We start from the raw sequence: 57,671 nt of genomic DNA on the forward strand, positions 1-57,671 counted from the left end.
GCCATGAACATTTCACCTTCGGGCGTCAGGGTGGCTCTGGACCTGACAAGGGTCCATTCGATCGACGACGTGGCACGGCGCATGCTGCTGGAGGTCGCGCGCCGACTGACGCTGGACGGTCACGAGGTCCACCTCGTCGACCCGGAATCGATCATGCCCGACCCCGACCCCGGCGATGGTGGCCGGGTCACAGTCGTAGACAACGTGGATCAAGCTGTGATTCCGCCGCGGGGCGGCTCAGCACAGGAGCCAACCGGAGGCGGAACGGCGAATCCCCTGACCCGCCTCCGATAACGCAAAGTTCTCACACACAGATATGGGCCGACGTTCGTTTCGTCGGCCAGAAGGGAAAGAAATCATGGGTTACATCACCGTCGGCACGGAGAACAGTACGCCGGTCGAGCTCTACTACGAGGATCAGGGTTCCGGGCAGCCGGTCGTCCTGATCCACGGCTACCCGCTCAACGGACACAGCTGGGAACGTCAGACGCGCGAGTTGTTGGCCCAGGGCTACCGGGTCATCACCTATGACCGTCGTGGCTTCGGCCAGTCGTCGAAGGTGAACTCCGGTTACGACTACGACACCTTCGCCGCTGACCTGAACACGGTCCTTGAGACCCTCGACCTTCAGGATGTCGTCCTTGTCGGCTTCTCGATGGGCACCGGGGAACTCGCCCGCTACGTGAGCCGCTACGGTCATGAGCGTGTCGCGAAGCTCGCCTTCCTCGCCTCGCTCGAGCCGTTTCTCGTCGCCCGCGACGACAACCCCGACGGGGTGCCGCAGGAGGTCTTCGACGGCATCGCCGCGACCGCAAAGGCGGATCGGTACGCCTGGTACAGGCAGTTCTACGCGGACTTCTACAACCTCGACGAGAACCTTGGCACCCGTATCAGCGAGGAGGTCGTGACCGGTAGCTGGAACGTCGCGATCCGCAGCGCTCCAGTGGCTGCGTACGCTGTGGTACCGGCATGGATCGAGGACTTCCGCGCCGACGTCGAGGCGGTCCGCGCGAGCGGCAAGCCCGCACTGATCCTGCACGGAACAAAGGACAACATCCTCCCGATCGACGCCACCGGGCGCCGATTCCACAAGGCGCTCCCCGAGGCCGACTATGTCGAGGTCGAGGGAGCGCCGCACGGTCTGCTCTGGACCCACGCCGACGAGGTCAACACCGCGTTGCGCGATTTCCTCTCGAAGTGACGGTGGATGACCGGCTGTTCCCCTGACGGCTTCCCATGACGCGGAACCGCGTCATCGCCGCCGAGGGGCGTATGTGGCGCCGAACTGATGTCGAGGCGCCACATACGCCCCTCGAACGCGGGAGGGATACGACATGCCGTGGAGCACTCGTCGGCTCGCCGGGCCGACGGACTTCCCTGCCGGATTCGTGTCCGTGGCAGCTCGGCTGTCCGAGGCCGACAGCTCGACTCGATGACGCAGTCCGAGCAGGGCTGGGCGGTCGGCACGGGGCTGCCGAACGCGAGCTTGACCGCGGTCGGCAACGAGAGCGTTCACGGAGCGTTTTCGGCGAGGCGTGCCGCCTTGCCGGCATCCACGGCCCGCTCGTCCTGCCAGGTGCTGATGAAGGTCCTGTTGATCGGTTTCTGCTCCGGGAACACATCCTGCAGCCCTTGGAGAAGAAGGCCGCCGCGCTCCTCCAGGACGGTTGTCATCGGGGCACGCCAGGCAACCCGGCGCAATAAACCCGCTACGCGATCGACCCGACACCTTGCGCCACTGTGCGGACGCCAAGGGGATTCGCCCCGGGCCGACCACGGGCCGAACGGCGAATCCCCTTCGGCGGGCGCCGGGTTCGCCACGGCGGGCATGCCGATCGCGAGGGTCGCCGCCGTGGGGGCGGCGACCCGGGACCACCGGCGATGTCTTCGTGGAGGGGCGGGGAAGCCGCACCTCAGGTCTTCATCGATTCACCCTTTCGTTCGTGGCAGGTTCTGTCAGGTGCGGGTCCAGCGTTGGTTGTTGCCGTTCGAGCAGGAGTAGAGCTGGATCAGGGTGCCGTTGGCGGTGCCGCTCCCGGCGGCGTCGAGGCAGAGGCCGGACTGGACGCCGACGATGGATCCGTCGGAGTTGAGGCGCCACTTCTGGTTGTCGCCGCCCCAGCAGCTGTAGATCTGGACCTTGGCGCCGTTGCCGGTGCCGGCGGCGTCCAGGCACTTGTCGCCGTAGACCCTGAGCTCACCGGCGTCGGTGTACGTCCACTGCTGGTTGGTGTTGCTGTGGCAGTCCCAGAGCTGGAGCTGGGTGCCGTCGGTGGTGCCGGCGTTGGGCACGTCCAGGCAGCGGCCCGAGCCGACGCCCTTGATCTGTCCGCCGGTCGGAGGGGGCGTGGTGGTGCCGCCGTTGAGCGCGTTGAGGACGGCGGTGTAAGCGGACTTCTTGCTGCCGTCGTTGTTGAACAGCAGCGGAGTGTCCCCCGCTCGCCAGGAGTCGCTGTCGCGCACGCCCCAGACGGTGATGCCGAGGCAGCGCGGGACGGCCAGGCAGTCGTTGACCACGTTGGCGTAGGTCGTGGGCGAGGCGCCCTGGATGTCGAGTTCGGTGACGGCCACGTCGACGCCGAGGGCGGCGAAGTTCTGCAGGGTGGTGCGGAAGTTGCTGTTGTAGGGGCTGCCGCTGTTGAAGTGCGCCTGGAAGCCGACGCAGTCGATCGGCACGCCGCGCTGCTTGAAGTCCCGCACCATGTTGTACATGGCCTGGGTCTTGGCCCAGGTCCAGTTCTCGACGTTGTAGTCGTTGTAGCAGAGCTTGGCGGACGGGTCGGCGGCGCGCGCGGCGCGGAAGGCGACCTCGATCCAGTCGTTGCCGGTGCGCTGCAGGTTGGAGTCGCGCCGGGCTCCCGAACTTCCGTCGGCGAACGCCTCGTTCACGACGTCCCACTGCGCGATCTTGCCCTTGTAGTGGTTCATCACGCCGTTGATGTGGTCGATCATCGCCTGGCGCAGCGCGCTGCCGCTGAGGTTCTGCATCCAGCCGGGCTGCTGGGAGTGCCAGGCCAGGGTGTGGCCGCGCACCTGCTTGCCGTTCTGCACCGCCCAGTTGTAGACGCGGTCGGCGGCGGTGAAGTTGAACTGGCCCCGCTGCGGTTCGGTGGCGTCGATCTTCATCTCGTTCTCGGCCGTCACCGAGTTGAACTCACGGTTCGCGATCGTCGTGTACGTCGAGTCGCCCAGTTTGCCCGAGGCGATGGCGGTCCCGAAGTAGCGGCCGCTCTGCGCCGCCGCGGCGCCGAGCGTGCTCTCGGCGGCGTGTGCGGTCGGCGGCGCGACCAGTGCGGTGACCGTACCGAGGACGCCGGCGACCAGTGCCAACAGCAGGCCGCGGATCTTCCGGCGGACAACGGGTCTGGGAAGGGCGTACGAGCCCATGACTGTGCCTCCAAGGTGGACATCACGAAAGGACTGAAGCGCGGGGGAACGCGTCGTCCGCTCCCGCTCGGCAGACGGACGGGGCGGGCCGGAACCCGGGCAGCACGGAATCACCGGACACCGCGGTCATGGGTCCGGGACGATCTCAGCCGGCACGGACGGCACCCGGTCGGCCGTCGGGTGACGTACGGCGGGCAGCGGGCGGTGCTTCGACACGGACATGGGGGTACTCCATCGCGGCTCAGCCGGGGGACCGCCACGCGGCATCACGCACCTCTCCAACCGCGTGAAGAGCCAGGATGCGCTGGTGCGAACCTCACCGGAACGAAACGGGGTGGCGCAGGTGCTTCGGTGCGGATCCGTTGTGCGGCCGTGCGCGGATCCGCCATGCGGCACAGATTGCTCAAGGCTGCCGCGGTTCGGCATTTCGAACCGTGGCCGGTTTCCCAGACAGAGATGATTGAGGTATTGACGGGGGATCGTCAATACTCCTCACAGAAGAAGTTTCGATTACCTGCTCGAAACTTTCCGGAATCCCGGTGAGCCGGCCGGTACCCCGGCACCACTGTCGGCGGATGCCGTAGAGCCGGGGCCGGGACGAGTGCACGGAAGCCGCTTGCTCGACTTCGCCCCTCCGCGCAGACATCTTGAACTGGCGAGCGGTATCGCGACTCCGGGCTTCTCCGGCCGGCGCGACAGCTCGCCAAGTCCGAAGGGGAGGCGCCGTTTGTGGACAGATCGGCGACAGGCCTTGACCGGAGGGCCCCACATTCCTAGCTTGTGGCGTCAAGGCATCCGGGAATTCTTCGAAACTTTCGAGGTCGTCTCCGCCCCCGCGGCACGTCCGCTCCGCGGCTCATCGGGGTCACCTCACCCCTCCCCCACCCCTCAAAGGAGGCCCTCTGATGTGGTTTCGCCACCTGCCCCCGGTCCGTCCAAGACGCTTACTCGCCGTCCTTGCGCCCTTGCTGCTCGTGGCCGCCTTCCTCGGCGCCCAGCCCGCCGCTGCGGCGACCGTAGACCCCAACGCCTCGTATGTGCTGGTCAACCGCAACAGCGGCAAGGCCCTGGACGTCTACAACATGGCGACCGACGACGGCGCCCGCATCACCCAGTGGGCCAGGAACGATCAGAACCAGCAGCAGTGGCAGTTCGTCGATTCCGGAGACGGCTACTACCGCATCAAGTCCCGTCACTCGGGCAAGGTGCTGGACGTCCACAACTGGTCCACCGCGAACGGCGGCTCGATCGTCCAGTGGGCCGACCTGAACGGCACCAACCAGCAGTGGCGGCTGGCCGACAGCTCGGACGGCTACGTGCGGCTCGTCTCGCGCCACAGCAACAAGGCCCTCGAAGTACAGGGCGGCTCCACCGCCGACAACGCGAACATCGTGCAGTACGACGACTGGGGCGGCACCAACCAGCAGTGGCAGCTCGTCAAGGTCGGCGCCGACACCCCCGGCTCGTGCGATCTCCCGTCGGCCTACCGCTGGACGTCGACGGGCGCGCTGGCGCAGCCCAAGCAGGGGTGGGTCTCGCTCAAGGACTTCACCGTCGCCCCCTACAACGGCAGACAACTCGTCTACGCCACCACGCACGACACGGGGACGAGGTGGGGTTCGATGAACTTCGGCCTGTTCACCAACTGGTCGGAGATGGCCTCGGCCGGCCAGAACACGATGTCCAACTCGACCGTCGCACCCACGCTCTTCTACTTCGCGCCGAAGAACATCTGGGTGCTCGCCTACCAGTGGGGCGGGACCGCCTTCTCCTACCGGACGTCGAGCGACCCCACCAACCCGAATGGCTGGTCATCCGAGCAGGTGCTCTTCTCCGGAAGCATCTCCGGCTCCGGAACGGGGCCCATCGACCAGACCCTCATCGGGGACGGCACGAACATGTACCTGTTCTTCGCCGGTGACAACGGCAAGATCTACCGGGCCTCCATGCCGATCGGGAACTTCCCGGGCAGCTTCGGCTCGACCTCGACAGTGATCATGAGCGATACGACGAACAACCTGTTCGAAGCCCCGCAGGTCTACAAGCTGCAGGGCCAGAACCGCTACCTCATGATCGTCGAGGCGATCGGCGCGCAGGGCCGTTACTTCCGCTCGTTCACGGCCACCAGTCTGAACGGCTCCTGGACACCCCAGGCCGCGACCGAAAGCAACCCCTTCGCCGGCAAGGCCAACAGTGGCGCCACCTGGACCAACGACATCAGCCACGGCGAACTGATCCGCACCAGCCCCGATCAGACCATGACCGTCGATCCCTGCCATCTGCAGTTGCTCTACCAGGGACGCAGCCCCAACTCCGGCGGTGACTACGGCCTCCTGCCCTACCGTCCGGGTCTGCTGACCCTGCAGCGCTGACGGCGTGTTCGCCGCCGAGGGAATGAACCCCGGCCTTCATCCGCAACTGTGGCACCAGGTACGAGAAAGGATCGACCGGCGCATGCGCCGATGAGGAAACCCTGGGCGCCAAAGGAAGGACCACCGGGCGTTCGCGGCCGCCGAACGCCGTCGCCCGGTGCCCCGGGGCGGATGCGCTGAGCCGACGAGGCCACCTGCCCGGACACTTCCCCGGCCAGGCAGGTGGCAGCTGCTCGAAAGGGCTCCGTACGCCCTGCGCGACCACGGATGCCGCGCAGGGGGGGGAGGGTCAGGAAGCCGAGCGGTGAGGACCGGTTTCCGGAGCGCCATTGCCGTGCGGCGTGACCGTCTCGCCCTCCGCGGCGAGCCTCATCCTGATGGTCATCCGAGCCGGCTCGGCTTCGGCCGTCTTGTCGTGGGCCGTTCGCACCGCCGCCGTGCTCTGTTCCTGGCCCCCGTCGCTCCTGCTCGCGTTCGACGACGCGCCGTCCTTCGCACCCGACGGCTCGCTGTCGTCCCCACGCCTCGTCAGAGCACCCCCGTGACCGCGGCGACCGTGATCGCGGCGGCCTTCGTCCCCCTGCGACGCATGTGAGTTCCCGTCTCCTCGACGACTGCCGCCCGCCCATCGAGCGACGGCGAACCGGCGGCCCCTGTGCCCCTCGGAGAAGTGTGAGAACGCCCTTTTCCAGCGGATGTTGGGGATGCTGGGCTCAATTCGAACGAGTCGCGCCGACGGCATGAAGCGGCGCTGTACCACCAACGGGACATCAACATGAGCTCCCTCATGCCGACTGCGCACGGGTTAGTTAGGAAAGCCGATCCGGGGACACACGTACGACGAACCGACAGCAAGGAGGGTCTGTAATGGGCATCATCGCGTGGATAGTCATCGGCCTGCTCGCCGGAGCCATTGCCAAGGCGCTCATGCCGGGCAAGGACCCGGGCGGAATCATCATCACCATGCTCATCGGTATCGCCGGAGGGCTCCTCGGAGGGTTCCTCGGCAAGGTGGTCTTCGGGGTCGACTCGATCGACGGCTTCTTCGAGCTGTCCACCTGGATCGCGGCCATCGCCGGATCCGTCATTCTGCTGGCGCTGTACCGGCTGTTCACCGGCCGCGGACACGGGCGCGGCCATCGTCGTGGACACGCCCACGCATAACAGCCCGGCGGTCGAAGCGACCTGACGCAGGAGAAACCGACATGTCTGTGTGGGTGCCCCCGCTTGAAGGCGGGGGCACCCACACAGACATGTCAGGATCCGGCGGAAGTAAGACGCCGACGGCGGCGGAAACCTACTGGGGCGGGGCCACGTCGGTGTGCAGCATGTGGTGGTCCGAGTACGGGGTGGGTTCCACGCGGTGTTCGAGCGGGGTGAGGCCTCGCAGGAAGACGTAGTCGAACTTGCTGTGCCAGTCGGTGGTCGGTTCGCAGGTGCCGACGGGCGAGGGACGGCACTGGGGGGCCGTGTCCTCGGCCAGTGCCCAGATCCGGGTCAGTTCGGGAGCGTCCGGCACGGCGTTGAAGTCTCCGAGAACGATTGCGCGGTCGTGCCGGGCGATGACCGCGGCGAGTACGCCGGCCTGGTCCGCCCTTACCGCTTCCTGACGTCGTTGGGCGAGGTGCGTGTTGAAGACCCGTACGGACCGGCCGCCCACCAGGGTGGTGACTGCCATGTACCCGCGGTCCTCGGATCCTCCGTCGGGGTACTCCACGTTGACGCGGTCCGTCATCGGTGCCGCCGAGAGGATCGCCTGGCCGTAGGCTCCCGGACTCCACGGCACTCCCCCGCAACGGCCCCAGTTCCGTAGAACCGTCCCGTACTCGACGTGGTAGACCAGTCCGTAGAGACGCCGCAGATAGTCCCGGATCCTCTCGACGTCCCGCACGCACGCTTCCTGCAGACCGATGACCTGGGGCGCGTACGTGGCGATCTCCGCCGCCCGGTCGACGTTGCTCGTCTCGCAGGGGTTGCAGATGTTCCACGTCATGACCCGGTTCGGCACGACGTCCTCGGCGGCGTCGACGGGCAGCGGCCTGGCGAAGGGGGCTCCCCCCGGTGCACTGGAACCGAGGAGCACCATGCAGGCCACGATCACGGCACCCGTGAGCAACCGTGCGCTCCTTCCGAGCACTGTCGCCTCCTCCATGTACGTCGTACACCTGACATCCGACGCTTCCACGCACGAGCTTATGGGACGGCGTTGTCAGCAACACGTGCTCGGCCGGCCGGACCGTCCACCCGGTCCCCGAGCGCAGGAACGACGCGACCCGGCAGGTGGTCGACAACGACGTCGTGGACGTCATCGAGCTGCTCGAATCGGCTTCGCTCCTGGTCCCGGAGGAGGTCGCCGCGGGAAACGGCATCACGGTGGGGGACGTCCGGGACTGCCTCGCCCACGACGAGAGGAACCCGGGGACGGACATCCGCCATGCCGGACATGGCATCCACCGCCACCGCCGGCAGGCAACCGATCACTCGTGGGCCGCGCCTCCCCCGCCACGCGTCGGTCTGCTCCGTCGCACGGGCTCTGCGCGAGCGGCCGTCCCCGTCTCCCCACGTCCGGGAATAGCCGCGGGCTCACATCGTGTTGCCGCGGGCATGACGACGAATGCGCAGCGGCCCGAGGTCCTGCGATACACCGCCTTCTCCAGCAGTCCCGACGGCGGAAACCCCGCCGGTGTCGTTCTGGACGCCACCGCTCTGGACGACGAGGACATGCTGGCCCTCGCCGCCGAACTGGGCTACTCGGAGTCCGCGTTCCTGACCGCGCCCCCGGAAGGGCTCGGCGGCCAGGAGGGGCGGGCGTACCGCATCCGGTACTTCAGCCCCAAGGCCGAGGTGCCGTTCTGCGGGCACGCCACCGTCGCGACCGCCGTCGCGCTCGCGGAGCGCGTCGGCCCCGGGGAACTGGTGTTCGCGACGCGCGCCGGCACCGTACCGGTGGAGGTGACCGAGGAGGACGGGACGGTCAGGGCCACGCTCACCAGCGTCGAACCGCACGTCGAGGGGATCGCCGACGCCGACCTCACGGAGGCGCTCGCCGCGCTCGACTGGCCGGCCGCCGACCTGGATCCGGCGTTCCCGCCCCGGATCGCGTTCGCCGGCGCCCGCCACCTCGTCCTCGCCGCGTCGACGCGCGCTCGCCTCGCGGATCTCGCGTACGACTTCGCGCGCCTCGAAGCCCTGATGCACCGACTGGATCTGACCACGGTCCAGCTGGTGTGGCGGGAGTCGGCCACCGTCTTCCACGTCCGTGACCCGTTCCCCGTCGGCGGCGTCGTCGAGGACCCGGCGACCGGCGCCGCGGCCGCCGCGTTCGGCGCGTACGCCCGTGAGCTCGGCCTGGTCCCCGAGGACGCCGTTCTCACCCTGTACCAGGGCGAGGACCTGGGCCGCCCCGGGGAGCTCACGGTGACGCTGCGCGCGGGCGACCCGCGCGTCCGGGTCGGCGGCGCGGGAGCTCGCATCGGCTGAGAGGCCCTTCTCTCGCGGCGGTGTCGCGTGCGATGGTGCGTCAGCCGTCAGAAGCGGGGGAGACACCCGCGGTCGCCTGTCCTGGGCGCGAGGTGGGTCCGCGCGAGCGCCGACTACCGGCTGCGGGCCCCGTACACCGATTCGCTCGAGGACGCGAAACAGACGATCGCCCGGCTGCGCGACCACGCGACGGGCTCGGCGCCGGTCCGTCGCGTCCGGCCGTGGCCGGAGGGTCGGCCGGCGCCCACCTGGCCGCGGTCATCGCGCCGACCGACGACTCGGTCTCGGGCGCGATCGGGCTGTACGGCTCCTACGGACCGACCGACGGAGGCGCGCCGGGCATCCCGGCGCCCGCACGCCCGTTCCTCCTGACCACGTGGACGACCGGGCAGCACTCCCCGGAGGCCACGTCCCTGGCCCGCGCAAGGACTCACGACAGCGAGGGCCCGGGTGGACGGCCGTCCAGCGCCGGGCGAACGCGTTCCCGCACGGTCAGCAGCCGACGGGAGAGGGTGAGCCGGGGGTGTCGTACCGGTCGTGCCCCTTCTGCCGGTACGACCGGCCGCGGATCCCCGGGGCCCTGGTGAAGCGGTGGTCCGACTGCCGTCGGACCCACTGTCCGGGAAGCAGCCGGACTGCCGGTGGCCTGCGCGGCCGGTCTGCCTCCGACGCGCTGTCACGCCTGCCGAAGTCATCGTCCGGTTCGCCGGCCACCCGTCGGTGGTGCTGTCCCGCCGACTCGCGGCCCGCCCGGAAGCCCCGATGGCTGCCGGACGCTCATGGCACTCGGACGTACCGGTGACCCGGAGCCCAGGCCGTTTCTCTCCCCGTCCCACGGCCCGCGCCGGACCTGCCGTTGCTCGTCAGGACTGCTCGAGCTGCGCGTTCGCCGTGCCTCCCGTCCGGTCCGGCGAACGGCGCATCCCGGCTTCCCAGAGGCACCAGGTCGACCACAGCAGCAGGACGAGGAAGGCGGCGAGCAGGCCCAGCAACACCACGATCTGCCGTGCCGACCCGTTCTCCTGGACCAGGGTCAGCAACAGGCAGAGCGTCCAGGCGCCCACGCCGCCCGCATACACGGCTCTGAGCTGTCGCAACTGACTCATCGATTCCACCATCGCCCTCCTGAGCCGTACCGTCACGCGTTACCCAGCCGGTACCCCCGTCGCGCGGCTTCACCGCACGCGATCGTGATCGGTCCCGCAGTCGGCTGTCGCTCCGACTCGTCTGCCGTGGACGGTGGTTCACGGCAGAGGTGCGATCGCCCGCGCCTCCCGCACGACGACCGTGCCGTCCATGACGAGCGAACGTTCCCATTATTCGGTCGCACAAGGCCGGTACGCCGGTGGACAGTCGCCGTCTCGTTCCGCAGTTCTTTCGGTTCGGCCCGGTGAAGGACCACTTCCTCGGACGGTCCGCCGTCGCACCGGGGCCGAAGACGCCACTGCCCGGATGCGAGTGCGGCGAGCGGGGGTGCCGGCACCCCGTGACAGCCGGCCCCGTGGTCCGGCACTCCTTCGAGCAACCCCACCGCCCGACCCGCGGCTGCGCGGCGTTCGGTCCGTTCCGCTTCGGTCGCCGTCCGTACGATGACGCCCTGCGGGTGCTGATCACGGCAGGGCAGGATGTGGTCGTCCGGTCGGCACCGGCGATACCGGGCCGTTCCGGTTCTGGCCGCGCGGGTGTACGGCTTCCCGGCCCGGCGGCGGAAGTTCACCCACGTCCGGGGTGTGAGCGGGCGACAGCCACGACCGAGGGGCCGGCGCCCACCTGGCGAGGGGCGCCGGCCGTGCGCGGTCAGTGGTCGGCGGTCAGTTCGCCGCTGAGCTTGCCGTGGAGCCGGGCGCTCGGGCCGTTGAGACCGGTGATCTCGACGGCCTTGCCGCGCTGGGCGTACTTGGTCTCGATGGCGTCCAGGGCCGCGACGGAGGAGGCGTCCCAGATGTGCGCCGAGCTCAGGTCGATGACGACCTCCGCCGGGTCGCCCGCGTAGTCGAACCGGCCGACGAGGTCGTTGGACGAGGCGAAGAACAGCTCGCCGGTGACCCGGTAGACCACGGTGGTGCCGTCGGGGTCGGTGACGGCGGTGACCTCGGCGAGGTGGGCGACGCGCTTGGCGAAGACGACCATGGCGGTGATCGTGCCGGCGACGACACCGACGGCGAGGTTGTGGGTGGCCACGACGCAGGCCACGGTGACCACCATGACGGTGATCTCCCCCGCGGGCATCCGCCGGAGTGTCTTCGGGGCGATGGAGTGCCAGTCGAACGTCGCGAACGACACCATGATCATGACGGCGACCAGGGCGGCCATGGGAATGTCGGAGACGACGGGGCCGAAGACGATGCACAGCACCATCAGGAAGGCGCCGGCGAGGAAGGTCGACAGGCGGGTGCGGGCTCCGGAGACCTTCACGTTGATCATGGTCTGGCCGATCATGGCGCAGCCGCCCATGCCGCCGAAGAAGCCGGTGACGATGTTCGCGATGCCCTGGCCGATCGACTCGCGGGTCTTGGAGGAGTGGGTGTCGGTGATGTCGTCGACCAGCTTGGCCGTCATCAGCGACTCCATCAGGCCGACCAGCGCCATCGCCAGCGCGTAGGGGGCGATGGTGGTCAGGGTGTCCATCGTGAACGGCACGTCGGGCAGGCCCGGGACGGGCAGGGAGGACGGCAGGGCGCCTTTGTCGCCCACGGTGGGCACCGCGATGCCGGCGGCGACCGTGATGACGGTCAGGATGACGATGGAGACCAGCGGCGCCGGGATCACCCTGGTGACCTTCGGGAAGAACACCATCAGGGCCAGGCCGCCGGTGATCAGGGGATAGACCGCCCAGGGCACATCCCGCATTTCCGGCACCTGGGCCATGAAGATCAGGACGGCGAGCGCGTTGACGAAGCCGACCATGACCGAGCGCGGCACGAACCGCATCAGCTTGGCCACCCCCAGCGCGCCGAGGACGATCTGGAAGACGCCGGCGAGGACGACCGCGGCGATCAGGTAACCGAGGCCGTGTTCGCGATTGAGCGGAGCGATGACGAGGGCGACGGCGCCGGTGGCCGCGGAGATCATCGCCCGCCGGCCGCCGACGACGGAGATGACGACGGCCATCGTGAAGGAGGCGAACAGGCCGATGGTCGGGTCGACACCGGCGATGATCGAGAACGAGATCGCCTCGGGAATCAACGCGAGCGCGACCACCAGGCCGGCCAGCACCTCGGTGCGCCAGACCTTCGGATCGCGCAGCCAGTCGGGCTTCAGGCCACGCAGACGCGCGGCCTGGGACAGGACGGAAACAGAAGAGGACAACGAAACAGGTACCTGTCGTGCTCGGGCACACCCTTCTCGGCGGGCGTGCGGGAGGAACACGGTGGTGCCGGCCGGCACCCCGCAGGCGGCCCGTGGGAGACGGAGCCGAAGTCGAAGGGGGATCCGGCGAGGGCCTGCCAGAACGCGGCCGGGGTCAGATCCGGGGGTGAGGCATCACGGCGGGCAGGCGGCAGCGCTGGGCATCATGGGCTCGCGCACACTTGTCTCCTGCCAGACATCACGTTCTCGCCGGAGGCGCCATCGGCCCCGACACGGCAACGGCAGGACAGCGACGAGGCCGCCCTCACCATCCGCAACTCTACCCTAACGTTAGAGTAGGGGTCGGCGAGGCGTGCGAAGGCGGCTCACCGCGGCACAGAAAGGACCGGAATGACGGGCGCGGACGGCAAGCACATGCAGATCGGCGAGGTCGCCGCACGTACGGAGCTGTCCCTGCGCACGATCCGGCACTACGAGGAGGCCGGGCTGGTCACCCCCTCCGCCCGCTCCCAGGGCGGCTTCCGCCTCTACACCGACAACGACGTGCAACGGCTCATGGTGATCCGCCGCATGAAGCCACTCGGCTTCTCCCTCGAGCAGATGCGTGACCTGCTGGACGCCACCGACCGCCTCGACGCCGGTACGGAACTCGGCGTCGAGGAGCGGGAGGCGCTGCTGGAGCGCATCCGCGGTTACGAGCGGGCCGCCGGCGAACAGGTCGCCGAACTCCGCGTCCGGCTCGCCCGCGCCGAGGACTTCACCACCACACTGCGGACCCGCCTGGAGCAGGACTCTCCCGCGGCCCGCCCCTGAGCCGAGCGGCCCGTGCCAGGGGCTTCAGTGACCGTTCGGCCCGGGGCCGGGCGCACTGCCTCGACCAGCAGATCGAGGAGCGGGCCGGTCCTCTTTTGGTGAGTCGATCGCCGTGGTCGAGAGGAAGACGCCGAGCAGCATCATCGTGACGTCGTCAGGATCGACGTCCGAGCGCAGCGAACCGGCCTCCGCGCCCCTGCGCAGCGTCTCCCCCGACGTCCTGCTGATCCCCGGCACGGCCCACCCCGGACACCTGGAGGAGAACGTGGCGGCGGGAGCGGTCACGCTCGACGGGGCTCTCCGCCCTGGACGCCGTGCCTTCCCGCTCAGGAGACATCGCCCTCGACTGAGAACTCCTGGCACTCGCCCTGCCGGACAGCCTCGACTCCGGCGGGACTGAACAGCCAGAAGACAGTCCAGCAGGAGGTCAGTCAGTGGCAGAGCCATGACCACCGGAACCTGAGTATCAGGATCAATGTCAGTGGCGGGTGACAGCATCGGAGCATGACGGAGAAATCACCCTTCGATTGGCGGTCCTTCCTGCTCAAGTGGAGCGGGGAGTGGGCGGATTCCCTGCCGGACGGCGAGGCGCGGGGCGAAGAGGACGAAGCCTCCCGGCAGGCGCGGTGGCTGGGGTTCCCGCCCGCGTCCGAGGAGCGGATCGCGGCCATGGAGGAGCGTCTCGGCCGGCGGATGCCGCCCTCGTACCGGAAGTTCCTCGAGGTCAGCGACGGCTGGCGGCACGCGGGCGGGTTCGTGTCGCTGCTGGCGGGGACCGCGGACGCGCACTGGCACAACGACGAGTCGGGACTCGCGGTCGTGTTCGAGGAGTACCTGGACGAGGACGCCGGGCCCGAGGAGCGGCGGGAGGCGGACATCTGGCGGCGCGGGCTGCAGCTCGACGTCGAGTCCGATGCCACCTACGTCCTGATGGACCCCGAGGAGGTGGACGAGGACGGCGAGTGGGCCGTGTACACGTGGGCGAGCTGGCGGGCCGATTCGCCCGGACGGCACGCGAGCTTCCGCTCGTTCATGCGGGACATGTTCCGGGAGTTCCACAGCCTGCGGGCCCGGCCGAACGACGGGGAACCGGAGTTCGTCAACGACACGACGCGGAAGCTGGACGCCCTGGTGGAGGAGGCCCGGCTGGAGGCGCTGCGCGGCGGCTGGGAGCGGGCCGGGAAGGCGCTGGACGAGGCCAAGGAGTACAGCAGGCCGCGGGCCGCCGGGCTGGGCGACCAGATACGCCGACTGCTCGGGCAGACCTACATGGTGTACTTCGACGGCCTGGTGACGGACCCACGGTACGCGCCCGAGCTGCTGCCACCCCTGGTCGCCGAGCACGCGGCACACTCGTACCGGGACGACTCCACGCTGAGGTTCCACCTGCGGGGCGCCGATGAGGACCTGGTGTCACTGGCGTACGCGACGCTGGAGCAGGTGCGCGGCGGCACGTACCGGTACACGGCGTCCGGGCCGTTCGGGGAGGCGGTGGAGCGGGCTCGGGAGTTGGCGCGGTGGGGGGACACCGACAGGGCATGGCGGACCCTGGTGGACGCCCTGCCCCTGTGGGAGCCGCTGGGACCGGACCTCCTGGCGCCGCTGGGGTGGGTGGCCGACCCCATGCTCGGGCCGCTGCTGACCCCGGAGCGGGGCCGCGAACTGCTGTCCGCTCCGAGGGGCGGGCAGGCGGGCGAGGCACCGGTGCCGACGGCCGGGCTCGACCCGGGCGGCCTGGCGTGGCTCGCGGAGCCCGACCCCGGCAACAACCGTACGTCCTACCGGTTCGTCCTGGTGGAAGGGGCGGAGCCGGAGGAGTTGCCCGCTCGTCTGGCGGACGGGGACGGCGCGGTGCTGAACGAACCCATGACCCTCTGGGACGCGCGCCGCGGACTGCTGCACAACCGGAGGGAGTTCTCGTCCTACGACGACAGGGCTCTTATGGCGGTCGGCCGGGCCGGCACCGGCTGGAGCTTCGCCTTCGACGGCAACCCTGCCTCGTTCGACCGGCAGCGGTTCGTCTCCCCCGCCCCGGCCGCCGGCGCGGGCACCCGCGCGGTGGTGGTGTGGAGCGGCCTCAGAGCACGGCACGGGGAGCAGTTCTTCCACCTTTCGGTGGCGCGCGACGGCGCCGAGCAGTACGCGTTCGCCTACGCGGACGGAGAGGTCCGGCGCAGCGGGGACATACCGCGGGCGCTGGACCCGAGCCGGTTCTTCGGTGCCCCAAAGGACGCCGCCGAGGTGGAACGTCCGCTGCTGGAGGCGGTGGCCGGGGAGTTCGGTGCGCATCTGCCGCGCCACGCGATCGTCAACGGGCGGCTGCACACGTTCACCACCCGCTCCTGGACACGGCCGCCGAGGGACGGCGAGACGTACACGGTGATCCGCATGAGCTGAGGAGCCGTGCCCCCTGGCGGACAGCGAGCGGACGGACGACGGTCCGGAAAGCGGGTGGCCGGCCGGGCCGGCATCCGCTCCCACCGTCCGTCAGGGACCACGACGACCGGACAGGCGGCGCGCTGCCCGGCGAACACCTGAGCGAGGCCGGGGCCGTGCCTGTCCGGATCGCCTTCGGCGTAGACCCGGTGGTGGTGAACACGGCCCTCGCCCGCGCCCGGCCCGCGCGCTGTCGCCCCCGTCGTCTCCAGGAACGCGTCGTGTACTGGCGGCCAACGGAGCGGCGCCGGCTCACTTCCCGTGCGGGTCGCCGCCGTTGAGTGTCTCGACGACCTGGTCGTAGTCGCCGCGGGCCTCGCCGTAGCGCAGGAACTTCACGCGCTCGACCTGGATCTCCTTCGCATCGGGCCGAGCTTCGAGCAGACCGACCACCTCTGTGACGAACTCATCGAGCGGCATGGCGTGTTCGTTGTCCTCGTGCCCGGGCAGCAGTGCGGTGCGCACGGACGGCGGCTCGAGTTCCACGACCTTCACCGAGGTGTCGGCGAGCTGCAGCCGGATGGACTCGCTGAGCATGTGGATCGCCGCCTTCGACGCGTTGTAGCTCGGCGTGACCTTGAGCGGCGCGAAGGCCAGACCCGAGGAGACGGTCATGATCGTGGCGTCCGGCTGCGCCTGCAGATGCTCGACGAACGCGGCGATCAGGCGGATCGGACCGAGCACGTTCGTCGTCACCGTGGACTCCGCGGAGGCGAGGAACGACGCGGGGTCGCGCCAGTCCTCGACGCGCATCACGCCGGCCATGGTGACGAGGACGTTGAGGTCCGGGTGACGGTCCAGCACCTGTTTCGCGGCGGAGGCGATGCTCACGGTGTCCGTGGTGTCGATCTGCACGGTGTCGATGCCGGGGTGCCCGGCCGCGATCCGTTCCAGCAGCTCGGTGCGTCGGCCGCCGACGATGACGGTGTTCCCCCTGGCCTTCAGCTCGAGGGCGAGGGCGAGACCGATACCGCTGGTGGAGCCGGGGATGAAGACGGTGTTTCCGGAGATGTTCATGCCCCGATCGTCGACGGTCCGCCGCCGCGGGGGCAGAGACCGGTTGTCGGGGGATCGGCGATCCCTGGCTCGCCCACCGGTGCCGGACGATAATCGACCCCATGGACCGTGCAGCTCTGGCCGACTTCCTGCGCCGCCGCCGCGAGGCACTGCGGCCGGAGGACCTCGGTCTTCCCACAGGCGCACGCCGACGGACCCGGGGTCTGCGGCGTGAGGAGGTCGCGTCCCTGGCCGTGATGTCGACCGACTACTACACACGGCTGGAGCAGCAGCGCGGGCCGCAGCCCAGCGAGCACATGCTGGCCTCGCTCGCCCGGGCGCTGCGGCTGACGGGCGACGAGCGCACCTACCTGTACCGGATAGCCGGGCACAACGCACCGGTGCCGCTGTCGGCCTCGCCGCATGTCGCTCCCGCGCTGCTGCGGGTGCTGGACCGGCTCGACGACACCCCGGCGCTCGTTCTGACCGACCTGGGCGAGACGCTGGTGCAGAACAGGATGGCCGCCGCCCTGCTCGGGGACGCGACGAAGCACACGGGGCTCGCCCGCAGCGCGATCTACCGCTGGTTCACCGACCCCACGGAACGATCGCGCTACCCCGAGTCCGACCACGACCGGCAGAGCCGCGCCCAGGTCGCGAACCTGCGCGCCGCCCATGGGCTGCGGGGCCCGCGTTCGCGGGCCGGTGAACTCGTGCGCGCCCTCCGGAAGGCGAGCGAGGAGTTCGCCGAACTGTGGGGGCGGCATGAGGTCGCGCAGCGCTTCGAGGACCACAAGACGCTCATCCACCCGGAACTCGGCGCGATCGAGCTGGACTGCCAGGCGCTGTTCACCGAGGACCAGTCCCAGACACTGCTCGTGCTCACGGCTCCGCCGCGCACCGAGGGCCACGAGAAGCTGCAACTGCTCGCCGTGCTCGGACTGGACCGCTTCACCGAGACCGAGCGCTAGGAATCGGCGCCGGCTCGACGGTCGGTCCCGACGCGGCCCAGCGAGCGGTCTGCCACGCACACGAGCAGGAAGACGGCGGCCACGCCGAGCAGCGGCCCTGCCAGGTCATGCAGTCCGGCGCCGGTCGCGCCCGTCCGGAAGATCACGGCGGTGGTCGCGGACGCGAGAGGCGCGTCCGATGGGGACCAACGCGGCCGCGAGCATCGAGGAGTTGACCGGGTTGAGGATCGAGCCGAGGATCATCGGTGCGATCGGACGCCGGTCGAAGCCGCCCGGGCCGGCCCTGCGGGGCCGTTGGCCGCGGGCGGCGAGGCGGGTCATGCCTGCGCCACCCGGTCGAGCAGTGCCATGGCCGTGACGACGGCCCGCAGCTCCTCTTCGGTCCCGTGTTCCTGCAGGGTGCGGGCGAGCCAGGCCTGACGGGCGGCGCGGTCGCCCTGGCGTCGCTCGCGGCCCCGCCCGGTGAGTGAGACGAGCTGCCGGCGGCCGTCGTCGGGGTCCCGGCTGCGGTCGACCGGGCCGGCCCTCTCCAGGGCGATGACGGTCTTCGCCATGGACTGCGGGCGTACGCCTTCGGCCGCGGCGAGGCGTGGGAGGACAACCCCGAGGGCCGGCCCGAGGGAGGCAGCCCGTGCTGGTCCTGGCGCTCGGACGCGGACGGGAACGCCACGTGGGGCCCGACCAGCCGCCCCGTACCGCAGTGGACCCGTCCCGGTGCGACCCCCGTGGAGACCCTCGGCCGCCACGGTCACCACCACTGACACGCCCACGTCGACAGGAGGACCGAACGCATGGGCAGGGTGATCTGCGACATCACGGTCCCGGCCGACGGTCACCCGGCCGGGCTCGACCGGACCGGGGAACGCCCGTTCGGTGACGACGGCGGGGAGGCCCGGGAGCCTCGGTGAGGCCGCGGCGGCCGCCGGCAGAAGACCCGGGACGAGCCCGAGGAGTGCGGCGACGAGCAGGGCGATGTGTCCGCGAGGGCGCGGGAGAGGCCTGGTGGACACAGGGGGTCCTCTCCCGGAACGGATCCCGGCCGGAAGGCCGTGGCAGGGCATGGACCACGCAGCGTTTTACATCGATGCAATGATGGCGGCGCCATGCCAGGGACGACCGTCCCGCCCGTCAGTGGCCGCTGCGTCGAACGGAGAACGGAGTCGGCGGCAGGCTCGGTCCCGCGAGCACGGCGGTCGGGGCGACCGCCACTGCCGGGACGGCCCTCCTGGTGACGTTCTCGCATGTGTCGCATGGCGCGGGGCGTCGGACGGTGGGATTCTGGAAGTGGTGCTGTGCGCCGCTCCACGCTCTCGCGAGGGGGGATGGTCATGGCCAAGCGTCTGGTCGTCTGCTGCGACGGCACATGGAATTTCGCGGACCAGCCGAGCAAGACCAACGTCGCCAAGGTCGCCCTGTCCGTGCGCCCCAAGTCCGCCGCCGGGAAGGAACAGCGCGTCTACTACCACAGCGGGGTCGGCACCCACCGGTGGGAGCGTCTGCGCGGCGGCGCGTTCGGCGTGGGACTGTCCCGGAACATCGTGGACGCCTACCGGTTCCTCGTCGAGACGTACGAGCCCGACGACGAGTTGTTCCTCTTCGGTTTCAGCCGCGGTGCGTTCACCGCCCGCAGCCTGGCGGGGCTGGTGCACAACAGCGGCGTCCTGCGCCGGGACCACGCCGACCGGATCCCGGAGGCCTGGGCTCTGTACCGTGACCGCATCGAGCAACCGAACGGCGCGGCCGCCACGTTGTTCCGCCGCTCGTACGCGCACGAGACGGAGATCAGGTTCGTCGGGGTGTGGGACACGGTCGGCGCCCTGGGCGTCCCGGCTCCGGACACCACATGGCTGCAGCCGTCGGCGAACCGGTTCAACCGCCGCTGGGCGTTCCACGACACCGAGCTGGGCGACCGGGTCGAGGCGGCCTTCCACGCGCTGGCCGTCGACGAGCAGCGCTCGGCGTTCCGGCCGGCGCTGTGGCACCAGCATCCCGAATCCGCCGCGCGGGGACAGGAGTTGAAGCAGGTGTGGTTCGCCGGGGTGCACAGCGATGTCGGTGGCGGCTACAGGGAGACGGGACTGTCCGACATCGCCCTGCTGTGGATGGTCGACCACGCCCGCAGACATGGGCTGGAGTTCGACGCCGACGCGCTCAGCGCGGAGGGGCCCCGGGTGATGAAGCCCGAGGAATGCGTCGACTTCCGGGTACGGCCGGACGGTTCGGGCACTCTCCACACCTCACGGACGGGCATGTACCGACTGGCCGGGCCGCTGCACCGGCCGCTCGGGAGGGCGGTGGACGACCGCGGCGAGCCCGACGGCAACGAGTTCCTGGCGGTGCCCGCCAAGGAACGCTACGACCGGGACGCGGGTTACCGGCCGCCGGAGCTGGAGGGTTACCTGGGCAGGCAGGAGCGGGTCCGGCTGGAGCCCGTCCTGCTGCCGGGCCTCGCCGCGAGCCTGCCGCCCATGCCTCCCGCCGCGTCCGGTCCGGGAGCGGCGGCCGGCGCGCGGGACGGACTCCACCGTGCCACGTGACACCGGCCGGCTGCGGCGATACCCCTTTGCGCAGCGCTTCCCGGCCTGGTTGGCTCACGCCCATGACCTGGCTTCCGCATGACTTCGTCCACCCCCTCCACGTCGGCATACCCGACGGCGGAGGCCACCGGCTGCGCCCGATCAGCGGCGCGGACGCGCCGCTGGACTACCCGACGGTGATGGGTTCGCGGGAGCGGCTGTGGTCGATCTTCGGCCCCGCGTGGGGCTGGCCGTCCACCACGATGTCGTACGAGGCGAACCTCGCCGATCTGGAGCGGCACGCCGCGGAGATCGAGGCGCACGAATCGTTCAACTACACGATCGAGAACGCGGACCGCACCGCCCTGCGCGGCTGCGTCTACATCGACCCGCCCGAGAAGCAGGGGGCGGACGCCGAGATTTCCTGGTGGGTGGTGGACGACGAGGTGGGCGGGGCGCTGGAGCGGGCACTGGACGCGTTCGTGCCGCGCTGGATCGCCGAGGACTGGCCCTTCGAGCGGCCGCGTTTCATCGGCCGGGACGTGACCTGGGAGGAGTGGCTCCGGCTGCCGGATCATCCGTGAGCAGGACCGTCCGGCCGGTGCGGGGGCATCGCCGTACGCGGGCCCGTCACTGCCCCTGGGCCGAGGCCTGACGAGATGCCAGGAACCCCCCGGACGTGCCCCGGCAGCCCGTACTTGCGTGTGGTCAGACCCAGCGGCTTCAGCCCTTCGGCGAACGCGGCCTCCCACACCCGGCCCACGGTGAGCAGCGTGACGGTGGGGCTGAAGGGAGGCGGCTCGGACATGGGGGCAGACTACCCATCGCACGAGGAGCGCCGGTGGTCCCGCCCCTCCGGCGCCTCACCGTCGGTGAGGCGCCGGAGGGTCTCGCGCACCTCGCGCGGGCGCCGCGGCTGTCGGCCGCCCTGCCGTGGCGGCAGCGGCAGGACGGCCACCGGCCCGCGCGAGGTCACGGCGGCCCGCATCAGCACCACGAGGGCCGGCTCTCCCGGTGCCGCCCCGGGGCGAGCACCACCCACAGTGCCGCCGGGGCGCCGGCGCCGTTCACCCCCGGAGACCTGCCGCCCACCTCCCGTCCAAAGCACCGAGCGGTGGACAGGCCGGGCGAGCCGCCGGGATCAGGGCAGGGTCCACTTCTGGTTGGGGCCGGTGTGGCAGGTCCACAGGTGGACCGGCGTACCGTCGTTCCACGTGCCGCCCGAGGCGTCCAGGCACTTGCCGGACTGCGGATTGCGGACCGTGCCGTCCGACCGGGCCGCCCACTGCTGCGCCCCCGTGCCGTTGCACGTCCACAACTGGACCCTCGTACCGTCCGCACTCCCGCCACCGGACACGTCCAGACACTTGCCCAGCGCCCTCAGCGAACCGTCACCGACCACCGTCCACCGCTGCGCCGCCGACGTGTTGCACGTCCAGACCTGCACCTCCGTACCGTCCGCCGTACCCGCGTCGTCCACGTCCAGACACTTGCCGTTCACCCCCTTCACCTCACCGGAGCGCGGTTCGGACGGGGATCCGGTCTGTTTGACCCTGATGTTGCGGAAGGCCACCTCGTCACCGTCGCCGTGGTTCTGGAGCCCGATGTGGCCCTGTGCCAGGCTGCGCGCCGGGTCGGTGTTGGTGAAGTCATTGATCTTCCGGCCGTTGAGGAAGACCTCCAGCCGCTCTCCGGTGACGCGGATCTCGTACGTGTTCCACTCTCCCGGCGGATTCAGCGCCGCGTCGCGCGCGGCGAGGTCGGCGGACCGGAATCCGTACACGGCTCCCGTGGTGCGGTCGGCCGCGTCGGTGGCGTCGATCTGGATCTCGTAGCCGTTGTCCACCGCCGACCAGGGGTCGTCGGACGACGGGAAGCCCACGAAGACACCGGAGTTGTCGTCCCCGCTCGCCCTCCAGTCCAGCTTCAGGGAGTAGTCACCGGTGAACTCCTTCGCGTCGTACCGGAAGAGGCCCAGTCCGCCGTGCGAGGTGAGGGTGCCGTCGGCCAGGGTGAAGCCGCCCGGTCCCGCCTGCTTCCAGCCGGTCGTGCCGGTGCCGTCGAACAGGGGCGTGTAGCCGGTCTCCGGGCGGCAGTCGGCCTTGGTGGTGCCGGCGGCCCAGCGGATGCCTCCGAGCAGGTGCCGGCGGAAGGCGGGGTCGGAGTAGGACTCCTCGGTGTGGCCGCCGCCGGTGTAGAAGGCGCGGCCGCCGGCGTACTCCTTGCACCAGGCGATCGGGTGGTCGCCGGACATGGAGCCGCCGGAGTAGCTGGACTCGTCCAGTGAGGCCAGGACGTGGGCGGTGGTGCGGGGGTTGGTGCGGTAGTTGTACCACTCGTCGGTGCGCTGCCAGGTGCGGGCGAGGTGCGCGGTGGCGTCGTGCGCCCGGTCCTCGACCTTGACGGTCGCGGGCTGGATGGCGGGGTGGGACTGGAAGAGGGCGCCGGCCAGCCCCTCGTAGAAGGGCCAGTCGTACTCGGTGTCGGCGGCGGCGTGGATGCCGACGTATCCGCCGCCGGTGCCGAGGTACTGCTCGAAGGCGGTCTGCTGGGCGGGGCCCAGGACGTCGCCCGTGGTCGACAGGAAGACCACGGTCCGGTACCGCGCCAGGTTGGCGGTGGTGAAGGCCGCCGGGTCCTCGGTGGCGGTGACGGTGAAGTTGTTCGCCGCCCCGAGGTCGCGCAGGGCCGTGACGCCCTCGTCGATCGAGGAGTGGCGGAAGCCCGCCGTCCGGGAGAAGACGAGGATCTCGTACGCCGGGTCGGCCGCCGCGGTGGCCGTGCGGGCCGCGGTGTCGAGAGCCGCCGGTGCGGCGCCGGGCAGGTCCGCGGCCTGGGGTGTCAGGCAGAGCACGGCGCCGGCACACAGGCCGATCGCTGTCTTGAACAGGGTGCGCATCGTGGGTCGCCTCCTTTCTACGGCAGGGTCCACTTCTGGTTGGGGCCGGTGTGGCAGGTCCACAGGTGGACCGGCGTACCGTCGTTCCACGTACCGCCCGAGGCGTCCAGGCACTTGCCGGACTGCGGATTGCGGACCGTGCCGTCCGACCGGGCCGCCCACTGCTGCGCCCCCGTGCCGTTGCACGTCCACAACTGGACCCTCGTACCGTCCGCACTCCCGCCACCGGACACGTCCAGACACTTGCCCAGCGCCCTCAGCGAACCGTCACCGACCACCGTCCACCGCTGCGCCGCCGACGTGTTGCACGTCCAGACCTGCACCTCCGTACCGTCCGCCGTACCCGCGTCGTCCACGTCCAGACACTTGCCGTTCACCCCCTTCACCTCACCCGTGCGGGTTCCGCCGGTGGAGGTGGTGAAGGAGAACTCGTCCACGTCGAACAGGGCGCCGCTGCCGCCCTTGAAGACGAGGTGGAGGGTGGTGGTGCCGGCCGGCTGGTTACTCAGGGGCGCCGTGACGTCCTGGAAGGTCTCCCAGCCGCCGGTGACGGGCACGGTGGCCGTGCCGAGCAGGGTGCCGGTCGGGGAGCCGGCGCGGACCTCCAGGGTGCCGCCGCTGCCGCCCGAGGAGACACGGGCGGTGAAGCCGGTGGCGTTGTCGAGGCTGTAGGGCGTGAAGGAGATCCAGTCGCCGTTCTCGATGTTGCCGACCGTCTTGCCGCCGTGCGCGGGTGCGTGGTTGACGACCTGGACGCCGGCGGAGTCGCCGTAGTGCTCGGCCTGCCGGTGGCTGGGCTGGGTGATGTGCTGGTCGTGGGCGGTGAGCGCGGGCTGGCCGCCCGCGCCGTTGTCGGTGTACTCGGCGTCGATGACGCCGAAGATGTTGGCGTTGGGGTCGTGTTCGCCGTCCGCCAGGGTCCGCAGGGTGCCGGTGCAGCCGGTGGCCGAGGTCTGCGGGTGGCCGTGGCTGTCGTGGCCGACGATGAAGGTGACCTTCACCTTGGCACAGTCGATCGTGCCGTCCTCGGGGTCGGTGACCGTGACCTTGAACGGGATGGCGGCGCCGAAGTCGTAGATCCGCCCGTCGGCGGGTGTGTCGAGCCGTACGGTCGGGGCGGTGTTGCCGACGGTGATCTGGACGGAGGCCGTGGCGGACTTGCCGGTGGGGTCGGTGACCTTCAGCGTCGCCGTGTACTGGCCGTTGGCGGTGTAGGTGTGGGACGGGTCGGCCGCGGTGGAGGTGGCGCCGTCGCCGAAGGTCCAGGCGTGGGTGAGCGCGCCCCCGTCCGGGTCGGAGCTGCCGGCCGAGGAGAAGCCGACGGTGAGGGGTGCTGTGCCGGAGGTGGTGTCCGCCTTGGCCTGGGCCACCGGGGCGAGCCCGCCGGTCACGTGCTCGATGCGGTACAGGGCCGAGTTGGCGTCGCCGTTGAAGTAGCCGGTGCCGTAGTCCAGGACGTAGAGGGCGCCGTCCGGGCCGAAGGCCATGTCCATCACCTGGGTGCCACTCCACGGGAAGGAGTTGATGGACTGCACGGCCCCGTCGCCGCCGGTCTCGATCCGCTTGATCCAGCGGCGGCCGAACTCGCCGGCGAAGAAGTCGCCGTCGTACTCGGCGGGGAACTTCACCTCGGAGGTGGAGTTCGCGTCGTACCGGTAGACGGGTCCGCCCATGGGCGACTCGGATCCGTTGCCGAACTCGGGGACGGAGGCCCCGTCGTAGGGGATCCAGGCGGGCTGGGCGGGCGGCAGATCGGTCAGGCCGGTGTTGCGTGGCGAAGTGTTCTTCGGTGCCGCGCAGTTGAAGGCCGTGCCCGAGGCTCCGGCGGCGAAGTCGTAGTCGACGTAGGCGTTGTTCCTGCCGGTGCAGTAGGGCCAGCCGAAGTTGCCCGCCTTGGTGATCCGGTTGAACTCGACCTGCCCCGCGGGACCTCGGGAAGCGTCGACGGTGCCCGCGTCGGGGCCGTAGTCACCGACGTAGACGGTGCCGGTGGCCTTGTCGACGCTCATCCGGAAGGGGTTGCGGAAGCCCATCGCGTAGATCTCGGGTCGGGTCCTGGCGGTGCCGGGCGCGAAGAGGTTGCCCGCCGGGATGCTGTACGTCGCGTCGGGGTTCACCTTGATGCGCAGGATCTTGCCGCGCAGGTCGTTGGTGTTGCCCGAGGAACGCTGGGCGTCGTAGGCGGGGTTGCGGGAGGCGCGCTCGTCGATGGGGGTGTACCCGTCCGAGGCGAAGGGGTTGGTGTCGTCGCCCGTCGACAGGTACAGGTTGCCCGCCGCGTCGAAGTCGATGTCGCCGCCGACGTGACAGCACAGGCCGCGGGAGGCGGGCACGTCGAGGATCTTCTTCTCGCTCCCCGTGTCGAGGGTGCCGTCGGTCCGCAGGACGAACCGGGACAGCCGGTTGACGCCGTCGAACGGGGTGAAGTCGGATGCCGTCCCGTCGGCGGGGGCGTCGCCGACCGGGGTGCTCAGCTCGGGCGCGTAGTACAGGTAGACGAAGCGGTTGGTGGAGAAGCCGGGGTCGGCCGCGACGCCCTGCAGGCCCTCCTCGTCGTGGCTGTAGACGTCCAGCCTGCCCGCCACGGTGGTGGTGCCGGCCGCGTCGGTCCGTCGCAGGGTGCCGTCGCGTGAGGTGTGCAGGACCGAGCGGTCCGGCAGGACGGCCATCGTCATGGGCTCGCCCGTTTCGGCCACGCCCTTGGCGAGGGTGACCTGCTGGAAGTCCTCGGCCGCCGCGGCTGCGCCGGGCCCGGCCGGGGCGGCGGCGGTGGGGGCTGCGGCGGCCGGGCCCACGGGCAGCGCCAGGCCCATGGCACACGCCACGGCCGTCAGCAGCATGCGGACACGTCTGTGTCCGAGCGGTTTCGTGCGCACGGAAGTCTCCAGGAATATGGGGGGGGTGGCGGCAGGCCACGGGGGCCTGCCGTGAAGGAGTACGGGCGCGCGCCGTCGCGCCGTCGAACACCGGCCCGTCACCCCGGACAGGGTTATGACCGGTTCATTTCAAGGAAGTTAGCGGGCCTCGCGTGAACGCGTAACCCCTTTCGCGCACAGTCCCGCGTCTTCTTCCTCGCATGGGACAAAGTGGGAGGCGGTGAACCAGTCGTGGTCGTCACCGAGGCCCCAGTCGGGGCCGTCCCAGACGTCGCGGCGGACCTCGTTGCAGAGATCCGCGCCCACGACGCGCTCGTTGTCCCGGTAACGGCGGGCCATGAACAGCCAGTCGTCCTCCCACGCCTCCGTGGGCCGGCTCGCGTTCCAGCGCTCGTTGCCGTCCACTCCGCAGCACCAACGGGTGGTGTCGGTGTGGTTGTCGAGGATCACCACGATGCCGCAGGCGGTGAGTTCGCGGACCACGGTGTCGTACACCTGGAGCGGGGTCCTCCCCCTCAGGGCAGGGTTGGCGGCGACGGCGTCGTCGGTCACGGGGCGTGTGTCGTGGATCATTTCGCTGGAGAAGGGCAGCCGGACGCTGTTGATCCCGATCTCCCTGGAGCCGGCGATGATCTCGGCCATGGGGGTGCGGTCGAGGCCGAGCGGTATCCGGCCGGCGTTCTCCCCCGCGTGGTGCTCGGCGTCCTCGTCCGCACTGCCGGTGCCGTTCGATGTGCCGCCGGCACCGTGCCAGTTGCCGGACCGCATGTGAACCGGTCCCCGTCCGCGTCGACGATCCAGCGGCCCCGTGTGCTGAGCGGCGCCGTCATCGGCGACGGCTTCTTCGGGAACGTGAACCTCACCTTCGTCGACGACGTCGGCATCCGCACAGGTGACGGTGTGATGCTCGCTCCCGGCGTGACGCCGACCACGACGGGACACCCGGTGCATCCCGCACGACGTACCGACTTCGGGCGGTTCTCGGAGCCGATCGTGATCGAGGACAAGGTGGGGATCGGCAGCAACGCGGTGGTCCTGCCGGGCGTCCGCATCGGATACGGGTCGGTCATCGGCGCCGGCAGCGTCGTCAGCAGCAGCACTCCCCCGACGACCGTCGCGCTCGGCACCCCTTGCCGCGTGGTCCGCGCCCTCACCGACGAGGCCTCACCACCCGTACCGCCGAACCGTAAGTGGCGTCGCCCTGCCGTGAGTCGGGGTCTCGGACGGCACCGCCGGCCTCGTCCGGCAGCCGCCGCCCCACCGGTCCTCCACCGGCGCCCGTCCGCACGGCCGAGGCGCGCCGTGCCTGAGCCGACCGGCTCTCCGAGGCTCTCCTGTGGGCTCAGGCTTCGGGGACGCGCAGGGCCAGGAGGGCGACGTCGTCGTCGTTGTCGGCGGGACGGACACGGTGGAGCAACTGGTCGGTGAACGAGGTGAGGGGGCGGTGGGCGAGGGCGGCGGCGTGCCGGCGCAGCCGGTCCAGACCCGTATCGAGGCTCTGGCCGGGCGCTTCGATGAGGCCGTCCGTGTACAGCACCAGGGTGGCCCCGGGCGGGAGCAGCGCTGTGGCGTCGGGGCGCCGGAAGCCCGCCTGGGTGCCCAGGAGGATGCCGTGGCCATCGGTGAGGTAGTTCGCCAGGCCGTCCCGGCTGATCAGCAGTGGCGGAGGGTGACCCGCGTTGGTCCAGGACAACTGCCGGTGACCGTCGTGGGCCGCTTCGATCCGGCCGAAGATCATGGTGGCCATGGTGACGTCGGTGATGTGCTGGATCGCCTCGTCGAGCCGTTCGACGATACGGCTGGGGGGCTCGTGCTGGGACCATGCGTAGGCGCGGAGCATGTTGCGGACCTGTGCCATGCCGGCCGCCGCCTCCAGGTCGTGGCCGACGACGTCACCGATGGCCAGGGCGGTGGACGCGTCGGACAAGGGGAAGGCGTCGTACCAGTCGCCGCCGACATGTGAGGCGTCGGGTGCGGGCAGGTAGCGGGCGGTCATCTGCAGGCCCTCGACGCCCGGCATCTGGGGCAGCAGGTGGTTCTGCATGGTCTCGGCCACCTTGCGCTGGCGCTGGTAGAGGCGGGCGTTGTCCAGGGCGATGCCGGCCCGGCGCGCGATGTCCTCGATCAGCGGAAGGTCCACGGGGGTGAAGGCCGCCGGATTCTCGGTACGGCCCAGGGTCAGCGCCCCCAGGACCGCGCGCGGGCCGCGGATCGGCGCGATGGCCGCGGAGTGCATCCCCGTGGCGTGGAACAGACGGCCCTGCTCGACCGCGATGCCGGAATCCGGTGTCCCCTGGTAGGTCCGCGGGCCGGCCAGGGTGGAGGCGACGCCGCGCAGGGCTCTGGACAGGGGCATCGGGGATTCCGCGGGAATCGGCGGCATCGGCCCCTGCAGGTCCTCGTGCCGCACCGGCGTGCCGCCCTCGGCATGGACCACGACGGTACGCCACACCTCGTCACGTTCGGTGATCAGATCGACGACCACCCAGTCCGCCAGCCGGGGCACGACCAGGGCCACCAGCCGCCGCAGCGCCTCGTCGACGTCGAGGGTGGAGGTCAGCTGCGCGGTGGTCTCGGCCAGCAGAGCCAGCCGTTGCAGTTCCGGCAGCGACTGGGCCGTCGGCTCCGGTCGCGGGCCGGTGTCCCGCGCGGGTTCAGAGGTGTGGAAGACAACGAGCGTGGCGGCTCGGCGGTCGCCGATGCCGTACGGGGTGATCAGCCAGGAGATCGGCAGTACCGAACCATCGGCGCGTGCGAAGTAGTCCTCATCGGCCTGGGCCGGGCGTCCGGCGTGGAATGCCTGTCGCATCGAGCATTGGGTCCTCGGCAGCTGCTGCCCCTGCGGACCGCGGTGCAGCAGGTCGTGCGCGTCATGGCCGAGGAGCTCTGCGGCGGGCCGGCCCAGCAGTTCCTCGGCGCGGGCGTTGACGGCGATGATGCAGCCCTGCTCGTCGACGACGTAGGCGCCCGTGCCGATGGCTTCCAGCGCGGAGGAAGCGGTCGGCGCGGCCAGTGCGTGGGCCTCCGTGCGCTCGGACCCTGTCATCGTGACCTCCTTGCCGGTCGGGCCGCCGCCCGTGTGTCCAGCCGCATGTGCCTTCTCCCGTTCTCCTGCTTCTCCCATATGCCCATGCGGGTGAAGATCCCACATCGTCCTACGGCTTCGGTGAAGTGTGCTCCGATGAAGCCGGGCAGTGGCACCTCATGGATTCTCCACCGCGTTCCGCTTCGGCCGCCGTCACGCTTGACGCACCTGACGCCCGTGAGCCCGCACGGTTCTGCCGGGGCCCGCTCGGGTGGCGGATGCGGAAGAAGGAGCCGGGCCGGGCCGGCGGGGAGCACGCGGAAAACGACGGGCGTCCGATGTGCCGTGGGGGTAGCGTCCCGAGGACAGGATCCGGGGGTGTCGCCCCCCGGAAGGACGGAGACGGGGTATGACGGGCGAAGACGTGGTCGGGCTGTTCGCCGACGAGACCCGGGTGCGGGTCTTCGGCGCTGTGGCGCTGGGCGCGACGAGCACCGCCGAGGTCGTCGAGCGGACCGGGCTGCCGGCCAAGGAGGCCCTCCTCGCGCTGCGGCGGCTCGAGGAACGGGAGGCCGTCGCAGCGAACGCCGACGGGCTCGCGGTGTCCTACGACTCGTTCCGCCGCCTGGCGCGCGAGGCGGCCGGGCCGCGGCCCGCGCAGGACCACGGCACCGGGGACGAGCGGGTCGAGACGGTGCTCCGCACGTTCGTACGGGACGGACGGCTGGTGAAGCTGCCGGCGCAGTGGAACCGGAAGAATCTCGTACTGCGCCACATCGCGGAACGCACCTTCGAGCCGGGCCGGGAGTACGCGGAGAACGAAGTCGACGAAAAACTCCGCGCCTGGTGCACAGGGGGCCGGCTCGACCACGTGACCCTGCGTCGTCACCTCGTCGACCTGCACCATCTGCACCGGAGCGACGGCATCTACCGCCGTCCGGCCGAGGACGCGGCCCGGATCGGCTGATGTACGCCGGTGACGCCCGTCGACGCCCGCCCCTCCGCTCGGTTCCGGGCGGGGAGCACGCCGCGGTCGTCGGCCCGCTCGGCCCGTGACGGCGGGCTGGTGGACCGCAGGACGGTGAGGGCGGTGAAATGACGAAGGTGGCGGTGTTTCCGGCACCCCGCGAGCGCCACCCGCCTTGCAGCCGCCCGGGGCCACCGGTACGGACCGCCCGTCGGCCCGCGAGAACCACCGATGAGCCGACGGGCTCTCCCGGTTACCAGCCGGGGGGCACGTCGGAGCCGAAGCCGCCGCCGGCCGGGCGCTTCTCGAAGTGGAGATGAGGGCCGGTGGCGTTCCCGGTGGAGCCGACTTCTCCGATTTTCTGGCCGGCCTTGACCGGCCCCCCCTTCACGGTCTGCTCGGAAAGGTGGCAGTAGTAGAAGTCGAACCCGCCGACGCGCAGCACGAGGAAGGCGCCGAAACTGCGGTCGCGTCCGCTGCGGACGACGGAACCGTTGCGCACCGCGACACAGGACTTCCCCTTCGGAGCGGCGTAGTCCGCTCCGGTGTGACGGCCCAGGATCCAGTGAGGCCCCTTCTTCCCGTAGGGGGTCGTGACGCCGTGCCCCGGTACGGGGGAGGCGACGCGGGCACCACCGGGGGCCGGTGTCGCCGGCGGGACGCGGAGCCGGTCCCAGCTCGCCTTGCCCGGGATGCCGTTGGCATCGGCTCCCTCGAACCCGATCTTGCGCTGCCAGGCGGCGTACGACTGCTGGTCGACGTCGGTCCACTCGGGGCCCGGACCCGTCCGGTACTTCCCGCACCCTTCCGCCACCAGGCGTTTGCCCATCGAGGCGATCATGGGGCTGCGTTGTCCCTTGTGGAAGAATCTCACTCCTGGGAACGGCGCTGTCGCGGGCATGGCACTCTCCTTCCACGGGGCTCGGCAAGGCGCCGGATGACGGTGCGGGATCGTCTGCCGAACGCGCGAGATGTCGCCGTACCGGCACCGGACGTGGTGGACCGGCGTGGAAGCCGGTAAGGAGTGACCCGCCGGTCGGCACAGCGACGCCCCTGCCTGGGAGCCACGAGCCTTTCCCGGATCGTGCGCCACCGGCTGTCGCAGTCGCTCTTCTTCCACCATGCGCCCGACGGGTGTGGCGCGCAAACCCGGGAAAAACGCCGATACGCGGGTCTTCGGCGAACCTGCCGCGCACTCCCGCGATGACGGGCGATCCGCGTCCCGCGAGGAAGAACGCCACCCCGGAAAACGGCTCGGACCGGGACTCGTCAGGGGAGGGTCCGGGCGTCCGTGACACAAACGCCGGACAGGTGAAGACCTGAATCGTCCCGGGCCTTCGCAGTGCCGTACCTTTCCGGCTCCCCTTTTTTCCTGGCGGTCACCCGGACCGGATCATTCGAATAGGCAGCGTGTATTCCCTTTCCTCCAGCCAGAGGAAAGGGAAGGAGGCTGTCGCCTTCCCCAGTGGTCCCGAACCGCGATTGCCGTCACTCCTCGCACAACACCCGACAGGGCGAACAGAACCCTGGTGACGCGCTGCGCGAAAGTCAGGACCTTCGAGGCGTCCGGCCGTCCGACGGCTGCGCTGAAAGCCTTCGCATGACCCCGGACTCGAACCCGAGTCGGCGTGGTGCCCCTGGATCCACCCCGTTCGGAAGGAAGCCGGAAAGGCCTCCGTATCACTCGGACGGGCGAAAAGCACGACGTCCAGACGACGTGACAGGCGCCCCGCCAGGTCACATAGGACAGTAAAGACCATGAACCGTCACCGACGCCCACCCCGGCGTGCCCCGTGGATCGTAGGTGGCGCCGCTGTGCTCGTCCTCGGTGGCATCGGCGTGTGGGCGTTGGTGGCGCAGGACGGCGGCACGCCCGGTCCCACGCCCTCGGCCTCGAACGACCTGTCCCTTCCGACGCTGAACCCGTTGCCGTCCTGGACGTTCGCGACAGAGCCCTCGAGCACGGCACGGCGGACGCCGACGCCCACGCTGTCACCCGGGCCGACGACGTCCCGGCCCCGTCCGCCGGCCCCGCCGAGCCGGCGGCCGACGGCCCGACCGACCCCGCCGGCACAGAGACCGACCGGCGAGCCGCTACCGCCGGCACGGCGGACGACAGCCGAGCCGGCACCTCCGGAGCAGAGGCCCACGACTCGGCCGGCGCCGCCCAGCCGCCGGCCGGTGCCCCAGCGGACCACGACCGGCGCGTCGGCCATGCGCACTCCGGAGGCGGGACCGGCAACGCCACCGCCACCGACGCGGTCCGTGCCCCATCGGCTCTCACCGGGCTCCCCGGCGCCCACGTCCTCGCCACGGTCCACCACACCCCCAACCTCGCCACGGTCCACCAAGCCCTCAGCCTCCCCACGGTCCACCATGCCCCCACCTCCGTCGAAGTCCGTCACACCCGAACTCCCGCCGGAGTCCGCGACGCCGAAGCCCTCGGCGTCATCCGCCCGCCCGGCGCCGACACGGACACCGACGACGCGACCGGCGCCCTCGAAGCACGTACCGACGCCGTCCGTCATGACACCCGGGCCGACGCCGAGGACCGGTGGCGGCAAACGGGCGACCACCACGTGGCACACCTCCCCGGCCGCGACGGCCGCCGCCCACCGCATGGCGGACGCCGGCGCGGTCGGTGACCCCGCCTGCTCGATGGCGGCCGTGGGTCAGCCGGACCCCGGCCTGGTCCCGTGGAACAGTCGTATCGGCATCGGGCACTACGGCACGTACTGGTGCCTGATCTGGTGAGGCGGCATCCGACGGCGGGCAGTCACCCGGTGAACCGGCCGTCGTCCGGCCCGGACCTTCTCCGGGCCCCCGCAACGGGCGGCCGGGCGCGTGTGGTCGGTGCCGGCATCGGGACCTGGCAGGACCGGCGACAGGTCACCGCGTAGGCTGCCCTCGGCACGGACACGGCTGGGTGGGGGAGCGCATGACGGCTGGGACGGCCCCGAGGTGGGCATCGGCTCTCGATTCGGTGGTGGTGTACGCGCAGGGCGCGCTCTGCCGCCGCCTGGCCCGGGGCACGGTACCGGCGGGCGGACGCGTGCGGGTGGCGGGACTGCCCCGCTCGCTGGACCCGGGCTCGTTGCGGGCCCGCGTCGTCGGAGCGTCCGGGGTACGTGTCACCGAGGCCCGGGTGGAGGTGGAGGCCGAACTCCTCGACACGGAACCGTCCGACGAGTTGCGGCGCGAAGTGGAGCGGCTGCACGACGACTGTGCGGCGGCGCGGGGCCGCCGGGACCGGCAACTGGGTCTGATCGAGGAGGTCGGAGCACTCCGTCCGGTGCCGCCTGCCCGCAGGCGGGAGGACCCGCATCGCCGTACTCCGGTCGACGCCTGGCTGGAGCTCTCCGAGTTCGTCGACGAACGCCTGACCGGGCTGCACGGCAGGCTCCGCGAGCTGGAGGAGGAGCTGCGCCGGGTCGAGCACGAGCTCACGGTCGCCGCGGACAGGCTCTCCCGTGCCTCCACCGACGTGCCCTCGGCACCGGTGGCCGGCTCGATGTGCGCGGTCCTGACGCTGGACGGCGCGGGCGACGCGGAAGTGGAGCTGGAGGTGGAGTACGGGGTGCCCGGCGCCGTCTGGGTACCCGCCTACCGGCTCACCCATCGGGAGGGCGAGAGCGACGGATCCCTGGTGCTGCGAGCCTCGGTCGCCCAGCGCACGGGTGAGGACTGGACCGGGGTGCGCATCGCCCTGGCCACCGCCGATCTGCGCCGTCGCACCGACCTGCCCCGGCTTCGCTCGGTCCGCATCGGACGCAGCCAGCCCGCCCCCGCGCCTTCGGGCTGGCGTGAGCACCCGACAGGGCTGACCGATCTCTTCGCCGGTTACGACGCGGCGGGCCCCCGCCCCGACACGAGGGGTGCGTCCGTGGCCGTGGCCGGTCCCGTTCCGCCACCGCCGTCCGTGCCGCTGCCGGAGAGCGCCTCCCCTGTGGCCTTCGGCGGCGCCATGACGCCGGCCCCGGCCCGGCCGAGCGGCAGACCGCGTACCGCAGCGCGGCCCGCCGCGCCCGGCGCCGCCCCGGCTGTACCCGCGGCCCCCGGGGCGGCGCCGCCACCGCCCGCCGCGTCCGCGGCCGTCGCCGGGTACGCGCCGCCGGCGCCCGTGGCCGGTCCGCCGCAGCCGGACGGCGCCGAACTCGACTACTCCGCGCTCGTCCTGTGCGGCCCGGACGAACAGGGCGGCCGCCGGGGCAGGCTGTTCCCCGGCTCCGGCTTCGACCCGGTGACCGCCGAGTACCGCCGTCGCGCCGAGACGGTGGGCGCGCTGCCCCTTCCCGGGCACGCCGTGCGGCCCCGCGAGTCGGCGGGTTCCTTCGACCACCGGTTCGATGCCGCCGCCCCCGCCGATATTCCCTCGGACGGCACCTGGCACACCGTCACCGTCGGCGAGATCCAGGTCGGCCTGCGCACCGAGTACCTCTGTGTTCCGTCCGTGGAGCAGACCGTGTACACGACACTGGTGCTCTCCAACGCCACCGGTCGGGCTCTGCTGGCCGGCCCGGTGGAGGTCACCGTGAACGAGGACTTCCTGCTGACCGCCGCGCTGCCCACGCTCGCCCCGGGCGGTGTGTGCCGGGTGGGGCTCGGACCGGCCGAGGCCATCGGGGTCACCCGCCGGGTGAATCTGCACGAGTCGACCGCGGGGCTGCGCAACAACATCACGGTGCTCGACCACCGCGTCCATGTGGAGCTGGCCAACCGGCTTCCGGTGCCCGTCTCCGTGGAGGTGCGCGAGCGCGTGCCCGTCGCCTCCGACGCGGACGTCCGGATCGAGGAACGGGCCGGCTGGACGGCGCCCGAGGGCGACGCCGGCCCGGAGCACCATGCGCCGGGCACACGCCTGTGGCGGATCGAGCTGCCCGCCGGCGGCACCGCCGCTCTCGACGGCGGCTACGAAATCCGGATCCCGGCCGGCAAGGCCCTCACCGGCGGCAACCGCAGGAGCTGACACAGCATGTCTACGCCATCGGAGCTCATCCCCCTCCCCGTCACCGCCGTCACCTGTACGGAGGACCGTGCTCACGTCGAGCGTGCGATCGTGCTCGATCTGCGGGGCGGCACACAGCGACTGCGTCTCGGACCGGTCAGCGCGCTGGCCGTCGACCGCACCCTCCATGCCGAGTTGACCGCCGACCGCCCGGCGACCGTGCTCGATGCGCGGATCGTCCGTAGCTGGACGCCGCGCGGGCCGGGGCCCACCGACGACGACTCCGCGCTGCGCCGGCGTGTGACAGCCCTGGAGGAGGAGCGGACGACCCTGGAACAGCGGCGTGACCGGCTGCGCACCCGCCTCGATCTGCTCGGCCGTCTCGCCACGGATCTCCTGCGGGAGATCGGCGAGGGCGCCGGCTTCGGGGAGGCGGAACGGGACCGCTGGGCCCGGGAACTGGACCGGGTGGACGGCGAACGCGACTGCCACGGCGAGCGACTGCGCGCGGTGGAGGCCGAATTGGCCGGCGTGGCCGCCGAACTCTCCGAGGCCCAGCGGGCCATGCAGCTCTCCGAGACGGAACCCGCCGAGCTGGTCGGTCACATCGAGCTGACCGTGCATGCCTCGGCCGCCGGGCAGGCCGGGCTGCGGCTGAGCCATCTCACGCCGTGCGCGGTGTGGCGGCCCGCCTACCGGGCGGCGCTCGACGGGGACTCCCTCACGCTGGACACGGACGCGATCGTCTGGCAGCGCACCGGCGAGGACTGGTCGGACATACGGCTGACCCTGTCGACGGCCCGCTCCGCGGGGGCCGCGGAACCGCCCCGGCTCAGCGAGGACCGGCTGACGCTCGAGGACCGCTCCACCGCGGAGCGCCGCACCGTCCACGTCGACCTGCGCGAGGAGGAGATCACGGACCTCGGTCCCGCCCCCGTGCTGGGGCTGCCGGGCGTGGACGACGGCGGGGAGGTGCGCGTGCTCCACTCCCCCGCACCGGTCTCCGTGCCCGCGGACGGCCGCGCCCACCGTGTGCCGCTCTCCTCCTTCACCTCGCCGGCGAGAAGTGAGTACGCCTGCTCGCCCGAGCTGTCGCCCCTGGTCGGCCAGGTGGTGCGGTGCGACAACCTGTCCGGCCACGCCCTGCTCGCCGGTCCGGTCGACCTGATCCGCGGCAGTGGATTCAGCGGGCGCGGCACCCTGGGCTTCACCGCCCCCGGCGCCCTCGTCGAGCTCGCCTTCGGCAGCCGGGACGACCACCGGGTGCTGCGGCACACCGAGGAGACCCGCGAGACCGCCGGAATCACCCAGCGGACCGTCCTCACCCGAACCGTCCGCCTGCACCTCTCCAGGTTCTCCGCCCCCGGCGAGCACGACGACAGGACGGTCGTCGTCCGGGAGCGCGTCCCGGTCTCCGAGGTCTCGGCGGTGGAGGTACGCCTGCGCCGGGACGACTGCTCTCCCGCGCCCGACGCGATCGACGCGGACGGCATCGTCCGCTGGAACGTCCCGCTGGCCCCGGGCGGCCGGCGCACGGTCACCCTCGTCTACGAAGTCTCGGCGAGCGGCAAGGTCACCGGCCTGTGACCCCGGCGGGGGAACCACTGTCGCGTCCTCGGTCCGCCGCCGTCCGGCAGGGGCGGAAGAACGCGCGCGATTCCTCCGCGTACGCCTCGGGTTCGCCGAGCGGTGCGAAGTGCCCGCCGCGCGGGGGTCCGCTCATGTGGACGAGGTCCGCCGTGCGTTCCGGCCACGCCCGCGGCGGGCGGACGATGTCACCGCAAAAGGGTGAGAACCCGGACGGCGCCTCGACCCGGGCGGTGATCTCCACCGGGTTCGCGGCCTCGGTGATGTGGACGTTGCCCTCCTCCAGCTTCAGATAGGCCGGTGTGTCGTCCAGCTTCAGCCGCAGGTAGCTGCCGACGATGCCCAGCGGCCCGGCGAGCAGGAACGGGACGCGCCGGCCCCAGGTGTCCATCGTGTCGGTGCCGAGCCAGGCGGTGAGCACCGTCACCAGGGCCGCCGCGCCGGTGTACCCGGCCGGCGTGCCCAGTTCCAGGAAGCTGCCGAAGCAGCCGCGCCGTTTGTCCGGGGCGTACTCCGCGATGAAGGTGGAGGCACCGCCGTACTCGTCGCCGGTGGAGAATCCCTGCAGCAACCGGAAGAGGATCAGCAGCAACGGTGACCAGAAGCCGACGGCCGCGTACGTCGGGAGCATGCCGATCGCGGCGGTGCCGATCGCCATCAGGAGCATCGTCAGCGCGAGCACCTTCTTGCGGCCGGCCTTGTCGCCCATCGGCCCGAAGACCATGCCGCCGAGCGGGCGCACCAGGAAGGCGACGGCGAAGGTGGCGAAGGACGACAGCAACTGCGCGGTGTCGCTCCCGGAGGGAAGAAGACGCGGCCGATGGTGCCGGCCGGATACGCGTGGACGCCGAAGTCGAACCACTCCATGGCGTTGCCGAACGAGGCGGCCTTCACCGCACGCCTGACCGCCCGCTCGTCCGTCACCGTGATGTCCGACCGGCGCAGGGGCGGGTTCCGCCGGCGCCTGACGGCACGGAACAGCGCGGGGTGGCGCCCGACCGCCGCGGAAGGGGGCGTGGGCTCGGAGCCGCTTCTTCCCGGCGGCTCCCCGGATACTCGGGTGCGATGCGGGGCCCGTTCTCACCCATGTGCCTCCGCTGCGCTGGTCACCCGGGCGAACCGGTGATGCGGTGGGAGGACAAGGGCGGAAAGCGCCCGGGGCAGGTCGGCGCCGGGGCGCTCGTCCCATCCTCAGGAGGCACTCGTGACCACCCCTCGCCCGATCGTCTGCTCGTCCCGTGTCCTGGCCGCCGTACTGGCCACCGGGACACTGCTCACCACGGCGGCCTGTTCCAGCACGGACAACAGTGGGTCGGCCGGGTCGGAGACCGCCGCCGCGGCCGTCGAGCGGGCCCTCGCAGCGCAGACCGAGTCACCGACGTCCACGCCGACGTCCCCGTCTCCCACGTCCCCGTCGCCGACCTCGTCACCCGCCTCGGAGCTCAGCGCGACCGGCGCGCGGAACGCGCTGATCACCGAGGCGGATCTCGAGGGCGACTGGACGCAGGTCGAGAACCCGCGGGACTGGCGGGACTCCCTGCTCGTCGGACAGGTCGATGTGGCCGCGTTCCTCGAGGGGAAGAGCGACGCCTCGGAGTGCCAGAGGCTGATCGACTCGCTGTACGACGAGACCCTGTTGGGCCGCCCCTCCGGGGCATCGGCGCTCAACGGGTTCCAGGAGGGTGACTCCCGGCTGCTCCACCAGGTCGCCGCCTATCAGAAGGCCGACCTCGACAAGTCGATGAAGTGGCTGCGGTCGCTTCCCGACGCCTGCGACCGGTTCACTCTGACCGGCGGTGACACCGGTGAGCGCACCGTCCAGGTCACCGCGATGTCCCTGCCCGAGGAGGGCGACGCGCGGCAGGGACTGACCGTGACGGTGAAGGGCGAGAGCGGGGGTGAGCCCGTGACCCTCACCCTGGACGTGGCCGCCGTCCGGATCGGCGCGAACGCGATCACGGTCACCAACGGCGGACTCGACGGCGCCGACCACGACAGCACCGCGGCGGCCGTCGAGCAGGGAACGCAGCGACTGCGGGAGGTCCTCGCCGGCCGTACACCGCAGCCCACTCCCAGCGGGGTCGAGTGAATGCGGGACCGCAGCTGAGACCGGGCAGGCGGAGATGACCGCGGGGGCGGCCCGTCCGCTCGCCCGGACCATCCGACGGTGCTGGGCCGGTCGGCCGCGTGCGGTGTCGTCGCAGCAGTCGTTCCCCTCGCGGAAAGTGTGGTCATGGAGCGAATACGGCACGCCGCCCGGCGGTCACTCCCTCTGGCCGTCCTCGTCCCCGCCGCGGCCCTGACGGCCGCCGGCCCGTCCCCGGCGTCCGAGAACGGCGGGAGCTCCGGCGAGGGTGCCAAGCCGACGGTCGTACTGGTGCACGGCGCCTGGGCGGACGACTCGGGCGGGAAGGAGGTCATCAGGAGTCTGCGGGCGGAGGGCCATCCGGTGGTCGCCACCGCGAACCCACTACGCGGCCTCACCGGCGATTCCGCCTACCTCGCCGCCCGGCTGAAGACGATCGAGGGTCCGGTCGTCCTCGCCGGCCACTCCTACGGCGGTGCCGTCATCACCAACGCGGCGGCGCACGACGCGCGTCCCGGCCTCGCCGCGACGGGCGCGGCCGACCGGGCCGCGGTCCTCGGCGGCGCGGCGGCCCTGCCCGTCGCCGGCGGTACGGCCCTCGTGGTCCGCTCCCGCCGCGCCTGACCGCAGGCCGGTGCGGGCCGGGCCGTGTCGAGCGGTACCTCCGTGGCGGCCCTTCGCTACTCGGGGGTAGGAACACGGCTCCTCTTGCTATACAGTTCGTCAGCAAGACGGGATCGTTACCCGTGGTAATAGCGCCCGGACTCGATTCGAGGAGCCCTCAGCATGGCCATCCACACCTCCTCGTCGGAGGCCGCCGGGAACCGGCCCTCCGACGACGGCACAGCCCGGCGACTGCTGGACTCGTCCGCTCGGCTCTCCTACGACCCGCTCACCGAGGTCGACTGGGACACGCCGCTCGACACGAGCTTCCACGGCGCCAGCCCGGAGTGGAGCACGCTCTACGGGACGGCGTACTGGGACGAGCTGACCGACGCGCAGCGCAAGGCGCTGACGCGCCAGGAGGCGGCGTCCGTCGCCAGTACCGGCATCTGGTTCGAGATGATCCTGCAGCAGATGGTGCTGCGGGACATCTATGCCAAGGACCCGACGGACGACACCGTCCAGTGGGCGCTCACCGAGATCGCCGACGAGTGCCGGCACTCGATCATGTTCGCTCGCGGGGCGAAGAAGCTCGGGGCGCCGGCCTACCGACCGCACCGGTTCGCGCTCGAACTCGGCCGGTTCTTCAAGACCGTCGCCTTCGGCGAGGCCGCGTACGCGGCGATCCTGGTCGCCGAGGAAGTCCTCGACGTCATGCAGCGCGACTGGATGCGCGACGAGCGGGTCGTGCCCTTCGTCCGCACCATCAACAACATCCATGTCGTCGAGGAGTCCCGGCACATGAAGTTCGCCCGCGACGAGACACGCAAGCACCTCGCGCGTGCCGGACGGCTGCGCCGCCGGATCCACGCCCTGCTGATCGCCGTCGCGGCCTACGTCATCGTCACCAGCATGGTGAACCGGAAGGTCTACGCGAACGCCGGCCTGGACGAGGCACGTGCCCTCCGCGAGGCGAAGGCCAACGAGCACCACAAGTCGATGATGCGGGCGAGCTGTTCGGGCCTGATGGAGTTCCTGGCCTCGGTGGGGCTGCTCACCCGGCCCGCGCTCTTCTTCTACCAGCGCGCCCACCTCATCTGACGACCCGCACCCCTGCACCTGCCCGGCCCTCGGCGGAGTGGACGACCATGGCCTTCGCGATCACCCAGACCTGCTGCAACGACGCCACCTGTGTGTCCGTCTGCCCGGTCAACTGCATTCACCCCACGCCCGAGGAACGGGCCTTCGGCAGCACGGAGATGCTGCACATCGACCCGAAGAGCTGCATCGACTGCGGCGCCTGCGCCGACGCCTGCCCGGTGGACGCCGTCCTCCCGCTCGACCGGCTGACCGGCGGACAGCGGGAGTACGCGCGGATCAACGCGGCCTACTTCGAGCAGGACGGGACGAAGCCCTCCGGGGAAGAGGGGACACCGGCGCGTCCGGGCCCGAACTTCCACGCCTGGGGCGAGCCGTCCTTCGACCGGGTGCTGCCCTCGGACTTCGGGCCGCTGCGGGTCGCGATCGTCGGCACCGGCCCGGCCGGCATGTACGCCGCCAAGGACCTGCTGCTGCACACCCGGGCCGAGGTGACGCTCGTCGACCGGCTTCCGGTCGCCGGCGGGCTCGTCCGGTACGGCGTGGCACCGGACCACCCGGCCACCAAGAAGGTGGGCGAGACCTTCGCCCGTTTCCTCACCCATCCGCGCGCGCGGACCTACCTGGACCTCGACGTGGGCACCCACGTCACCGCGGAGGAACTCGCCGCCCACCACGACGCGGTGATCTACGCGGTGGGCGCCGCCACGGACCGGCGGCTGGGCATTCCGGGCGAGGACCGGCCGGGCGTCGTCTCCGCGACCACCTTCGTCGCCTGGTACAACGCACATCCGGAGGTCGCCGCGGACGCCGTCGACCTGTCGTCCGAGCGGGTCGTCGTGGTCGGCAACGGCAACGTCGCCCTCGACGTCGCCCGGATCCTGGTCTCCGACCCGGAGACGCTGGCCGGCACCGGGATCGCCGGCCACGCGCTGGCGGAACTGCGCCGCGGCAAGGTGCGCGAGGTCGTACTGCTCGGGCGCCGCGGACCGGAGCACGCGGCGTACACCCGGCCCGAGTTGCTCGCCCTGAAGCACCTTCCCGGGGTGGACCTGCTCATCGACGACCACGATCCGCGCATCGGTGCGGCGATCGATGCCGCCGGTCCGCGGGACAAGGCGGCGGTGCTGCGGGGTACGGCACGGGAGGCCGTCGACTGGTCCCTGCCGCCGGGTACGGCAGGACGGCGGCGCATCGTGTTCCGCTTCCTCTCCTCCCCTGTGGCGGTGTGCGGGGGCGAGGACACGCGTGCCGTGCGGGTCACCGGCGGCACCTCCGAGCCGGAGATCCCCGCCGGTCTGGTGCTGAGGGCGGTCGGCTACCGCGGGGCGGCCCAGGCGGGGCTGCCGTTCGACGAGGCCACCGGTACCGTGCCGCACGAGCGCGGCCGGGTGACCGGCAGGCCCGGCACGTACGTCGTCGGCTGGATCAAGCGCGGGCCCTCGGGAGGCATCGGCGCCAACCGCGCCTGCGCGGCCGAGACCGTCGGCTCCCTGCTGGCCGACGCGGTGGCGGGCACACTGCCCGCACCGGCCGGCGGGCCGAAGGCGTTCCGCCGCCTCGTACGCCGTCGGCGCCGCTGACTCCCGCACGGCGTGGTCACTCCACGAGGTCCGCGTCCTGTTCACGGGCGTCGGCCCGGTCGTCGGGGACGGCGTGGACCGCGCGTTGCGGACAGGGCCGCTGCGCGGGAAGGCCGAGGGGCGACGCAACGGGTCGTCCGGGCAGCGCAGCCGGGCGGCTGCTCACGGACATTCCCAGGCGTTGTCGCAGGTAGGCCCACCCGGTTCAGGGATCACCCGTTCCGGTGGCCAGTCACACCGCAGGCGCCCCGGGCGTCACTCGAGGGTGTTCATCCCGTCGCAGCTCGTCCTGGACGTCGCGCGGTGAGCGTCACGACGGCGCACCCGTGCGCCCGGTCCACGGCGGGCCGGGCGACGAGCGGTCACCGAAGGACGACGCCCGGAGCGGTGTCGTCCGTGTCCTTCGCGACACCGGCGTAGTAGACATCCGTGAGAGGGGCACTGGAACGGGGCCCGTCGTCCGGCGACGAGCGCGAGGAGAGAGAAGGGAGTGCCGTGTGCTGCTGAAGACGTTCCGCTGGTCCTTCGCCGTCACGGGCCTCGGCCTGGTCGCCGGAGTGCTGTACGACGGCTGGACGGCGCTGGGACTGGTCGCCGTCCTCGCCGTTCTGGAAGTGTCGCTGTCCTTCGACAACGCGGTGATCAACGCCGGCATCCTCAAGAAGCTCAACGCCTTCTGGCAGAAGATCTTCCTCACCATCGGCATCCTGATCGCCGTCTTCGGCATGCGGCTGCTCTTCCCCGTCGTCATCGTCGCCGTCAGCGCCCGGCTCACACCGCCCCAGGCCGTCCGGCTCGCGCTCACCGACAAGGACCGTTACCAGGAACTCGTCACCGACGCGCACCCGTCGATCGCCGCGTTCGGCGGGATGTTCCTGTTGATGATCTTCCTCGACTTCGTCCTCGACGACCGCGAGATCAAGTGGCTCGGCCCGGTCGAACGGCCGCTGGCCAGGCTCGGCAGGATCGACATGCTGTCGGTCTGCGTCGCCCTCGGGGTCCTCCTCGTCACCTCCATGACGTTCGCCGCCCATGCCCACCAGCACGGCGGCGGTCATGCCGACAAGGCCCAGACGGTTCTCGTCTCGGGCATCGCGGGCCTGATCACCTACTTGATCGTGGGCGGGCTCTCCGGCTTCTTCGAGAGCAGGCTGGCCGACGCGGAAGCCCGGGAGCACGCCGGGCGGCGGTCCGAGGACGCCGGGGCGGGGCGCCCGGCGGTCGCCCTGGCGGGCAGAGCCGCCTTCTTCACCTTTCTCTACCTGGAGGTCCTGGACGCGTCCTTCTCCTTCGACGGCGTCATCGGCGCCTTCGCCATCACCAACGACATCGTCCTGATGGCCCTGGGACTGGGCATCGGCGCCATGTACGTCAGGTCCCTCACGGTCTACCTGGTCCGCCAGGGCACCCTCGACGACTACGTCTACCTCGAACACGGCGCCCACTACGCGATCGGCGCGCTCGCCCTCATCCTTCTCGTCAGCATCCGGTACCAGGTCAACGACATCGTCACCGGCCTCATCGGCGTCGCGCTCATCAGCGCGTCGTTCTGCTCCTCCGTCCGCCACAACCGCGCCGCACGCCGGTGAACTCCTCTCCCGGGTGTCCGGACCGCACGGAACGACGGTGACGTCACCTTCGCCGGACCCGACGCGCTGCCCTCCTCCAGCAGACTGCGCGCGAAGATCCGCGCCGTGGGGCCGTATCCGTCGTGGAGTGCGGGGAACCGATCCGTACCGCGTACGGGTCGGAACAGTCGTGGAGAAGACGGACGGTGGAGGGGGTCGTCAGATCCTCGGGGGACGACGGGCCGGGGGTGGACACCGGGCAGGGCGTGGCCTGGATCAGGGGGTGCGGCAAGCCGCGCCCGGCGGGGATGCCCCTGTCCGGGACCCGTCACCATGCGCAGCCGGTGCGAGAGGGCAGCGGCAGCGAAGCCGAGCGGTTGGAGATCCTGCGCCGGGCCTGGCCGGGGCCCTCGTCATGAATCCCGTGATGCCGATGGGGCCGAAGCAGACGGGACGGGGCGAAGCCGGCCACCGGCTCGGGCCGGGGGCCGGCCTCATCAGCTTCGGCCGGGCCTTCATCGCCAACCCCGACCTGGTCGAGCGGCTGCGTACCGGCCTCCCGGTGGCGCCCGTCGACGAGGCCACCTACGGCCGGGGAGGCGGCGCGGGTCACCTGAACGTACCCGGCCTACGGCCACACGGCCTGACGCCCGGACGGCCGGGCCACATCGAACCGCCCGGGCACGGGCAGACTCGAACCATGTCCATCGACGCGACGGATCCGCCCGGAGTGCAGGTGTGCTCCCTGAAACGGGACACTCCGCAGTCGGTCCCGGCCGACAGCCCCTACACGGTCGTACGGTTCCCGTTCGGGTCCGCGGAGTCCACCGACCGGTTCTCCATGCATCAGGTGAACCAGCCGGACGGGTACGTGGTCACGGACTGGGACTCGGACGACCGGTCCGGGCTGATATGGCCCAGCACGGCCGGCTGGGGCGTCCTGTACGCGATGGTCCAGTGGGAGGCCGGGAATTACGGCGAGCTGCGGGACCAGTTCGTCCGGGATCCGCTCGGCCTCACTCCGGCGCCCCACGACACCACGGCGACGGAGCACCGGCCGCCGAGTCCCGGCATGCAGTGCTGGACGAAGCACTGGGGAGTCTTCGTCGACCCGGCCGTCCCGCTCGCCGTGCGGGTCACCCATGACGACGGCGTGGCGCGGAACATCGTCCTGGCAGAGTTCAAGCTCGTCGTCCACCGGGCCGCCTGACGGCCCCCCGCCCCGGCGGTCCACGGTCCTGAGCTGTTCAGGGACTGCGGGCAGTGCGGGCGGATCTCGTCGACGTCCGGCACGAACGCCGGCAGGGGCGCCGGCCGTCCTGTGTCATCGCGTCGGAGAAGGACGCCTCGGTGGGATACACCCTCGGCAGGGTGGTCCCGCTGTTCGCCGACGCCTTGACGTGACGCGGGCGGGCGGCGAGCGCGGACATGCGGTGGTGCACGCCGATGTCGTGGAGGGGGACCACCGCCGTCCCCGGACCGTCCACCGCGTGCCCCGCCTGTGGCCCGGCCCCCAGGTCAGCGTGTCGAGGCGCGCGCCGGGCCGCTCGTGTCCCGTCGCCCGTCGCGTCGGCGCCGTGCCAGGTCACCGGCCGCCTCCGGCCATGCCGGGTACCCGAAGGCGAAGCCCGCCTCGAGCAGCCGGCCGGGGGTGACACGCCGGCTCTTGAGCAGCAGTTCCGTGTCCGAGCGCAGCACGAAGGCCCCCACTTCGGCCATCCAGCGCGCCGCGGGCAGGCCCACCGGCACACGCCATGCGGCGCGCAGGGCGCTCATGAACGCACGCTGCGGAAGGGGTTCGGGGGCGGCCAGGTTCACCGGGCCGGCGAGATCGTCCCGGTCGGCCAGGAACTCGACCGCGCGGACGAAGTCGTGGTCGTGGATCCACGACACGTACTGGGCGCCGCCCGCGACCGGGCCGCCGAGCCCGAGGCGGGCCATCCACGACAGGACGTCGAAGACGCCGCCCCGGTCGGGACTCATCACCATGGCGGTGCGCAGGGCCACCTTGCGGGTGTGCGGAGTGGCCGCCTGTTCCTGTTCCCGCTCCCAGGCCCTGGCGATGTCGACGCTGTAGGACCAGTAGCCCGGCACGGTGGCCTCCGCCCCGCCGATCACGCCGGTGTCCTCGTCGTTGGGCGCGTCGAAGCGGTGCGCGTAGACGGTGGCGGTGCTCATCTGGAGCCAGACCCGCGGAGGGTGCTCCGCGGCACCGATCGCCTCGCCCACGACACGGGTGGAGAACACCCGGGAGTCCATCATGGCCCGGAGACGGGCGGGGGTGTAGCGGCAGTTCACACTGCGGCCCGCCAGGTTGATCACGACATCACTGCCGTCGATCACCCCGGTCCACGGCCCCGCGGTCATGCCGTCCCAGTGAACCTCGCCGGGCCCCGCCGGCCGTCTGGTCAGCACCACCACCTCGTGCCCGACCGCGGTCAGCGCGCGCGTGAGGACGGTACCCACCTGCCCGGTCCCGCCGGGAATCACGATCTTCATTCCGGCCCTCCCGCTCCGTGTGAGGCAACACTACCTCAGAATTGAACGCGTTCAAAAGCTTCGGCGCCGGTCGCGGTACGCACACGGCGAGACGCCGGTGACCCGCTTGAACGCGGAGCCGAGGGCGCTTTCGGAGCCGTGGCCGGCGCGCTCGACCCGGGCTGGATCAGCACCCGTCCGCAGCGCCATGCCGACGACGCCACCATGCGGGCCCTGGGGGCGGTGGACGACGACGGCGACATCGTCGAGCAGCCCTCTCGCAGGACGCCCGCCCGAGGCGCGGCGACGCCCGTGCTGCCGGCGGCGTCTCCCCTCGTGGACTGCGTCACCGGACGCTCTTTCGAGGACAACCAGGAGGCGCCGACCGCCGCCGGCGGCGATGCGGAACACGTCGGCGGCGTCGCGGCCCACGCCCTCGGCCCGCAGGCCGCGGACCGCCTCCGGGAGTACGCCGCCGGCGCCCCGCGCTGACGGAGCACGCCGGTCGGCCTACGCACCGCGCGCCTCGGCCGAGGCGGCTCCCCAGGCGGCCGCGCACAGTGCCCGTTCGACCGCGTCGGTGTAGACGGCGGCGGCGAGCCAGGCCCGGGCGAAGTGGCCGGTGTCGGCCGGGAGCAGGCGGCCGAAGGTGTCGCGGGTGCGGTCCGCGGCGGCGGCGTGGAGGTCGTCGAGGAGGTCGCCCGCCGTGGCGAGGCCGAGACGGCGCAGCCGGGTGCCGTCGCCCGACCGGTCCCCGGCGAGGGCGAGGACACGGCGGCCTCCCGGCACCGCCTGGTGGACCCGGCGGCGCAGCAGGTGCAGCGGGGCCTCGTCCCCGGTGGGCATGACCTGCGCGGGTGGTGCGACCGCGCCGGTGGGCAGGTCCGCGTGCTGGAGGCGGTCCAGACCGAGGTCCACCCGGGTGCCGGGATCGGTGGGGTGCTCGGTGGCGAGCAGCAGGGCGCGGGGATACGGCCCCGGTGCCAGACGCGCGACGATCCGCAGTCGGCTGCCCCCGGCGGCGGCGAGCAGGCGGAGGTTGTCGCGGTACGGGAGCGCGGGATCGTCGTGGGCGGTGGCCAGCCGCAGGGGCAGGCCCGTGCAGTCGGCCAGCAGACAGTCGCCCGTCGCCTCCCGCGCCGTGCCCGCGAGGGTCACCTCCAGGAACAGCAGGTCCTGCCCGCCGTTCAGCGCCCGGGCCACTTGCTCGGCGGCGGGTACCGCCCACAACCGGTTCAGCGGCTCGGCGCGCCAGGCGGCGCCGGACGCGCGGACCGCCCGCACCCCCGCCCCCGCGCCGAGACGGCCCGTCGGGGAGACGGTGGCCCCGGACACGGCGAGCCCCGCGCGTGACAGTTCCCGATGGGTCAGGGCGGTGTCACCGATCCGTACGGCCCGGTCGGCGGCTCCGGTCGCCCGGGCGGGCCCGCCCGGTGCCACGTCCGACACCGTGCAGAGGCGTCCGTCGGCGTCGGCGGTCCAGGTGACCGCGCCCGCGTATCCGGTCGCGGTGAGAACGGGCTCGGAGAAGAGCCCGTACAGCCGCAGGGAGCCGTCCGGGCGGTACGGCTGCCGGACCGTGCCGCGCAGTTCGGTCAGGTCGGGGCCGGTGGCGTGCGGGAGGCGGTGGGCGATGCCCAGCACACCGGCCAGCGCGCCGGCGAGGTCGGTGAGGCGGTGCCCGGGGTCGGCGGAGCGGGCCGCGCGCACCCCGGTCACCACGGAGACCGCCGCGGCACCGGCCCGTGGGAGGCCGGCTAGGCGGGCGGTGTGCGCGGCGTGCAGGAGTTCCGCCTGGAGCACGGCGCCGGCACCGTCCGTGCCGGCCTCCAGGACGGCCGCGGCCGCGTCGAACACCGCTCGGGCCGCGGCGCGTTGTTCGGGGGTGGCGGCGTCGGGTTCCGTCGGTGCCGGCTCCCTCTCCTCCCGCGTTTCCGTGGCCTCGGCGGGGGCCGGACCCTCTTCGGCGACCGGTGCGGCCGAGGCCGCCGCCGCGCGGTGCAGGCAGTCGGGAGCCAGCAGACATCCGCAGCGGATCGCGTCCGCTGCGGTCACCGTCCCGCCGGGCGCCCGCAGGACGACGTCGGTCTCGTCGTCGACGGCGATCCGTATGGTGTCGCCCTCCCGGACGACCGGACGCGCCAGCAGCTTGGTCACGCCCGCGTCCAGCCGCTTGCGGAGCCGGGGCGAGAGCGCCGCGACGAGTCCGGCGGTGACGGACGGGACGACCGGAGGCAGGTCCGGGCTCATGTGATCTTCTCCCCTACCCAGCGGGCGAGTTCGAGCGGGCTGAGGGCGGCGACGGGCATACCGGCCGCGACCAGCTGACCGGCGACCCCCGTGGAGTAGCGGGGCCGGCCCGTGTCGTCGAGGCTCGCGCAGCCCAGGACGTGGCAGCCGGCCGATACCAGTGCGCGGACCTCGGCGAGCAGACCGCCGAGCGGGTAGCCCTCCTCGAAGTCGCTGACGACCACGACGAGGGTGCGCGACGGCACGGTGACGAGCTCGCGCGCGTGCCGCAGTCCCGCGGCGATGTGGGTGCCGCCGCCCACACTGACCTCCAGCAGCAGCGACAGCGGGTCGTCCACGTGCCCGGTGAGGTCGATGACCTCCGTGGAGAACGCCAGGAAGTGGGTGGAGAGGGTCGGCACCCCCGCCAGGACGGAGGCGGTCAGCGCGGCCCACACCGTGGACGCCTCCATGGACCCCGACACGTCCGTGACCAGGATGAGCCGCCAGTCGGCGGCCCGGCGTCCCCGGGTGCGGAACACCGGGTGCTCGGGGATCACCCGGACCGTGCCGTCCGGGGTGCGGCGCGCGGTCGCCAGGTTGGCCCGCAGGGTGCGGGCCAGGTCCAGGCCGCCGCCGGGCCGTCTGCTGGGGCGGGGCAGGGCGGTGCCGTGCAGGGCGGGGCGCAGGCGGGTGGCCAGTTGCCGGGTCAGCGCGTCGACCAGCCGCCGTACCAGCGGGCGCAGTGCGGCCAGCCGGGACTCGGGCAGTCCGCCCGCGTGCCGCAGGACGGTGCGCAGCAGGTCCACCGAGGGCCGCACGCTGTCCGCGTCCAGCTCGGCGAGGACGTCCCTGCGGCCCGACGCGGCGGCGGTTGCCAGCACTTCCTCCCGGATGCCGGGCCCGAACAGCGCGGCCAGTTCCTCGGACCACTCCCGCACCCCGGGATACGGCGCCTCCCGTCCACCACCGGTCCCCCGGCCCGTGAGGTCCCCCCGGCTGCCTTCGCCGCGTCCGCTGCCGTACAGCTCGTCCAGCGCGGTGGCGAGCGGTGACACGGACGGCGGCAGTCGGTCGGCGCGGCGGCCGAGGAGGAGGCGCCAGCGGTCGACGGGGGCGAGGACATGCTCCTCGGCGGTCGTCGGGGCACCGCTCTCCGAGTGCTCCGGCGCGCTCTCCGACGAGCCGCCGCCCGGTGCGGGCAGCAGGCCGAGGGACCGCAGGGTCCCGCGGGCCGCGAAGTCCGCTTCGGTCCAGGTGGCGAGCGTGGCCGGGGCGACGTCGTCCGTGTCGGCGACGTGGGTGCTGCCCAGACGTTCCTCGACGGCCGCGAGGAGGCGGTCGCGGGCCGCGGGGCTCAGGGTGTCGAAGCCGCCGCGCAGTGCGGGGAGCCGGTCGAGGAACGCCCGGTCGGGCAGCTCGGTCACCCGGGTGAGCAGCGGCTCCAGCGCGGGGGCCGCCGCCTCCAGCAGAGGGCCGGCGGCGGTCAGCAGTCCGCCGAGCCGGGCGGTGAGGGCGGCACGGGAGTCGGGGTCGGTGGCCCCGTCGACCCAGGAGGCCACGCGGTCGCCGAAGACCCGCGCTTCCTCGTGTCCGAGCAGGACGCGTACGGCCCCGGCGGCGCCGCGCATCAGCGGGGAGCCGTCGGCGGACAGGCGGCCCAGGGCGTCGGCGAGCCGGATGCCGCCCAGCAGGTCGGCCCGATGGGAGAGCTCGAGCAGGGCGTGGGCGTCGGCGGGGTCCTCGGACCCGGTCAGTCCTTCGACCTGCCGCACCGCCGCCGCCGTGAGCAGCTCCGCGGCGGCGGCACGGGGCTCACGGCCCGGCCCGGCGGGGAGCCCCGGGACATGACCGGCCCGCAACCGGTCGAGCAGGGCCAGCCCGGTGAGGAGTTCCGGCAGGGTACCGGCCTGGGGCAGGACGTCGGCGACGTCACCGAGCCGTTCGTCCGCGAGCCCGGTCAGGCCGCACTGCGCCGCCCGTTCGAGCCCTTCGAGGGCCTGAGCGGCGGTCGGCCCGCCCTCGTCGCACTCCTGGCGCCGCCGTTCGCGCAGGACTCCTTCGGCGGCCTGCGCGGGGGTGACCCCGCGCACGCCGGCCGCGGTCAGCACGGCCACCGTGGCGGGGGTCCAGCGCACTTCCCAGCGGGAGGTGAGGGCCTCGGCGCCGCCCGCGCCGACGACCTCCCTGGCCTCCCCGTAGGGCACGCCGCACACCGTCAGCCGGCGCAGCAGCAGTTCACGGCGCCGGTCGAGGTCGGACCGCAGCGGATCAAGACGCAGGTCCCGCGCGGGGCCGGGGCCGCCCGCCTCCGGGCCGGGCAGGCCGAGCCGGGCCAGTTCGGCCTCGACCGCGGGGACGAGTCCGCTGCGCGGTGCCCGCGGGGCGGGACGCCCGGTGCGCGTGCCGACGAGTACCCGCTCCATCGCCCGTGCCACGGCCCGGCCGCGCCCGTACGGCTCGCCCTGCGCGAGCACCGTCTGGACCGCTTCGACCAGTTCGCCGCGGCCCGCCGCGGGCAGGCCCCGCAGCCGGGCGAGGTCCGAGGCGAGCCGGCTGATCTCCCGGGCGTCGGCCGGCCCCGAGGGGTGGCCGAGGCTCCTCAGTTCGGCGCAGACGCGCACGGCCGTGCGGGTCAGCGCCTCCTCCAGCGCGGCCGGGTCGCCCGCCGCGCGCAGGACCATGTGCTGCCACTCCGGGTCCCGGATGCCCGCCGGGTAGCCGGACCGCTCGTCGAGGAGGGCGTAGGTGTACGGGATCAACGAGGTGTTCCACACGGGCCGTCGGGCGTCCGCGGCCCTCGCCTCCTCCTCCCCCGCGTCCTGTCGCAGCAGCGCCGGGGCATGGAAGGCGCCGACCACCACGGCGGCCCGCTCGCCCTGTGCGGTGGCCTCGGCCAGCCGGGCCCGCATCCAGCGTTCGCGCCGCAGGTCAAGCTCCGGTACGCCGCCCGAGGCGACCGCGTCCTCACGCAGGGCCCACCCGGTGAGCAGGGCGGCCCGGCGCAGGGCCTCGGGCGGGGAGCCGGGGGCGGTCGCCTCGACGAGCCGGTCCCAGAGGTCCTCCCCGGGGCGGCCCGTCAGCCGGGTCCGCAGCGCGGTGGCGAGACCGGGGCCGCCGGCCCGTGTCCCCGCTTCCCGGCGTCCTCCGGCCCAGGCCCGGTCGGCGAGCGGCAGGTCGCAGGCGACCACCGGTACGCCGTGCCGGACGGCCCAGCGCACGGCGGCCAGTTCGGGCGAGAAGTCGGCGAACGGGTAGAACGCCGGTCCCCCGTCGCCGCCCTCGCCCGGTGCGGCGGCGAGCGCCACCGGGGCCCGCGTCTCCTCGTGCCCCAGCCAGGGCAGCCACTGCTGCGTCTCCGCGGGCAGTTCGACGAGCAGCACCTCCGGCTTCGCCTCGTCCAGCAGCGCCGGCACGGCGGCGGCCAGGGAGGGCGCGTGGTGCCGTACGCCGACGAGGTAGGGCGCGGACGGGCCGGTGAGGGCGGCGAGCGCCTCGTCGGGCGGGACGGCCGGGGCGGCCCCGTGGGAGAGGGACACGGTCGTCAGCCCTCCAGGACCGTACGCAGGTCCCACAGGGTGCGCCAGGTGGCGGAGCCCTGCTCGGCACGGCGCCGGACGGGGCCGTCCCAGTAGCCGCGCAGCCGGGCGGCGTCGGCGGGGTCGTCCTTGCGGACCACGCCGAGCAGATGCCCGGGCAGCAGTCCGAGGACGTCGCGGTCGCCCGGGAAGTAGGCCGCCGCGAGGGCGAGCGCGCCGGCGACGGACACGGCCTCGGCGGTGCTCATCACCGTCGACGGGCGTTCCACCTCCCAGCCCTCCGCCGACCGGCCCTCGCGCAGGTCCCGGAACGCGGTGACCAGGGCCTCCAGCACGGCGTCGTCGACCTGGAACGGCGCCCCGGCGTGCTCCACGGACGCCCGCGCCTGGCCGCGCACCAGCGCGGTCTCCGCGTCGAGGTCGCCGATGGGGCCGACGGTCTCGAAGTTGAAGCGGCGCTTGAGGGCCGCGGACATCTCGGAGACGCCCTTGTCGCGGAGGTTGGCGGTGGCGATGAGGTTGAAGCCGGGTGCCGCGTGCGCCAGCGCGTCCTCGGTGCCGGCCAGTTCGGGCACGGCGATCCGCCGCTCGGAGAGCAACGACACCAGCGAGTCCTGCACTTCGGGCAGGCAGCGGGTGACCTCCTCGACGCGGGCGATCGCGCCCCGGGACATGGCGGTCAGGACGGGGGACGGTACGAGCGCCTGGCGGGTGGGGCCCTGTGCCAGCAGCAGCGCGTAGTTCCAGCCGTACTTGAGCTGGTCCTCGGTGGTGCCGGCGGTGCCCTGCACGACCAGGCCGCTGGTGCCGCACACGGCGGCGGAGAGCAGCTCCGACAGCATCGACTTGGCGGTGCCGGGCTCGCCGACGAGCAGCAGACCGCGCTCGCCGGCGAGGGTCACCACGCATCGCTCGACCAGTGCCCGGTCGCCGACGAACTTGTCCTCGATCACCAGGCGCCGCGGGACTCCGCCGGGCGCCTCGGCGCCGTCGGGCAGCTTCAGGGCCCGGCCCCCGCTGCCCATGACGAACGTGACGACCGCGCGCGGGCTGAGCCGCCAGGCGGGCGGGCGCGGCCCGTCGTCGTACGCGGCGAGGAAGGCGAGTTCGGTGGCGTACCGGTCCTCGGGCGGGACGATCTGGCGGGCCGGGGAGGGGGACGGGGTGGTGGTCATCGGCGCGGGTTCTTCCGGGTGCGGGTGGACGGTGGTCATCGGCGGCGGCCCTTGCGGGTGGCGCGGGTGGTGAGTTCCTCGTAGGCGGGTGCGTCGCCGGCGCGGACGCGGTCCCAGGCGCGGGTGAACAGCTCGGGCACCGGCAGCAGCGGTACCGTGCCGGCGCGGTCGTGGACCGGGTAGAGACCCTGCTTCCAGACCTCCACCGGCTGGGCGGGGGACTTCAGGTCGAGCCAGCCGCACGGCAGGAAGAGGGTGCGTCCGGCGCGGGCCCGCTTCGCCTCGACGACCAGGCCGGTGGCGGCCAGTTCGGTGCGGGCCTGCTTCGTGCGGGCGGGCTTCCAGCCCGTCCAGCGGGCGCGGTTGCGGTCCGTCGGGTCGGGCAGGGCCAGCAGTTGCAGGTAGAGCGCCGCCGCGTCCTCGCCCAGGCCGTGGGCCCCGGCGACCTCGGCGACCAGGCCGGGCACGCTGAGGGTCGGGTCCTGGGCGTAGCCGGTGGGTCCTTCCGGATCCGTTCCGGCCGCGAGGGCGCGGGCGAGTCCGTCGCCCAGGATCGTCCGCAACGCGTGCATGCCGTCGCGCCGCCCGGGTCCGACGAGCCCTTCGATCAGTCCGAACAGGGGGTCGTCCACCGTGCTGAGCGCGCTCGTGCGGACCAGGACGGCTTCCTGGTCCCCGTACCAGGGGCGCAGCACCAGCGCCTCGCCGACGGGTGTCAGTCCGTGCGCGTCGGCGCCGCCGGTGGCGGGCAGTCCGTACGCCTTGCGCAGTTCGGCGGCGGTCGACGTGCCCTTCTCGGTCCGCTCCAGGTCGAGGTCGAGCAGCAGCCCGGGGTCCGCGACGCGGCGGCGCAGCGCGGTGAGCCCGTCGGGCAGGGCGGCGCGCAGGGGGTGTCCGTACGGCAGGGAGTAGGCGAGCCCGGCCAGGGCGGCCACGGCGCGGGTCAGGTGGTACCGGCCGGGCAGGGCCCGGGGGTCCTCCGGTACGAGGGTGCCGTCCTTGTCGGGCCGCTGCACGGTGGTGCGGCTGATCCAGGGGGTGCGGTGCGGGTTGAGCACCTCCTTGGCCGAGCCGGTGGGCAGCCCTGCCAGGGAGAGTTCTCCGGCGAGGTCCTCGGGCAGGCGGACGACCCCGTCGAGGCGCTCGGCCCACACCCGGCCCGCCGCGTCCGTGTCCGGTCCGGCGGTCCACAGGTCACCGGGGTTCCCGGGGAGGAGCGCGCCGATGAGCGCCAGGCGGTCGCCGGGCTCCAGCGAGCCCAGCAGCGCGTCCCCGAGCTGCTTCTGGCGCGGCTTCAGACCGGTGGTGGCGATCACCTCGTCGGTGAGCTGCGACGGCCGCCCGGCGAGCAGCAGTGCCGCCTGCACCGGGCCCAGCCCGTCCCGTGTGGCGGCGGCCAGGGCGGCGGGTGCTTCCGGCTGCCAGGGCGCGGCGCCCTTGTCCCGGACGAGCCCGGTCACCGCGGCCAGTGCGTCGGCCGGGAACACCGGCGGGTGCGCGGTCTCCCGCTCCAGCGTGAAGTGTGCGACGGCGCCGAAGCCGCCGGCCGGATCGTGGTCCAGGGCGAGCCAGTTGACCCGTCCGGTGCGGTGGTCGGCGTTCTGGCAGCCGAGGACGACGACGGTACGGCCTTCCCGGCGCAGCACCTGGCCGACGCGCTCCTGCTTGTCGTGCGGCTCGCTCAGCGTCACCTCGCGCAGTGCGCCCCCGGGTGAGGCCAGGGGTCCCTCCGTGATCGCCTCGAACAGCAGGAGCAGTGCCCGGCGGTGCGTCTCCGTCAGCGCGGGTGAGGCGGCGCGGTAGGCGAGCGGGCGCAGCACGTCGAGCACGGAGGGCCACACCGCACCGATACCGGGGACGGTGAACTCGTCGCTGCGCCACCCGTCGGCGGCCCCGGCGAGCCGGGACGACGCGGGCAGGGGTTTGCCGTCGGCGGGCTTGCCGGACAGGACGTGGTTCACGGCGCGGATCTGACGCAGCGTGCTCCAGCTCCGTCCGCCGCCCCACCAGCCGTGCAGTTCGGCGAGACCGGAGGTCGCCTCCCGCAACGTCTGTTCGTCGCCGTCCTCGGGACGGTAGTCGGCGAACATGCCCTCGACACGCCTGCGTTCGGTCCTGGGCCGCTCGACCGGGGGCGTCACGAAGGTGGCGACGGACGCTGCCAGGCGCAGCACCGCGTGCACGAGGGCGGCGACACCGGTGAGCAGATGCGGCTCGGTGAGGGCGGGCAGGGTGCGGGAGACGGCCTCCCGCACCACCTCGTCGGCGGTCGGGACGGCGGGCTTGTCGGTGGTGGCCCCCGTGGGGTTCCGCGGCCCGGCGGCCCGCGGAGAGCCGGCCGGTGACTCCGCCGCGACCCTCGCCTGCCGCTCGGCCAGTGCCTGTGCCCCGGCGCGCAGCAGTTCTTCGGCCTGTTCGTCGCTCAGCGCCCGCAGGATCCCCGACGCGCTCTCGTCGCGCGGTCGCAGCGCGTGCCAGAAGTCGACCGGCGGCACGAGTCGTGTACCGGCGGCGAACTCGCCGCCGCGCCGCAGCGGCGCCAGCCGGCCCAGTTCCCGCACACCGGTGGTGTCGTCGGTCGTGTACAGGGCGATCTGACGGTGGTGGGCGACGACGGCGGGCTCGACGCCGCCGGGCAGCCGCAGGGCGCCGACCGGAACGCCCGGTATCCGGCCGTGTGCCGTCGGCAGGGTGACGGTCCGGCCGTCCGGCGTGCCGACGGTGGTGCGGGCCTCGTCGCCGTCGCCCTCGGTGCGCACCCAGCGGCCGAGGACCGTGCCGTCCGTGCCGAACGGGCTGTGCTCCAGGCCGGGTTGCAGGGGCAGCACCGCGCAGTGCTGCTGGAGCAGGGTGGCGTCGTCGCGGATGCCGGACCGCAGGAAAGCGGGCAGCGAGGCACGTCCGTGCGTGCCGGTGGCCGGGTCGTACTCGAGCCACACCTGCTGCAGCCCCTGCCGTCCCTGGCGCCAGTACGAGGTGCCGTCCCCGAGGACGCGGCGCGCGGGCGGCAGGACCGTGTCGCCCGCGTGCAGGGCGCGTCCGCCGGTGACGCGCCCGCCGTCCGGCAGCGGGATCGAGGTCTCGCCGACGTCGCCGCTGCCGTACCAGTGCGGGAGTTTCTCGCCGCCCAGCGGGAACACCTCGGTCGGGCGGGCCGACCAGTAGCCGTACTGTTTGTTGTCCTGCCGCCACATCACCAGCAGTTCGCCGTCCGTGTAGCGGAACGACGGCCGCTGCCAGCGGTCCAGTTCGACCGGCAGCCGCAGATCGTGTTCCAGCAGGACGTCCTGCGGTCCCACGACGATCGCCTTGTGCCGGCGGGAGAGGATCAGGGCCGGCCAGGCCTCGTGGACGGCGAGGGTGTCCTCGCTGTCGCGCCGGGTCTCGGCGTCGAGCCGGCGCAGCGCCTCGTCGAGGGCGGGCCAGCCCAGCTCGTCCGGGATGCCGGCGCGCAGGGTGTTGCCGAGCAGCGGTGCGATGTCGAGTGCGGCGGCCCGGGCGACGGCCCCCGGGCTGATCCGTGCGGCGATCCCGCGGAACGGGCTCAGCCGCTCGAACGCCGCGCGGGCCGCCGCCAGACCGGCCGCGCCGTCCAGCTCGCCGACGGCGTCGTCGAGCCACTCGCGGAGCACGTCGGCGAGCACCAGGTGGCCGGCGATTCCCTCCAGCGTCCCTCGGCCGGTGTGCCCGCGGTGGTAGTTGCCGACGGCGTCGTAGAGCATGCGGCGGCCGTGCCGGTCCGCCGCGACGGCCGTCAGGTCGCGCCGCCCGGACCGGGTGTCCCCCAGCCACCGGCCGAGGTCGAGGTGGACGTCCGTGTCGGTCCCGGGCGGGGCCAGCGGCACGTCCCGCGCCACGCACAGGTCCAGCAGGTCGAGGTCGGCGCCGGCGTGCCAGCGGCCGGTGAAGAGGTCGACGGGGCGGCCACGGTCACGCAGGCGCGGGGCCATGCGCTCCACGAGCGCGAGGGTGGCGGGTGAGCGGCCGCTGACCGTGCCGCCGTGCTTGCGGTGCAGCGCCCAGCGGCTGAGCCAGTCCGCCGCGTCGACCGCGTCCGCCGCCCCGTCCTCGCCCGTGAGCAGCCGGTCGGCGCCGGTCTCGGCGAGCAGCGCCAGCCAGAACTCGTCGTCCTCGGTGGAGCGGCCGAGACCGGCCGGCATGATCTCCAGCAGCCGGCCCCGTACGGCGGGCCGCTGCCCGGCGAGGAGGACGAGCGTGGCCCGGTAGGTGTTCCAGAAGGACGCGGGGGCCCGGACCGCCGCGGGCGACGCGAGCAGGTCCGCGACCAGGGCGCACTCCTCGGTGACCCGGTCCAGTCCTGCGGCCTTGATCAGCGCGCGGGCGTCCTGGGGCAGCGAGGCGTACGGCGGCATGCCGGCCGCGCAGCGTTCCACGGTCAGCTGCCGGAACTGGGCCCAGGCCTCGGCCGGGGTGAGCCGCGCCGCGAGGGCCTTCACATGCTCCTTGAGCGCCTTGACCGTCAGCGCCCCGGCGAAGGCGAACTCCAGGAACACGGCCCGCTGCCGCTCCTCGTCCACGGTCAGCGCGTGCACCCGCTCCGCCTCGCGGGCCTTGCCGAAGAACGCCGCCGCGTAGGTGGTGTTCTCGTGCTGGAGGAAGACGCGGGCGGCCTGTTCGTGGAAGGTGGGCAGGAAGTGCGGCACGGCCCGGCCGAGCCGCTCGCCGAGCGCCTCGAAGCCCTCCTTCGCGGTGCCGGGGCGGGACTTGGCCTG

Annotated in this window: 40 protein-coding genes and 5 pseudogenes (2 of these 45 only partly in view); 25 read left to right on the plus strand and 20 right to left on the minus strand. The window is 72.3% G+C overall.

Going from position 1 to position 57,671, the window contains the following annotated elements:
- A protein-coding gene (locus tag ACFXAE_RS12960; protein WP_384712455.1) for a glutaminase crosses the window boundary here: on the plus strand, positions 1–294 show its end. 1,050 nt of this gene lie to the left of the window's left edge; the window shows 294 of its 1,344 coding nt (coding positions 1,051–1,344); its start codon lies beyond the left edge, outside the window; it ends in the stop codon at positions 292–294.
- 64 nt (positions 295–358) lie between these two features.
- A complete protein-coding gene (locus ACFXAE_RS12965; protein WP_384712458.1) occupies positions 359–1,201 on the plus strand; it encodes an alpha/beta fold hydrolase in 843 nt (280 codons plus the stop codon).
- Between the two features lie 338 nt (positions 1,202–1,539).
- On the opposite strand, the pseudogene ACFXAE_RS12970 reads toward ACFXAE_RS12965, so the two are convergent.
- Together ACFXAE_RS12970 and ACFXAE_RS12975 are read right to left on the minus strand one after the other, a co-directional pair.
- Positions 1,540–1,674 (minus strand): annotated as a pseudogene (locus ACFXAE_RS12970) (hydrolase); the annotation flags it as partial.
- Positions 1,675–1,956: 282 nt separating this feature from the next.
- Entirely contained in the window at positions 1,957–3,387 is a 1,431-nt protein-coding gene (locus tag ACFXAE_RS12975) for an endo-1,4-beta-xylanase (protein ID WP_384712461.1), read from the minus strand.
- Positions 3,388–4,292: 905 nt separating this feature from the next.
- On the opposite strand from ACFXAE_RS12975, the gene ACFXAE_RS12980 reads away from it, so the two are divergent.
- Together ACFXAE_RS12980 and ACFXAE_RS12985 are read left to right on the plus strand one after the other, a co-directional pair.
- The gene (locus tag ACFXAE_RS12980; RefSeq protein WP_384712463.1) at positions 4,293–5,759 is read left to right on the plus strand and encodes a non-reducing end alpha-L-arabinofuranosidase family hydrolase; all 1,467 of its coding nucleotides are present in this window, start codon (positions 4,293–4,295) and stop codon (positions 5,757–5,759) included.
- Positions 5,760–6,626: 867 nt separating this feature from the next.
- Positions 6,627–6,923 carry a GlsB/YeaQ/YmgE family stress response membrane protein gene (locus ACFXAE_RS12985; protein WP_384712466.1) on the plus strand — a complete coding sequence of 99 codons (297 nt, stop codon included), beginning with the start codon at positions 6,627–6,629 and terminating at the stop codon, positions 6,921–6,923.
- 133 nt (positions 6,924–7,056) lie between these two features.
- Here ACFXAE_RS12985 and ACFXAE_RS12990 read toward each other — a convergent pair whose 3' ends face one another.
- Positions 7,057–7,911 carry an endonuclease/exonuclease/phosphatase family protein gene (locus ACFXAE_RS12990; protein WP_384712469.1) on the minus strand — a complete coding sequence of 285 codons (855 nt, stop codon included), beginning with the start codon at positions 7,909–7,911 and terminating at the stop codon, positions 7,057–7,059.
- Positions 7,912–8,363: 452 nt separating this feature from the next.
- Here ACFXAE_RS12990 and ACFXAE_RS12995 point away from each other — a divergent pair, with 452 nt between their 5' ends.
- On the plus strand, positions 8,364–9,239 hold the full coding sequence (locus ACFXAE_RS12995; protein ID WP_384712472.1) for a PhzF family phenazine biosynthesis protein: 876 nt from the start codon (positions 8,364–8,366) through the stop codon (positions 9,237–9,239).
- 863 nt (positions 9,240–10,102) lie between these two features.
- On the opposite strand, the gene ACFXAE_RS13000 is transcribed toward ACFXAE_RS12995, so the two are convergent.
- Both ACFXAE_RS13000 and ACFXAE_RS13005 read right to left on the minus strand, forming a co-directional pair.
- Positions 10,103–10,345, minus strand: a complete 243-nt coding sequence (locus ACFXAE_RS13000) for a hypothetical protein (RefSeq protein WP_384712475.1) — start codon at positions 10,343–10,345, stop codon at positions 10,103–10,105.
- A 691-nt stretch (positions 10,346–11,036) separates the two neighbouring features.
- A complete protein-coding gene (locus tag ACFXAE_RS13005; protein ID WP_384712614.1) occupies positions 11,037–12,527 on the minus strand; it encodes a SulP family inorganic anion transporter in 1,491 nt (496 codons plus the stop codon).
- 411 nt (positions 12,528–12,938) lie between these two features.
- Here ACFXAE_RS13005 and ACFXAE_RS13010 point away from each other — a divergent pair, with 411 nt between their 5' ends.
- Positions 12,939–13,361, plus strand: coding sequence for a MerR family transcriptional regulator (locus ACFXAE_RS13010; protein ID WP_384712478.1), 423 nt, complete (start codon positions 12,939–12,941; stop codon positions 13,359–13,361).
- A 504-nt stretch (positions 13,362–13,865) separates the two neighbouring features.
- The gene (locus ACFXAE_RS13015) at positions 13,866–15,758 is read left to right on the plus strand and encodes an SMI1/KNR4 family protein (RefSeq protein ID WP_384712481.1); all 1,893 of its coding nucleotides are present in this window, start codon (positions 13,866–13,868) and stop codon (positions 15,756–15,758) included.
- 291 nt (positions 15,759–16,049) lie between these two features.
- Here the strand turns inward: ACFXAE_RS13015 and ACFXAE_RS13020 are convergent, their stop codons facing one another.
- Positions 16,050–16,814: an SDR family oxidoreductase gene (locus ACFXAE_RS13020; protein ID WP_384712484.1), complete on the minus strand. Its 765-nt coding sequence runs from the start codon at positions 16,812–16,814 to the stop codon at positions 16,050–16,052.
- Between the two features lie 101 nt (positions 16,815–16,915).
- Between ACFXAE_RS13020 and ACFXAE_RS13025 the strand changes: the two genes are divergently transcribed.
- Positions 16,916–17,764, plus strand: coding sequence for a helix-turn-helix transcriptional regulator (locus tag ACFXAE_RS13025; protein WP_384712487.1), 849 nt, complete (start codon positions 16,916–16,918; stop codon positions 17,762–17,764).
- A 105-nt stretch (positions 17,765–17,869) separates the two neighbouring features.
- Here ACFXAE_RS13025 and ACFXAE_RS13030 read toward each other — a convergent pair whose 3' ends face one another.
- Positions 17,870–18,085: a hypothetical protein gene (locus ACFXAE_RS13030; RefSeq protein ID WP_384712490.1), complete on the minus strand. Its 216-nt coding sequence runs from the start codon at positions 18,083–18,085 to the stop codon at positions 17,870–17,872.
- The gene (locus ACFXAE_RS13035; RefSeq protein ID WP_384712493.1) at positions 18,082–18,318 is read right to left on the minus strand and encodes a hypothetical protein; all 237 of its coding nucleotides are present in this window, start codon (positions 18,316–18,318) and stop codon (positions 18,082–18,084) included. Before ACFXAE_RS13035 ends, ACFXAE_RS13030 begins: the two co-directional genes overlap by 4 nt.
- A gap of 18 nt (positions 18,319–18,336) precedes the next feature.
- Between ACFXAE_RS13035 and ACFXAE_RS13040 the strand changes: the two are divergent.
- The 3 genes and pseudogenes from ACFXAE_RS13040 to ACFXAE_RS13050 all read left to right on the plus strand — a co-directional run.
- Positions 18,337–18,525, plus strand: a pseudogene (locus ACFXAE_RS13040) (hypothetical protein); the annotation flags it as partial.
- Positions 18,526–19,092: 567 nt separating this feature from the next.
- Entirely contained in the window at positions 19,093–20,301 is a 1,209-nt protein-coding gene (locus tag ACFXAE_RS13045) for a DUF2235 domain-containing protein (protein ID WP_384712496.1), read from the plus strand.
- A 62-nt stretch (positions 20,302–20,363) separates the two neighbouring features.
- On the plus strand, positions 20,364–20,864 hold the full coding sequence (locus tag ACFXAE_RS13050; protein WP_384712499.1) for an N-acetyltransferase: 501 nt from the start codon (positions 20,364–20,366) through the stop codon (positions 20,862–20,864).
- Here the strand turns inward: ACFXAE_RS13050 and ACFXAE_RS13055 are convergent.
- The 4 genes and pseudogenes from ACFXAE_RS13055 to ACFXAE_RS13070 form a co-directional block, all read right to left on the minus strand.
- Positions 20,855–21,088 carry a hypothetical protein gene (locus ACFXAE_RS13055; RefSeq protein WP_384712502.1) on the minus strand — a complete coding sequence of 78 codons (234 nt, stop codon included), beginning with the start codon at positions 21,086–21,088 and terminating at the stop codon, positions 20,855–20,857. The genes ACFXAE_RS13050 and ACFXAE_RS13055 overlap by 10 nt on opposite strands.
- Positions 21,089–21,421: 333 nt before the next feature.
- On the minus strand, positions 21,422–23,179 hold the full coding sequence (locus ACFXAE_RS13060; protein ID WP_384712505.1) for a lectin: 1,758 nt from the start codon (positions 23,177–23,179) through the stop codon (positions 21,422–21,424).
- A gap of 17 nt (positions 23,180–23,196) precedes the next feature.
- Complete coding sequence (locus tag ACFXAE_RS13065; protein WP_384712617.1) at positions 23,197–26,019, minus strand: lectin; 2,823 nt, start codon at positions 26,017–26,019, stop codon at positions 23,197–23,199.
- Positions 26,020–26,259: 240 nt separating this feature from the next.
- Positions 26,260–26,939, minus strand: a pseudogene (locus ACFXAE_RS13070) (glycoside hydrolase family 5 protein); the annotation flags it as partial.
- A 19-nt stretch (positions 26,940–26,958) separates the two neighbouring features.
- Here ACFXAE_RS13070 and ACFXAE_RS13075 point away from each other — a divergent pair.
- The gene (locus ACFXAE_RS13075) at positions 26,959–27,483 is read left to right on the plus strand and encodes a DapH/DapD/GlmU-related protein (protein ID WP_384712619.1); all 525 of its coding nucleotides are present in this window, start codon (positions 26,959–26,961) and stop codon (positions 27,481–27,483) included.
- On the opposite strand, the gene ACFXAE_RS13080 is transcribed toward ACFXAE_RS13075, so the two are convergent.
- Positions 27,398–29,101, minus strand: coding sequence for a SpoIIE family protein phosphatase (locus ACFXAE_RS13080; protein ID WP_384712508.1), 1,704 nt, complete (start codon positions 29,099–29,101; stop codon positions 27,398–27,400). The two genes, ACFXAE_RS13075 and ACFXAE_RS13080, sit on opposite strands and share 86 nt — an antisense overlap.
- A 388-nt stretch (positions 29,102–29,489) precedes the next feature.
- Here ACFXAE_RS13080 and ACFXAE_RS13085 point away from each other — a divergent pair, with 388 nt between their 5' ends.
- Positions 29,490–30,047 (plus strand): DUF2087 domain-containing protein, encoded by a 558-nt coding sequence (locus tag ACFXAE_RS13085; protein WP_384712511.1) that lies wholly within the window; start codon positions 29,490–29,492, stop codon positions 30,045–30,047.
- 253 nt (positions 30,048–30,300) lie between these two features.
- Here ACFXAE_RS13085 and ACFXAE_RS13090 read toward each other — a convergent pair whose 3' ends face one another.
- On the minus strand, positions 30,301–30,948 hold the full coding sequence (locus ACFXAE_RS13090) for a peptidoglycan-binding protein (RefSeq protein ID WP_384712514.1): 648 nt from the start codon (positions 30,946–30,948) through the stop codon (positions 30,301–30,303).
- A 1,625-nt stretch (positions 30,949–32,573) separates the two neighbouring features.
- On the opposite strand from ACFXAE_RS13090, the gene ACFXAE_RS13095 reads away from it, so the two are divergent.
- The 3 genes from ACFXAE_RS13095 to ACFXAE_RS13105 all read left to right on the plus strand — a co-directional run bounded on the left by ACFXAE_RS13095 (position 32,574) and on the right by ACFXAE_RS13105 (position 36,579).
- Complete coding sequence (locus tag ACFXAE_RS13095; protein WP_384712516.1) at positions 32,574–32,801, plus strand: hypothetical protein; 228 nt, start codon at positions 32,574–32,576, stop codon at positions 32,799–32,801.
- 184 nt (positions 32,802–32,985) lie between these two features.
- Positions 32,986–35,013, plus strand: a complete 2,028-nt coding sequence (locus tag ACFXAE_RS13100) for a DUF4139 domain-containing protein (protein ID WP_384712519.1) — start codon at positions 32,986–32,988, stop codon at positions 35,011–35,013.
- Positions 35,014–35,019: 6 nt separating this feature from the next.
- The gene (locus tag ACFXAE_RS13105) at positions 35,020–36,579 is read left to right on the plus strand and encodes a DUF4139 domain-containing protein (RefSeq protein ID WP_384712522.1); all 1,560 of its coding nucleotides are present in this window, start codon (positions 35,020–35,022) and stop codon (positions 36,577–36,579) included.
- A 226-nt stretch (positions 36,580–36,805) separates the two neighbouring features.
- On the opposite strand, the pseudogene ACFXAE_RS13110 reads toward ACFXAE_RS13105, so the two are convergent.
- Positions 36,806–37,503: pseudogene (locus tag ACFXAE_RS13110) on the minus strand (MFS transporter); the annotation flags it as partial.
- 280 nt (positions 37,504–37,783) lie between these two features.
- Here ACFXAE_RS13110 and ACFXAE_RS13115 point away from each other — a divergent pair.
- The 8 genes and pseudogenes from ACFXAE_RS13115 to ACFXAE_RS13150 all read left to right on the plus strand — a co-directional run bounded on the left by ACFXAE_RS13115 (position 37,784) and on the right by ACFXAE_RS13150 (position 44,921).
- Complete coding sequence (locus tag ACFXAE_RS13115; protein WP_384712525.1) at positions 37,784–38,668, plus strand: hypothetical protein; 885 nt, start codon at positions 37,784–37,786, stop codon at positions 38,666–38,668.
- A 144-nt stretch (positions 38,669–38,812) separates the two neighbouring features.
- Positions 38,813–39,289 carry an alpha/beta fold hydrolase gene (locus tag ACFXAE_RS13120; protein WP_384712528.1) on the plus strand — a complete coding sequence of 159 codons (477 nt, stop codon included), beginning with the start codon at positions 38,813–38,815 and terminating at the stop codon, positions 39,287–39,289.
- A gap of 162 nt (positions 39,290–39,451) precedes the next feature.
- On the plus strand, positions 39,452–40,369 hold the full coding sequence (locus ACFXAE_RS13125) for a diiron oxygenase (protein ID WP_384712531.1): 918 nt from the start codon (positions 39,452–39,454) through the stop codon (positions 40,367–40,369).
- Positions 40,370–40,416: 47 nt separating this feature from the next.
- The gene (locus ACFXAE_RS13130) at positions 40,417–41,949 is read left to right on the plus strand and encodes an FAD-dependent oxidoreductase (protein WP_384712534.1); all 1,533 of its coding nucleotides are present in this window, start codon (positions 40,417–40,419) and stop codon (positions 41,947–41,949) included.
- A gap of 497 nt (positions 41,950–42,446) precedes the next feature.
- The gene (locus tag ACFXAE_RS13135) at positions 42,447–43,538 is read left to right on the plus strand and encodes a DUF475 domain-containing protein (RefSeq protein WP_384712537.1); all 1,092 of its coding nucleotides are present in this window, start codon (positions 42,447–42,449) and stop codon (positions 43,536–43,538) included.
- A 356-nt stretch (positions 43,539–43,894) separates the two neighbouring features.
- Positions 43,895–44,164: pseudogene (locus ACFXAE_RS13140) on the plus strand (alkene reductase); the annotation flags it as partial.
- Positions 44,165–44,217: 53 nt separating this feature from the next.
- Complete coding sequence (locus ACFXAE_RS13145; protein WP_384712540.1) at positions 44,218–44,727, plus strand: hypothetical protein; 510 nt, start codon at positions 44,218–44,220, stop codon at positions 44,725–44,727.
- A 53-nt stretch (positions 44,728–44,780) separates the two neighbouring features.
- Entirely contained in the window at positions 44,781–44,921 is a 141-nt protein-coding gene (locus ACFXAE_RS13150) for a hypothetical protein (RefSeq protein ID WP_384712543.1), read from the plus strand.
- Between the two features lie 114 nt (positions 44,922–45,035).
- Here ACFXAE_RS13150 and ACFXAE_RS13155 read toward each other — a convergent pair whose 3' ends face one another.
- On the minus strand, positions 45,036–46,016 hold the full coding sequence (locus ACFXAE_RS13155; RefSeq protein WP_384712546.1) for a TIGR01777 family oxidoreductase: 981 nt from the start codon (positions 46,014–46,016) through the stop codon (positions 45,036–45,038).
- A 138-nt stretch (positions 46,017–46,154) separates the two neighbouring features.
- Here ACFXAE_RS13155 and ACFXAE_RS13160 point away from each other — a divergent pair, with 138 nt between their 5' ends.
- Entirely contained in the window at positions 46,155–46,487 is a 333-nt protein-coding gene (locus ACFXAE_RS13160) for an NADP-dependent oxidoreductase (RefSeq protein ID WP_384712549.1), read from the plus strand.
- An 18-nt stretch (positions 46,488–46,505) separates the two neighbouring features.
- On the opposite strand, the gene ACFXAE_RS13165 is transcribed toward ACFXAE_RS13160, so the two are convergent.
- The 4 genes in view from ACFXAE_RS13165 to ACFXAE_RS13180 are tightly spaced (at most 35 nt apart) and all read right to left on the minus strand, a layout consistent with a single transcriptional unit that may run on beyond the window.
- Positions 46,506–48,245 carry a hypothetical protein gene (locus ACFXAE_RS13165; RefSeq protein ID WP_384712552.1) on the minus strand — a complete coding sequence of 580 codons (1,740 nt, stop codon included), beginning with the start codon at positions 48,243–48,245 and terminating at the stop codon, positions 46,506–46,508.
- A complete protein-coding gene (locus ACFXAE_RS13170; protein WP_384712555.1) occupies positions 48,242–51,763 on the minus strand; it encodes a DUF5682 family protein in 3,522 nt (1,173 codons plus the stop codon). The genes ACFXAE_RS13165 and ACFXAE_RS13170 overlap by 4 nt, the downstream gene beginning before the upstream one ends.
- Positions 51,764–51,768: 5 nt before the next feature.
- Positions 51,769–52,938, minus strand: coding sequence for an AAA family ATPase (locus tag ACFXAE_RS13175; protein ID WP_384712622.1), 1,170 nt, complete (start codon positions 52,936–52,938; stop codon positions 51,769–51,771).
- A 35-nt stretch (positions 52,939–52,973) separates the two neighbouring features.
- Positions 52,974–57,671, minus strand: partial view of a hypothetical protein gene (locus ACFXAE_RS13180; protein WP_384712557.1) — the 3' portion only. It continues 357 nt past the right edge of the window; 4,698 of the gene's 5,055 nt are visible here — the last part of the coding sequence; its start codon lies beyond the right edge, outside the window — the gene reads right to left on this strand; the stop codon is at positions 52,974–52,976.

This window comes from Streptomyces sp. NPDC059454 (genome assembly GCF_042749965.1).
Taxonomy (GTDB): Bacteria; Actinomycetota; Actinomycetes; order Streptomycetales; family Streptomycetaceae; genus Streptomyces.

Excerpts from the sequence above, each read along its gene's own strand:
- ACFXAE_RS12965 (WP_384712458.1), top strand. The coding sequence starts at position 359 with ATGGGTTACATCACCGTCGGCACGGAGAACAGTACGCCGGTCGAGCTC.
- ACFXAE_RS12975 (WP_384712461.1), bottom strand. The coding sequence starts at position 3,387 with ATGGGCTCGTACGCCCTTCCCAGACCCGTTGTCCGCCGGAAGATCCGC.
- ACFXAE_RS12980 (WP_384712463.1), top strand. The coding sequence starts at position 4,293 with ATGTGGTTTCGCCACCTGCCCCCGGTCCGTCCAAGACGCTTACTCGCC.
- ACFXAE_RS12985 (WP_384712466.1), top strand. The coding sequence starts at position 6,627 with ATGGGCATCATCGCGTGGATAGTCATCGGCCTGCTCGCCGGAGCCATT.
- ACFXAE_RS12990 (WP_384712469.1), bottom strand. The coding sequence starts at position 7,911 with ATGGAGGAGGCGACAGTGCTCGGAAGGAGCGCACGGTTGCTCACGGGT.
- ACFXAE_RS12995 (WP_384712472.1), top strand. The coding sequence starts at position 8,364 with ATGACGACGAATGCGCAGCGGCCCGAGGTCCTGCGATACACCGCCTTC.
- ACFXAE_RS13000 (WP_384712475.1), bottom strand. The coding sequence starts at position 10,345 with ATGAGTCAGTTGCGACAGCTCAGAGCCGTGTATGCGGGCGGCGTGGGC.
- ACFXAE_RS13010 (WP_384712478.1), top strand. The coding sequence starts at position 12,939 with ATGACGGGCGCGGACGGCAAGCACATGCAGATCGGCGAGGTCGCCGCA.
- ACFXAE_RS13015 (WP_384712481.1), top strand. The coding sequence starts at position 13,866 with ATGACGGAGAAATCACCCTTCGATTGGCGGTCCTTCCTGCTCAAGTGG.
- ACFXAE_RS13020 (WP_384712484.1), bottom strand. The coding sequence starts at position 16,814 with ATGAACATCTCCGGAAACACCGTCTTCATCCCCGGCTCCACCAGCGGT.
- ACFXAE_RS13025 (WP_384712487.1), top strand. The coding sequence starts at position 16,916 with ATGGACCGTGCAGCTCTGGCCGACTTCCTGCGCCGCCGCCGCGAGGCA.
- ACFXAE_RS13030 (WP_384712490.1), bottom strand. The coding sequence starts at position 18,085 with ATGACCCGCCTCGCCGCCCGCGGCCAACGGCCCCGCAGGGCCGGCCCG.
- ACFXAE_RS13035 (WP_384712493.1), bottom strand. The coding sequence starts at position 18,318 with ATGGCGAAGACCGTCATCGCCCTGGAGAGGGCCGGCCCGGTCGACCGC.
- ACFXAE_RS13045 (WP_384712496.1), top strand. The coding sequence starts at position 19,093 with ATGGCCAAGCGTCTGGTCGTCTGCTGCGACGGCACATGGAATTTCGCG.
- ACFXAE_RS13050 (WP_384712499.1), top strand. The coding sequence starts at position 20,364 with ATGACCTGGCTTCCGCATGACTTCGTCCACCCCCTCCACGTCGGCATA.
- ACFXAE_RS13055 (WP_384712502.1), bottom strand. The coding sequence starts at position 21,088 with ATGTCCGAGCCGCCTCCCTTCAGCCCCACCGTCACGCTGCTCACCGTG.
- ACFXAE_RS13060 (WP_384712505.1), bottom strand. The coding sequence starts at position 23,179 with ATGCGCACCCTGTTCAAGACAGCGATCGGCCTGTGTGCCGGCGCCGTG.
- ACFXAE_RS13065 (WP_384712617.1), bottom strand. The coding sequence starts at position 26,019 with ATGCTGCTGACGGCCGTGGCGTGTGCCATGGGCCTGGCGCTGCCCGTG.
- ACFXAE_RS13075 (WP_384712619.1), top strand. The coding sequence starts at position 26,959 with ATGCTCGCTCCCGGCGTGACGCCGACCACGACGGGACACCCGGTGCAT.
- ACFXAE_RS13080 (WP_384712508.1), bottom strand. The coding sequence starts at position 29,101 with ATGACAGGGTCCGAGCGCACGGAGGCCCACGCACTGGCCGCGCCGACC.
- ACFXAE_RS13085 (WP_384712511.1), top strand. The coding sequence starts at position 29,490 with ATGACGGGCGAAGACGTGGTCGGGCTGTTCGCCGACGAGACCCGGGTG.
- ACFXAE_RS13090 (WP_384712514.1), bottom strand. The coding sequence starts at position 30,948 with ATGCCCGCGACAGCGCCGTTCCCAGGAGTGAGATTCTTCCACAAGGGA.
- ACFXAE_RS13095 (WP_384712516.1), top strand. The coding sequence starts at position 32,574 with ATGACACCCGGGCCGACGCCGAGGACCGGTGGCGGCAAACGGGCGACC.
- ACFXAE_RS13100 (WP_384712519.1), top strand. The coding sequence starts at position 32,986 with ATGACGGCTGGGACGGCCCCGAGGTGGGCATCGGCTCTCGATTCGGTG.
- ACFXAE_RS13105 (WP_384712522.1), top strand. The coding sequence starts at position 35,020 with ATGTCTACGCCATCGGAGCTCATCCCCCTCCCCGTCACCGCCGTCACC.
- ACFXAE_RS13120 (WP_384712528.1), top strand. The coding sequence starts at position 38,813 with ATGGAGCGAATACGGCACGCCGCCCGGCGGTCACTCCCTCTGGCCGTC.
- ACFXAE_RS13125 (WP_384712531.1), top strand. The coding sequence starts at position 39,452 with ATGGCCATCCACACCTCCTCGTCGGAGGCCGCCGGGAACCGGCCCTCC.
- ACFXAE_RS13130 (WP_384712534.1), top strand. The coding sequence starts at position 40,417 with ATGGCCTTCGCGATCACCCAGACCTGCTGCAACGACGCCACCTGTGTG.
- ACFXAE_RS13145 (WP_384712540.1), top strand. The coding sequence starts at position 44,218 with ATGTCCATCGACGCGACGGATCCGCCCGGAGTGCAGGTGTGCTCCCTG.
- ACFXAE_RS13155 (WP_384712546.1), bottom strand. The coding sequence starts at position 46,016 with ATGAAGATCGTGATTCCCGGCGGGACCGGGCAGGTGGGTACCGTCCTC.
- ACFXAE_RS13165 (WP_384712552.1), bottom strand. The coding sequence starts at position 48,245 with ATGAGCCCGGACCTGCCTCCGGTCGTCCCGTCCGTCACCGCCGGACTC.
- ACFXAE_RS13175 (WP_384712622.1), bottom strand. The coding sequence starts at position 52,938 with ATGACCACCACCCCGTCCCCCTCCCCGGCCCGCCAGATCGTCCCGCCC.